The sequence below is a fragment of the Actinomadura sp. WMMA1423 genome, from assembly GCF_006547145.1.
GTDB lineage: Bacteria > Actinomycetota > Actinomycetes > Streptosporangiales > Streptosporangiaceae > Spirillospora.
In genome coordinates this window covers 6,479,970-6,537,251 of sequence record NZ_CP041244.1, presented here as the reverse complement: position 1 = coordinate 6,537,251, position 57,282 = coordinate 6,479,970, and the positions used below count along the sequence as shown (strand labels likewise).

The 57,282-nt window shown below is 72.4% G+C and carries 51 protein-coding genes and 1 pseudogene (2 of these 52 running past the window's edge); 16 read left to right on the top strand and 36 right to left on the bottom strand.

Annotation, left to right across the window (positions count from 1 at the left end):
- Positions 1-1,918, bottom strand: partial view of a preprotein translocase subunit SecA gene (gene secA / locus FKD65_RS30265; protein ID WP_141581191.1) — the 5' portion only. 953 nt of this gene lie to the left of the window's left edge; the window shows 1,918 of its 2,871 coding nt (coding positions 1-1,918); it begins with the start codon at positions 1,916-1,918; the stop codon falls past the left edge of the window.
- A 182-nt stretch (positions 1,919-2,100) separates the two neighbouring features.
- Here secA and FKD65_RS30260 point away from each other — a divergent pair, with 182 nt between their 5' ends.
- The gene (locus FKD65_RS30260) at positions 2,101-2,439 is read left to right on the top strand and encodes an HGxxPAAW family protein (RefSeq protein WP_141581189.1); all 339 of its coding nucleotides are present in this window, start codon (positions 2,101-2,103) and stop codon (positions 2,437-2,439) included.
- Between the two features lie 200 nt (positions 2,440-2,639).
- Here FKD65_RS30260 and FKD65_RS30255 read toward each other — a convergent pair whose 3' ends face one another.
- The 7 genes from FKD65_RS30255 to mtrA form a co-directional block, all read right to left on the bottom strand.
- Positions 2,640-3,914, bottom strand: coding sequence for a winged helix-turn-helix domain-containing protein (locus tag FKD65_RS30255; protein WP_240810379.1), 1,275 nt, complete (start codon positions 3,912-3,914; stop codon positions 2,640-2,642).
- A 57-nt stretch (positions 3,915-3,971) separates the two neighbouring features.
- Positions 3,972-4,628 (bottom strand): response regulator transcription factor, encoded by a 657-nt coding sequence (locus FKD65_RS30250; protein WP_235036812.1) that lies wholly within the window; start codon positions 4,626-4,628, stop codon positions 3,972-3,974.
- Positions 4,629-4,999: 371 nt separating this feature from the next.
- Entirely contained in the window at positions 5,000-5,662 is a 663-nt protein-coding gene (gene raiA / locus FKD65_RS30245; protein ID WP_141581180.1) for a ribosome-associated translation inhibitor RaiA, read from the bottom strand.
- A 653-nt stretch (positions 5,663-6,315) separates the two neighbouring features.
- On the bottom strand, positions 6,316-6,981 hold the full coding sequence (locus tag FKD65_RS30240) for a ComF family protein (protein ID WP_141581178.1): 666 nt from the start codon (positions 6,979-6,981) through the stop codon (positions 6,316-6,318).
- Positions 6,982-7,069: 88 nt separating this feature from the next.
- Positions 7,070-8,866 (bottom strand): LpqB family beta-propeller domain-containing protein, encoded by a 1,797-nt coding sequence (locus tag FKD65_RS30235; RefSeq protein ID WP_141581176.1) that lies wholly within the window; start codon positions 8,864-8,866, stop codon positions 7,070-7,072.
- Positions 8,863-10,488, bottom strand: a complete 1,626-nt coding sequence (gene mtrB, locus FKD65_RS30230) for an MtrAB system histidine kinase MtrB (protein WP_141581175.1) — start codon at positions 10,486-10,488, stop codon at positions 8,863-8,865. The genes FKD65_RS30235 and mtrB overlap by 4 nt, the downstream gene beginning before the upstream one ends.
- A 99-nt stretch (positions 10,489-10,587) precedes the next feature.
- On the bottom strand, positions 10,588-11,265 hold the full coding sequence (mtrA, locus tag FKD65_RS30225; RefSeq protein WP_021598338.1) for an MtrAB system response regulator MtrA: 678 nt from the start codon (positions 11,263-11,265) through the stop codon (positions 10,588-10,590).
- A gap of 286 nt (positions 11,266-11,551) precedes the next feature.
- Between mtrA and FKD65_RS30220 the strand changes: the two genes are divergently transcribed.
- The 5 genes from FKD65_RS30220 (at position 11,552) to FKD65_RS30200 (ending at position 16,914) form a co-directional block, all read left to right on the top strand.
- Positions 11,552-12,721, top strand: a complete 1,170-nt coding sequence (locus tag FKD65_RS30220) for a hypothetical protein (RefSeq protein WP_141581173.1) — start codon at positions 11,552-11,554, stop codon at positions 12,719-12,721.
- Entirely contained in the window at positions 12,718-13,398 is a 681-nt protein-coding gene (locus FKD65_RS30215; protein WP_141581170.1) for a DUF4129 domain-containing protein, read from the top strand. Before FKD65_RS30220 ends, FKD65_RS30215 begins: the two co-directional genes overlap by 4 nt.
- Positions 13,392-14,588, top strand: coding sequence for a DUF4350 domain-containing protein (locus FKD65_RS30210; protein WP_240809671.1), 1,197 nt, complete (start codon positions 13,392-13,394; stop codon positions 14,586-14,588). Before FKD65_RS30215 ends, FKD65_RS30210 begins: the two co-directional genes overlap by 7 nt.
- Positions 14,589-14,653: 65 nt before the next feature.
- Positions 14,654-15,622 carry a MoxR family ATPase gene (locus tag FKD65_RS30205; protein ID WP_240810378.1) on the top strand — a complete coding sequence of 323 codons (969 nt, stop codon included), beginning with the start codon at positions 14,654-14,656 and terminating at the stop codon, positions 15,620-15,622.
- Entirely contained in the window at positions 15,622-16,914 is a 1,293-nt protein-coding gene (locus tag FKD65_RS30200; protein ID WP_141581165.1) for a DUF58 domain-containing protein, read from the top strand. The genes FKD65_RS30205 and FKD65_RS30200 overlap by 1 nt, the downstream gene beginning before the upstream one ends.
- Before the next feature lie 181 nt (positions 16,915-17,095).
- On the opposite strand, the gene FKD65_RS30195 is transcribed toward FKD65_RS30200, so the two are convergent.
- The gene (locus FKD65_RS30195; protein WP_141581163.1) at positions 17,096-18,091 is read right to left on the bottom strand and encodes a stage II sporulation protein M; all 996 of its coding nucleotides are present in this window, start codon (positions 18,089-18,091) and stop codon (positions 17,096-17,098) included.
- 71 nt (positions 18,092-18,162) lie between these two features.
- On the opposite strand from FKD65_RS30195, the gene FKD65_RS30190 reads away from it, so the two are divergent.
- Positions 18,163-19,200: an RDD family protein gene (locus FKD65_RS30190; protein ID WP_141581160.1), complete on the top strand. Its 1,038-nt coding sequence runs from the start codon at positions 18,163-18,165 to the stop codon at positions 19,198-19,200.
- 15 nt (positions 19,201-19,215) lie between these two features.
- Here FKD65_RS30190 and FKD65_RS30185 read toward each other — a convergent pair whose 3' ends face one another.
- The 4 genes from FKD65_RS30185 to ahcY (FKD65_RS30170) form a co-directional block, all read right to left on the bottom strand.
- Positions 19,216-20,040, bottom strand: coding sequence for a hypothetical protein (locus tag FKD65_RS30185; RefSeq protein ID WP_141581158.1), 825 nt, complete (start codon positions 20,038-20,040; stop codon positions 19,216-19,218).
- Positions 20,041-20,317: 277 nt separating this feature from the next.
- Positions 20,318-20,902 (bottom strand): hypothetical protein, encoded by a 585-nt coding sequence (locus FKD65_RS30180; RefSeq protein WP_141581155.1) that lies wholly within the window; start codon positions 20,900-20,902, stop codon positions 20,318-20,320.
- 3 nt (positions 20,903-20,905) lie between these two features.
- Positions 20,906-22,162 carry an adenosylhomocysteinase gene (ahcY, locus tag FKD65_RS30175; RefSeq protein ID WP_141581153.1) on the bottom strand — a complete coding sequence of 419 codons (1,257 nt, stop codon included), beginning with the start codon at positions 22,160-22,162 and terminating at the stop codon, positions 20,906-20,908.
- A 77-nt stretch (positions 22,163-22,239) separates the two neighbouring features.
- A complete protein-coding gene (ahcY, locus tag FKD65_RS30170; RefSeq protein WP_141581151.1) occupies positions 22,240-23,670 on the bottom strand; it encodes an adenosylhomocysteinase in 1,431 nt (476 codons plus the stop codon).
- Positions 23,671-23,827: 157 nt separating this feature from the next.
- Between ahcY (FKD65_RS30170) and FKD65_RS30165 the strand changes: the two genes are divergently transcribed.
- Complete coding sequence (locus FKD65_RS30165; protein WP_141581149.1) at positions 23,828-24,184, top strand: MerR family transcriptional regulator; 357 nt, start codon at positions 23,828-23,830, stop codon at positions 24,182-24,184.
- A gap of 204 nt (positions 24,185-24,388) precedes the next feature.
- Here the strand turns inward: FKD65_RS30165 and FKD65_RS30160 are convergent, their stop codons facing one another.
- The 8 genes and pseudogenes from FKD65_RS30160 to FKD65_RS30125 all read right to left on the bottom strand — a co-directional run.
- On the bottom strand, positions 24,389-25,060 hold the full coding sequence (locus tag FKD65_RS30160) for a response regulator transcription factor (protein WP_141581147.1): 672 nt from the start codon (positions 25,058-25,060) through the stop codon (positions 24,389-24,391).
- 33 nt (positions 25,061-25,093) lie between these two features.
- Positions 25,094-26,644 (bottom strand): sensor histidine kinase, encoded by a 1,551-nt coding sequence (locus FKD65_RS30155; RefSeq protein ID WP_141581145.1) that lies wholly within the window; start codon positions 26,642-26,644, stop codon positions 25,094-25,096.
- Positions 26,645-27,034: 390 nt separating this feature from the next.
- Positions 27,035-28,021 (bottom strand): cation diffusion facilitator family transporter, encoded by a 987-nt coding sequence (locus FKD65_RS30150; protein ID WP_141581143.1) that lies wholly within the window; start codon positions 28,019-28,021, stop codon positions 27,035-27,037.
- Entirely contained in the window at positions 28,022-29,170 is a 1,149-nt protein-coding gene (locus FKD65_RS30145; protein ID WP_141581141.1) for an SIS domain-containing protein, read from the bottom strand.
- Positions 29,167-29,349, bottom strand: coding sequence for a Trm112 family protein (locus FKD65_RS30140; RefSeq protein WP_141581139.1), 183 nt, complete (start codon positions 29,347-29,349; stop codon positions 29,167-29,169). Before FKD65_RS30140 ends, FKD65_RS30145 begins: the two co-directional genes overlap by 4 nt.
- Positions 29,350-29,391: 42 nt before the next feature.
- On the bottom strand, positions 29,392-30,747 hold the full coding sequence (locus FKD65_RS30135) for a phosphomannomutase/phosphoglucomutase (RefSeq protein ID WP_141581137.1): 1,356 nt from the start codon (positions 30,745-30,747) through the stop codon (positions 29,392-29,394).
- A 146-nt stretch (positions 30,748-30,893) separates the two neighbouring features.
- Positions 30,894-31,274: a DUF3499 domain-containing protein gene (locus FKD65_RS30130; protein WP_089315916.1), complete on the bottom strand. Its 381-nt coding sequence runs from the start codon at positions 31,272-31,274 to the stop codon at positions 30,894-30,896.
- A gap of 133 nt (positions 31,275-31,407) precedes the next feature.
- A pseudogene (locus FKD65_RS30125) lies at positions 31,408-31,518 on the bottom strand (LuxR C-terminal-related transcriptional regulator); the annotation flags it as partial.
- A 147-nt stretch (positions 31,519-31,665) separates the two neighbouring features.
- On the opposite strand from FKD65_RS30125, the gene FKD65_RS30120 reads away from it, so the two are divergent.
- Positions 31,666-32,094, top strand: coding sequence for a metallopeptidase family protein (locus FKD65_RS30120; protein ID WP_240809670.1), 429 nt, complete (start codon positions 31,666-31,668; stop codon positions 32,092-32,094).
- A 27-nt stretch (positions 32,095-32,121) separates the two neighbouring features.
- Here FKD65_RS30120 and FKD65_RS30115 read toward each other — a convergent pair whose 3' ends face one another.
- The 4 genes from FKD65_RS30115 to FKD65_RS30100 form a co-directional block, all read right to left on the bottom strand.
- On the bottom strand, positions 32,122-33,570 hold the full coding sequence (locus FKD65_RS30115) for a DUF5719 family protein (protein WP_141581135.1): 1,449 nt from the start codon (positions 33,568-33,570) through the stop codon (positions 32,122-32,124).
- Positions 33,570-36,920 (bottom strand): glycosyltransferase family 2 protein, encoded by a 3,351-nt coding sequence (locus tag FKD65_RS30110; RefSeq protein WP_141581132.1) that lies wholly within the window; start codon positions 36,918-36,920, stop codon positions 33,570-33,572. Before FKD65_RS30110 ends, FKD65_RS30115 begins: the two co-directional genes overlap by 1 nt.
- 169 nt (positions 36,921-37,089) lie before the next feature.
- Positions 37,090-37,353: a WhiB family transcriptional regulator gene (locus tag FKD65_RS30105; RefSeq protein WP_141581130.1), complete on the bottom strand. Its 264-nt coding sequence runs from the start codon at positions 37,351-37,353 to the stop codon at positions 37,090-37,092.
- A gap of 297 nt (positions 37,354-37,650) precedes the next feature.
- Entirely contained in the window at positions 37,651-38,580 is a 930-nt protein-coding gene (locus FKD65_RS30100; RefSeq protein WP_141581128.1) for a hypothetical protein, read from the bottom strand.
- Between the two features lie 119 nt (positions 38,581-38,699).
- Between FKD65_RS30100 and cofD the strand changes: the two genes are divergently transcribed.
- The 3 genes from cofD (at position 38,700) to FKD65_RS30085 (ending at position 43,706) form a co-directional block, all read left to right on the top strand.
- Complete coding sequence (gene cofD, locus FKD65_RS30095) at positions 38,700-39,653, top strand: 2-phospho-L-lactate transferase (RefSeq protein WP_141581126.1); 954 nt, start codon at positions 38,700-38,702, stop codon at positions 39,651-39,653.
- Complete coding sequence (locus tag FKD65_RS30090; RefSeq protein WP_141581124.1) at positions 39,650-40,984, top strand: coenzyme F420-0:L-glutamate ligase; 1,335 nt, start codon at positions 39,650-39,652, stop codon at positions 40,982-40,984. The genes cofD and FKD65_RS30090 overlap by 4 nt, the downstream gene beginning before the upstream one ends.
- Before the next feature lie 157 nt (positions 40,985-41,141).
- On the top strand, positions 41,142-43,706 hold the full coding sequence (locus FKD65_RS30085) for a bifunctional FO biosynthesis protein CofGH (protein WP_141581122.1): 2,565 nt from the start codon (positions 41,142-41,144) through the stop codon (positions 43,704-43,706).
- A gap of 10 nt (positions 43,707-43,716) precedes the next feature.
- Here FKD65_RS30085 and FKD65_RS30080 read toward each other — a convergent pair whose 3' ends face one another.
- Positions 43,717-44,661 (bottom strand): LysR family transcriptional regulator, encoded by a 945-nt coding sequence (locus tag FKD65_RS30080; RefSeq protein WP_141581119.1) that lies wholly within the window; start codon positions 44,659-44,661, stop codon positions 43,717-43,719.
- A gap of 289 nt (positions 44,662-44,950) precedes the next feature.
- Complete coding sequence (locus tag FKD65_RS30075; RefSeq protein ID WP_240809668.1) at positions 44,951-45,889, bottom strand: DNA-3-methyladenine glycosylase 2 family protein; 939 nt, start codon at positions 45,887-45,889, stop codon at positions 44,951-44,953.
- A gap of 277 nt (positions 45,890-46,166) precedes the next feature.
- On the opposite strand from FKD65_RS30075, the gene FKD65_RS30070 reads away from it, so the two are divergent.
- Complete coding sequence (locus FKD65_RS30070) at positions 46,167-47,030, top strand: GON domain-containing protein (protein WP_141581117.1); 864 nt, start codon at positions 46,167-46,169, stop codon at positions 47,028-47,030.
- A 94-nt stretch (positions 47,031-47,124) separates the two neighbouring features.
- Here FKD65_RS30070 and FKD65_RS30065 read toward each other — a convergent pair whose 3' ends face one another.
- Positions 47,125-47,322, bottom strand: a complete 198-nt coding sequence (locus FKD65_RS30065; protein ID WP_141581115.1) for a DUF397 domain-containing protein — start codon at positions 47,320-47,322, stop codon at positions 47,125-47,127.
- A gap of 25 nt (positions 47,323-47,347) precedes the next feature.
- Positions 47,348-48,100: a helix-turn-helix transcriptional regulator gene (locus tag FKD65_RS30060; protein ID WP_141581113.1), complete on the bottom strand. Its 753-nt coding sequence runs from the start codon at positions 48,098-48,100 to the stop codon at positions 47,348-47,350.
- 128 nt (positions 48,101-48,228) lie between these two features.
- Between FKD65_RS30060 and FKD65_RS30055 the strand changes: the two genes are divergently transcribed.
- Entirely contained in the window at positions 48,229-48,633 is a 405-nt protein-coding gene (locus tag FKD65_RS30055) for an ATP-binding protein (protein ID WP_141581111.1), read from the top strand.
- A 269-nt stretch (positions 48,634-48,902) separates the two neighbouring features.
- Here the strand turns inward: FKD65_RS30055 and FKD65_RS30050 are convergent, their stop codons facing one another.
- From FKD65_RS30050 to FKD65_RS30030, 5 genes are all read right to left on the bottom strand, one after another.
- Positions 48,903-49,655 (bottom strand): bifunctional 2-polyprenyl-6-hydroxyphenol methylase/3-demethylubiquinol 3-O-methyltransferase UbiG, encoded by a 753-nt coding sequence (locus FKD65_RS30050; RefSeq protein ID WP_168221243.1) that lies wholly within the window; start codon positions 49,653-49,655, stop codon positions 48,903-48,905.
- A gap of 62 nt (positions 49,656-49,717) precedes the next feature.
- On the bottom strand, positions 49,718-50,902 hold the full coding sequence (locus tag FKD65_RS30045; protein ID WP_141581107.1) for a hypothetical protein: 1,185 nt from the start codon (positions 50,900-50,902) through the stop codon (positions 49,718-49,720).
- 84 nt (positions 50,903-50,986) lie between these two features.
- Complete coding sequence (locus tag FKD65_RS30040; RefSeq protein WP_141581105.1) at positions 50,987-52,054, bottom strand: sugar phosphate nucleotidyltransferase; 1,068 nt, start codon at positions 52,052-52,054, stop codon at positions 50,987-50,989.
- A 34-nt stretch (positions 52,055-52,088) separates the two neighbouring features.
- Entirely contained in the window at positions 52,089-53,237 is a 1,149-nt protein-coding gene (locus FKD65_RS30035; RefSeq protein ID WP_141581102.1) for a glycosyltransferase family 1 protein, read from the bottom strand.
- 158 nt (positions 53,238-53,395) lie between these two features.
- Positions 53,396-54,100, bottom strand: coding sequence for a class I SAM-dependent methyltransferase (locus tag FKD65_RS30030; RefSeq protein WP_141581099.1), 705 nt, complete (start codon positions 54,098-54,100; stop codon positions 53,396-53,398).
- Between the two features lie 66 nt (positions 54,101-54,166).
- On the opposite strand from FKD65_RS30030, the gene FKD65_RS30025 reads away from it, so the two are divergent.
- Both FKD65_RS30025 and trxA read left to right on the top strand, forming a co-directional pair.
- The gene (locus FKD65_RS30025; RefSeq protein WP_141587169.1) at positions 54,167-55,153 is read left to right on the top strand and encodes a lysylphosphatidylglycerol synthase domain-containing protein; all 987 of its coding nucleotides are present in this window, start codon (positions 54,167-54,169) and stop codon (positions 55,151-55,153) included.
- Positions 55,150-55,473, top strand: a complete 324-nt coding sequence (gene trxA / locus FKD65_RS30020; RefSeq protein ID WP_141581097.1) for a thioredoxin — start codon at positions 55,150-55,152, stop codon at positions 55,471-55,473. The genes FKD65_RS30025 and trxA overlap by 4 nt, the downstream gene beginning before the upstream one ends.
- Here trxA and FKD65_RS30015 read toward each other — a convergent pair.
- Both FKD65_RS30015 and FKD65_RS30010 read right to left on the bottom strand, forming a co-directional pair.
- On the bottom strand, positions 55,454-56,548 hold the full coding sequence (locus tag FKD65_RS30015) for a glycosyltransferase family 4 protein (RefSeq protein ID WP_141581095.1): 1,095 nt from the start codon (positions 56,546-56,548) through the stop codon (positions 55,454-55,456). The genes trxA and FKD65_RS30015 overlap by 20 nt on opposite strands.
- A 4-nt stretch (positions 56,549-56,552) precedes the next feature.
- A protein-coding gene (locus FKD65_RS30010; protein ID WP_240810377.1) for a glycosyltransferase family 2 protein crosses the window boundary here: on the bottom strand, positions 56,553-57,282 show its 3' portion. It continues 155 nt past the right edge of the window; only the last 730 of its 885 coding nucleotides appear in the window; its start codon lies beyond the right edge, outside the window; its stop codon occupies positions 56,553-56,555.

Genomic DNA, 57,282 nt, shown 5'->3' with positions numbered 1-57,282 from the left:
CCGACTTGATCGCGTTGGTGACGATCTTGGATTCGATCGGCACGTCGTCCGGGATGTTCAGCCGCGTCATGATCGCCTCGACGCGGGCCGAGTTGAACAGCCGCATCAGGTCGTCCTCGAGCGAGAGGTAGAACCGCGACTCGCCCGGGTCGCCCTGGCGGCCGGAGCGGCCGCGCAGCTGGTTGTCGATGCGCCGCGACTCGTGCCGCTCGGTCGCGAGGACGTACAGGCCGCCGACGTCGACGACCTCCTCGTGCTCGCCCTTGACGTCCTCCTTGGCCTTCTCCAGCGCCTCGGGCCAGGCCGCCTCGTACTCGTCGGGCGTCTCCAGCGGGGACAGGCCGCGCTGGTGCAGCTCCAGGTCGGCGCGGAAGTCGGGGTTGCCGCCGAGCATGATGTCGGTGCCGCGTCCCGCCATGTTCGTCGCGACGGTGACGCCGCCCTTGCGGCCCGCCTCCGCGACGATCGCCGACTCCTGCTCGTGGTGCTTGGCGTTCAGCACCGCGTGCGGGATGCCGCGCCGCTTGAGCATCTTGCTCAGCCGCTCGGACTTCTCCACCGACGTGGTGCCGACCAGGACCGGCTGGCCCTTCTCGTGCCGCTCGGCGATGTCGTCGACCACGGCCTCGAACTTGGCCTGCTCGGTCTTGTAGACGACGTCGGCGACGTCCTTGCGGATCATCGGCTTGTTCGTCGGGATCGGCACCACGCCGATCTTGTAGGTCTTGTTGAACTCCGCCGCCTCGGTCTCGGCGGTGCCGGTCATGCCGGACAGCTTGCCGTAGAGGCGGAAGTAGTTCTGGAGGGTGATCGTGGCGAGCGTCTGGTTCTCGTCCTTGATCGCCACGCCCTCCTTGGCCTCGATGGCCTGGTGCATGCCCTCGTTGTAGCGGCGGCCGTGGAGGATGCGGCCGGTGAACTCGTCCACGATCAGGACCTCGCCGTTCATGACGACGTAGTCCTTGTCGCGCTTGTAGAGCTCCTTGGCCTTCAGCGCGTTGTTGAGGAAGCTCACCAGCGGCGTGTTCACCGAGTCGTAGAGGTTGTCGATGCCGAGCCAGTCCTCGACCTTCTCGACGCCCGACTCGGTGACGCCCACCGTGCGCTTCTTCTCGTTGACCTCGTAGTCGCCGGGGCCGTACTCGTCGACCTGGCCGGCCGTGCTGACCAGCTCGGCGCGCTTCAGCCGCGGGACGATCTTGGCGAACTCCGAGTACCACTTGGAGTTCTGCTCGGCCGGGCCGGAGATGATCAGCGGGGTGCGGGCCTCGTCGATGAGGATCGAGTCGACCTCGTCGACGATCGCGAAGTTGTGGCCGCGCTGGACGCACTCCTCCAGGCTCCACGCCATGTTGTCGCGCAGGTAGTCGAACCCGAACTCGTTGTTCGTCCCGTAGGTGATGTCGGCGTTGTAGGCCGCCCGGCGCTCGTCGGGGGTCATCTGCGGGAGGATGACGCCGACCTCGAGGCCGAGGAACTGGTGGATGCGGCCCATCCACTCGGCGTCGCGCTTGGCCAGGTAGTCGTTCACCGTGACCACGTGGACGCCGTCGCCCGTGAGGGCGTTGAGGTAGGCGGGGAGCACGCAGGTCAGGGTCTTGCCCTCACCCGTCTTCATCTCGGCGATGTTGCCGAGGTGCAACGCCGCGCCGCCCATGACCTGGACGTCGTAGTGCCGCTGGCCGAGGACGCGCTTGGCGGCTTCGCGTGCGGTCGCGAACGCCTCGGGCAGCAGCTCGTCCAGGGTCTCGCCGTCGGCGAGGCGCTCCCGGTACTTGTCGGTCAGCTCGCGCAACTCGGCGTCGCTCATCTCGAGGAAGTCCTCCTCGATCGAGTTGACCTGATCCGCGAGCTTCTTGAGCTTGCGCAGAGTTTTTCCCTCGCCCGCACGAAGGATCTTGTCGATGACTGGCGGCACTCTCGAAGGCTCCTTGCAGATCGTGGGTCACCGCTCCAGGCGGCGCGCACACCACACGTACGATGCCCATCGTAGGCGAGACCCAGAATGGTCTAGGTCACTCCGGAGCGCAATCCACACAGCGCCCCGTTTGACCAACGGGGGCCCGGAGAAGAAGTCTCACACCTCAGGAGGGAGCCGCTATGTCTGAAGAGTCGCACGGTTCGCACGCCGGACGGCCGAGTTCGTGGATCGCCGTCACCATCATCTTCATCGGTTTCGTGGTCGGCGGCGTCGGGCTCTGCCTGGGCCCGCAGTGGGTCATGTTCTGGGTCGGCGCGGGCATCGTGGTGCTCGGCATGCTCGTCAGCTGGGCCGTCCACCTGTTCTCCGACGTCGTCGTGGACGCGCCCCGCGTCATCCCCGAGATCGTCGACTACTCGCTGTTCGGAGCCCAGTCGTCCAAGCGGCGCGGCGGCGAGTCGGGCGAGGTCCTGGACGTCCCGGTGGCCACGGACACCGAGCAGACCCCCCACGGCTGACCCGTCCCGGCCTCTCCTTCACGGCCGCCCCCGGTCCCCGGCCGCCCCTCCCGTCACGCGGGAGCCGACCGGCCCCGGCGGGCGGCTTCTCCTTTTCCGGCCCCACCGCAACCTGCGTCCCAAACCCCCACCCTGAGCCGCACGGCGCACGTAGGTGTCTCCGGGGCGGGGGTTGTGGCGGTTGGACCCGGGAGGCAGGGCTAGGAGGGGGTTGCGGTTTTCAGGGCGGTTTCCAGGAGGGCGGGGGGCAGGGTGGTGCGCTCCACTCGGACGTCGTCGCAGCCGACCCATGACGCGGCGCGCCACAGGGCGGTGGCGAGGGACGCCGTCGAGGACTCCGTGCGGGCGGCGGTGCGGGTCGCCCAGGGCTCCAGGGACACCTGGCGGGCGATCAGTGTGCGGCCCTCCCTGGCGGGGTCGACTCGCCCGATGAGGCGGCCGCCGGCGAGGAGCGGCATCGCGAAGTAGCCGTGGACGCGCTTGCCCTTCGGGACGTAGGCCTCCAGGCGGTGGTCGAAGCCGAACACGCGGGAGGCGCGGGCGCGGTCCCACACGAGGGAGTCGAAGGGCGAGAGCAGCGCGGTGGCGTGCCTGCCCTTGGGCGCCGAGGCGAGCGCCCCAGGATCGGCCCAGGCGCGCCGGGGCCATCCGGCGACCTCGACCGGGACGAGCCCGGCCGCCTCCACCACGCGGTCGACCTGGTCCTGCTTGATCCGGTAGTAGTCGGCGAGGTCGGCGCGGGTGGCCACGCCGAGGGCGCGTCCCGCGCGGGCCACGAGGGCGGTCAGGCAGGCGTCGTCGTCCAGGTCCTGAGCGAGCAGGCCGGCGGGGACCGCGCGTTCGGCGAGGTCGTACACGCGGCGCCAGCCGGCCCGCTCGACGCAGACCACCTCGCCGATGTCCAGCAGCCACTCGATCCCGATCTTGTGGTCGCTCCAGTCCCACCAGTCGGCGCCGGCCCTGGCGCCGCCGAGCTCCTTGGTGGTGAGGGGGCCGTCCGCTGCCAGCCGGGCGCGGATCTCGTCGCAGACGCCCTCGGGCACCTTGTGCCAGCGCCAGCCCCGGCGCAGGTAGGCGCGGCGCCGGAACGCGAACAGCGGCCAGTCGGCCATGGGCAGGATGGACGCGGCGTGCGCCCAGTACTCGAACGTCCCGAGCCCGCCCGACGTCGGCGCGCTCACCGGGCGGGCGGGGGCGGGAGGTTCCGCGGCGGGCGGGCGGGGCTCGGAGCGCGCTGCTCCGCGCTTCGCGGTGCGGCCGCCGCCCCAGTACGCGGCCTCGATCTTGTCGCGCCCGACCGGGCCGAGGCGGGCGTAGGGGACCAGTTCGTGGGACCGGGCCAGGACCGAGATCGTGTCGAGCTGGACGGCGCCGAGCCGCTCCAGCATCGCCGGCACGCCCCCTCTCGGGCGCGCCCCCAGGAAGCCCTGGGCGCGCAGCTGGAGCCGCCGTGCCTCGTCCGCGCTTAGTTCCACCACGCGGGCGATGCTACGACACAACACCGACAAAGCCGGATTGCCGGTCTCCCGCGCTCAGGTGATCTCCAGCAGCTTCTCGCGGACGGCGTACACGACCGCCTCCATCCGGGAGTGGAGCTGGAGCTTCTCCAGGATGTTGCGGACGTGGTTCTTCACCGTGTTCTCGGAGATGAACAGCTCGCGGGCGATCTCCCGGTTGCCGAGGCCGCGCGCGACCAGGCGCAGGACCTCCATCTCGCGCTCGGTGAGGCGGGGCGCGGGGACCTGCTGGGTGCGCTCGTCGCTGCGCTTGGCCAGCGCGGCGAACTCGGTGATGAGCTTGGAGGCCATCGACGGGCTTATCAGCGACTGGCCGCCGTGGACGGCGCGGACGGCCTGCGGGACCTCGTCGATCGAGATCTCCTTGAGCAGGTAGCCGCTGGCCCCGGCCTTGATCGCCTCGAAGAGGTCCTCCTCCTCGTCGCTGATGGTCAGCATGACGATCTTCGCGCTGGGCGCGGCGTCCTTGATCGCGGTGCACGCCTCGATGCCGCTGCGGCGGGGCATGCGGATGTCCATGAGGACGACGTCCGGCAACAGGTCGCCGGCCATCTCGACGGCCTGCTGGCCGTCGCCGCCCTCACCGATGACCTCGATGTCGTCCTCGCCCTGGAGGACCATCTCCAGGCCGCGGCGGAACAGCGCGTGGTCGTCGACGATGAGCACGCGGATGGGGTCTGCCGCTCCGGTCGGCGATGCCGCCTCCCGGCCGGCGGGGGCGGTGCCGGCGCCGGCCTGGCGGGGAACCGCCGCGGCGTCGCGAGGCTCGGGATTCTCGCTCACCAGAGTCGCGGCGTGGAGGAGACGCCGCTTCCCCCTCTCACTATTCAGCGATATGGAACTGCCGGAGGGTCGTTCTCCTACGGGTGGTCCTCGGGAACTTACGGGGTCCGGGGACGAACCCGGGGGATTTCGGACCGGGGTGTCTCCCGTTCAACCGCCGCGCGCCCCGGGAGGTTCCCGGGACGCGCCGCGTCGCGGATCGGCGTGCGCCTTTTCAGATCATGACATGGTTCGGGCGGTCACGTGACGCGAGTACCGCATCACTCTTCGACGAGCCTGATGACTCCGTAGTCCCAGCCTCTTCTCCGGTACACGACCGAGGGGTGGCCCGTCGACTTGTCGCGGTACAGGAAGAAGTCGTGGCCGACGAGCTCCATCTCGAAGAGGGCCTGCTCGATGCCCATGGGCTCGGCCGGGTGGAACTTCTCCCGGACGACGAGGGGGCCGTCGCCTTCCATGGGGATGGGGACGAGGTTCTCCTCCTGGGAGACCGCCACGGGCTCGGTCTCCTCCTCGACCTCGACCGGCGGGGCGGCCGGCTTCACGGGCTCGGGCGCGGCGGCGGGGAATGCCTCGGGGAGCGTCTCCATCGTCGCGAGCTTGGCGCGGCCCTTGCCGCCGTGGCCCTTGCGCCGCTCCGAGTCCCGGCGGAGCCGCGACTCCAGCTTGTCAAGGGCGAGGTCGAGCGCCCCGTACCGGTCGTCCGCGGCGGCCTCGGCCCGGATCACCGGACCGCGGGAGCGGATCGTGAGCTCCACGCGCTCGCGCTGGTCGGCGAGCCGCGGGTTGCGTTCCTCGGACACCTCCACATCCACGCGGATGACCTTCTGGTCGAGCCGCTCGATCTTGGCCAACTTGGTGTCGACGTGCCGACGGAACCTGTCGTTGACCTCGGTGTGCCGGCCCCTGACGGTGATGTTCACGCGGGGACCCCCCTTCTCCCGGTTGCGATTCTGGTCCGCTCCGGGGCCCTGGCGGCCCCGGACGGGTACCACAGGACAATGGGTCGCACCCGCCCGGCCGACCTGGTCTTCGTCCCCACATCCGCCTGCTGAGGGGCTCGCGGCGCTCTCGCCACTACTGCCCTTCTCCCGGTTCGGGGGATGTCGGATCCCCCGACGGGGCAGGACTTACCTCTAAGGCGCACCGTGATCGGTCGACGAGAAGTCGCCTTACGTGGGCCGTTTCGCCTGCGCCTGGCATCGGCTAGCCGGATCGTCTGCCATGCCCCTGACGGGCACTGCGATCCAGCGCAACCACGGACCCGGGCGGGTGCCATGTGAGGAACGCTAACCCCTTACGCCACGAATGTCAGGGGGGTGAGGCGAGGAAAAACTCACTGACCGTCATCGTTGACTGCCTCAGCGAGGTCTCCCGTGCCCTGCCCGCGGCCCCCTCACGGGGGCGGAACGCCCGTGTGCGCGCCGTTCACGGGCCCAACGCCCGCCCAGGTCAACCGGGGCCGACGTCACGGCGAGTTTGCGAAATCTCTACTCCCTCAGGTCCCGATGTGACTTGATTAACTCCACACTGTCCCCTCACACCCCACCAGCCCGGCAAGTTTCACTACATGGAGTCACCAGAGTCGGTGGCGGGGCGTCGCCGCGATGGTGGCCGCTCCGGTCACCTCCCCTCCGGCCGCGCGCAGGGCCCGGGCGGCCTCGGCGAGTGAGGCGCCCGTCGTGACCACGTCGTCGACCAGCACGAGGCTGCGCCCGGCGATCTCGGCCCGCGCCTCGATGGCCCCGTCGAGGTTGGCGGCCCGTTCCTTGGCGGAGAGCCCCGCCTGGTCGGCGACGCGTCCCCGCTGGCGCAGGGCGTCCAGCGCGGTCACGGGAAGCCCGCTCGCACGGAGCCGGCGCACCGCGACGTCGACCGCGCCCCGCAACGGATCGTGGCCGCGCCGCCGCACGGCTCTGCGCCCTGACGGCACCCAAACCACCACCGGCGGACCGGGACCCGAAGGCAGGGCGGCGTGCACGGCCGTCGCCAGGGCCTCCCCCAGCGGGACGGCGAGCGCCGCGCGGCCGCGCTCCTTGTAGGCGGCCAGGATCGTCCGGAGCGGGCCCTCATAGGCGGCCACGGTCCACGGAGGGGGCAGGCCCGCGGGAGCCTGCCCCGCGGGCCGCGCCGCCGCCCTGAGGGGCCGCGCGCACGCGTCGCACAGCAGCACCGGATGCCGCCCGCACCCGGCGCAGTGCTGGGGAAGGAGCAGGTCGATCAGATCGGCGAGAACGCTCATGCCCCCGACGATGCCGGGCCCGCCCCGCCACCGCCCCGCCATCCACAAACTGTGGATAACTCTCGGCGCTCCGGTGCCGTCGGCCCGGTCAGCCGGGGTAGGAGGGGTCCTTGGCGGGGGTCGGGCACATCCAGGGGCTGTAGGAGTTGCTCGGGGAGCGCTGGCGGCAGACCTGGTCCTTGCCGGACGAGCGCGTGCCGATGAGGATCGGGGCGCCGGGGGCGGCGGCGATCGTGCGGGGCTCGCCGAGGGAGCCGACGCCCAGGGACGTGATGGCGCTTCCGCTGATCGGCATCAGGAACGGCAGCGTCTGCGAGTCGCGCTTGGCGCTTCCCAGGACGGCCAGGGTGCCGTAGTCGCGCCAGGCGAGGTCGATGGCGTCCTGGAGTTCGGAGCTGACGGGCAGGAACGAGCCGACGTCCAAGGCGCCGTCAGGGGCCCGGACGATGCGCCCCAGCTGGACCTGGGGACGGCCGTCGACGCGGGCGATCACGGCCGCGCGGACACCGTCGCGGGCGACGCGGAAGGCGAGGACCTCGCGGCCGCCGAGGCCCCAGTGGGCGGCGCGCACGGGCGGCTGCCCGCGCCTGCGCACCCACAGCGAGGACTCGTTCTTCTTCGTCTCCACGATCCACAGGGTGCCGTCGTGGCTCCAGGTCGGAGGCGTGAAGTGGGCCCCGGGCCGCGCGGTCAGCAGGACCCGGGCCGCGGGCTGGCCGGTGACGGGGCCGGCGACCAGGACCTGGCTCTGGTCGGCGCTCAGGCCCGCGAACTCCTGGTGGTCGGGAGCCACGGCGGGACGGGAGAGGCGGCCCGCGGCGCCGGTCACGACGGGCTGGGCGCGGTCGCTCTCCAGCGTCCCGAGGAAGCCGGAGGGGCCGACGACGTAGGCGTTCTGGTGGACGCCCTCGCCGGGGACCTGGCCGTCGGGCGAGTTGCCCTCCCAGGCGTTCACGGGCTGCGTGACGTCCATGTCGTCCGGCGCGACCGCCTTGCCCTCGATCGTCAGCCGCCACGACTTGATCTCCGACAGCTGCCGCATCGTCCACGCGAGCTGCGCCGACATCCGCTCGACGTCGCCGCCGCGGGCCTGCCCGGTGAGGTCGACGGTCGCGACCTCCTTGTCGATCTGCACGCCGCGCCGGAGCCGGGTGCCCTCCGGGAAGGCGGTCTCGACCGCGCCGTTCAGCCAGGAGGTCGGGCCGGCGAGCAGCGCCTGGACGAGCTGGGTGGGCAGCGTCTGCCGGTTCACGACGGGCAGGAAGATCCCGTTCGGGACGAGGGTGCGCCGGTCGGGCGCGAAGAAGAACAGGTTGACGGTGCGCATGGCGCGCTCGACGTCGTCCTTGGTGAGCAGGAGGCCGGCCTTGTCGTCGCCGGGCAGGCCGGTGATGCGCCAGACGCCCTGCGGTGTCTTGGCGAGCTGGAACGTCGCGTCGAGGGGCTTCGGGGAGGCGGTGTACTGCCCGTCGGCGGTGATCGTGCCGAGTTCCTCGCCGGTGATGCGGACCGTGGCCTGGTCCGCGGACGACTTGATCACGTGCGGGTCGGTGATGCGGCTCGCCAGCACGGTCACGAACGGCCGGAGCCCCGGGTTCCAGGACGTCTGGCCCGACAGGTACTGCTTGGCGACCCGGTGGCCGTCGTCGAAGCTCGCGGACGCCGCGAGGAACCCCGAGACGACCTGGTCGGGCCCCCACTCGGGGCGCGGCTTCACCGGGATCAGCCGTACGTAGGGGTCGTCGACCCGCTCGGCGCGCTCGGGGGGCCTGCCGGAGACGACCTGCCCGCCGCTCGGGACGTTCGCGCACCCGGCGCCGCCGACGACGAGCACGACGGCGGCGATCAGCCGCGTGATCCGCCGGGTTCCCGCGCAGGGGCTCATTCGCCGGCCTCCAGTTCCGCGAACAGCGGGCGGGCGTCGCCGGCCCCCGGCGGGACGAGCGGCAGCGGCGAGCCGCGGAGCTCGGCCCCGGCCGCGCGCGGCAGCGAGAGGCGGAACTGGGAGCCCGCGCCGGGCTCTCCCCACGCCTGGAGCCAGCCGCCGTGGAGCTGGGCGTCCTCCCGGGAGATCGACAGGCCGAGGCCGGTGCCGCCGGTGGTGCGGGCGCGGGCCGGGTCGGCGCGCCAGAAGCGGTCGAAGACCATCTGCCCCTCCCCCGGCTTCAGCCCGACGCCGTGGTCGCGGACGGCGACGGCGACGGCGTCGCGGTCGGCGCCGACGGAGACGACGATGTCCTCGCCGTCGCCGTGCTCGACGGCGTTGACGAGGAGGTTGCGCAGGATGCGCTCGACGCGGCGCCGGTCGACCTCGGCCATGCAGGGCTCGCCGGGCAGCTGGAGGATGACCTTGCTGCCCTTGCGCTCGGCGAGGCCCTGGATGTCGCCGACGACGCGCAGCACGAGGTCGCGCATGTCGAGGGACTCGGCGTCGAGCGTGGCGGCGCCCGCGTCGTGCCGGCTGATCTCCAGCAGGTCGGCCAGGAGGGACTCGAAGCGCTCCAGCTGGCTCTGCAGGAGCTCGGCGGACCGTCCGACGGACGGGTCGGAGAAGCCGTCGCGGTTCTCGTAGAGCATGTCCGCGGCGATCCTGATGGTGGTCAGGGGCGTGCGGAGCTCGTGGGAGACGTCCGAGACGAACTGGCGCTGCACCTGGGAGAGGTCCTCCAGCTCGCCGATCTTCTCCTGGAGGTTGGCGGCCATGTCGTTGAAGGAGCGGGCGAGCCGGGCGAGGTCGTCCTCTCCCCGGACCCGCATGCGTTCCTCCAGGCGTCCGGCGGCGAGCCTCTGCGCGCCCTGGGCGGCGAGCCGCACCGGGATCACGACCTGCCGCGTGACCAGGGAGGCGATCGCCGCCAGGAGCAGCACCAGCACGATGCCCACTCCGGCCAGGGACCGGCTGACGTTGGTGAGGGTCTGCTGCTCCTGCGTCAGGGGGAACAGGTAGTACAGCTCGAACTGTCCGGTCCTGCCGCCGACGATGAGGCCGCGCTCGTCCGGCCGGTGGCCGAAGTAGGACAGCTTGCCGTAGGTGTAGGCGCGGGAGCCGGCGGGCGCGTTCCTCAGCTCCTCGCGGAGCCTCTTGGGGACGCTCTCCTCGCGCAGCTCGTTCGTGCTGTACCCGTCGAAGTACTGCTCGGTGGTGTCGCGGATGTAGACCTCGTAGAGGCCGGACGGCCCGCTGCGCGCCTTCAGCCGGTCGATCGTCGAGTTCAGCCTGCTGCCGTCGCCGGTGGTGTTCCCGAGGTCGCGCTGGACCTGCGCCAGGCCGTCGTCCAGCTGGAGACGGGCCGCCTTGACCTTGCCGTCCATGAGCGCGGACGACACCTGCTGCATGAGGAAGGCGCCCAGGATCGCCACCACGATCGCGGAGATGAACAGGGTGGAGGTGACGACGCGGACCTGGATGGACCGCCGCCAGCGCAGGTAGCCGGCCCGCGCGCCCGCCTGCACGAAGCGGCGGACGGCGCCCAGCCCGCGCCGGACGAACCGCTTCGCCCTCCTCATGTCGGCTTTCATGGGAGGTCCGCGAGGCGGTACGGCGGTCCGGAGGGGCGCTGGTCGGTCATCGGCGTGTCACGGGGACGGCGGACGGAGGGAGGGGGGTCAGGCCGGGCCGGCCTTGTAGCCGACGCCGCGCACGGTGACGACGATCTCGGGCCGTTCCGGGTCCTTCTCGATCTTGGCGCGGAGCCGCTGGACGTGCACGTTCACCAGCCGGGTGTCGGCGGCGTGCCGGTAGCCCCAGACCTGCTCCAGGAGCACCTCGCGGGTGAACACCTGGCGCGGCTTGCGGGCGAGGGCGACGAGCAGGTCGAACTCCAGCGGCGTGAGCGGGATGTGCCGGTCGCCGCGCTTGACCGAGTGCCCGGCGACGTCGATGGTGATGTCGCCGATCTGCAGGGTCTCGGGCGCCGGCTCGTCGGTGCGGCGCAGGCGGGCGCGCACGCGCGCGACCAGCTCCTTGGGCTTGAACGGCTTGACGATGTAGTCGTCGGCGCCCGACTCCAGGCCGAGGACGACGTCCACGGTGTCGCTCTTGGCGGTCAGCATGACGATCGGCACGCCGGACTCGGCGCGGATCTGCCGGCACACGTCGATGCCGTCGGCCCCCGGCAGCATCAGGTCGAGCAGCACGAGGTCGGGCCGGGTCTCCCGGAACGCCTCGAGCGCCTTGTCGCCGTCGTGGACGAAGGAGGGCTCGAAGCCCTCGCCCCTCAGCACGATGCCGAGCATCTCGGCGAGTGCGAGATCGTCGTCGACGACCAGTACACGTCCTCTCATGGCCCTCATCGTCACAAAGTCGGGGTTCGGTGGAGTGGGGCGCTATGCTCCGGCGCCACCTCGCCAGGGAGAGATATGCCTCGGCGTGCAAGGTTACCCGCGTTTGCGTCGTACGGTGCTCCCCCTGATCGTCCGGGCGACTCGCGATCAAGGGGGCGGCCACCGAAACCACCGCAAGATTCACACCGCGCCCGTGACAGGATGACCTGACCGGCGGTCGCGGACCGGCCCGGAACGGGCCGGTCGGACGCGCCGCTGACCCCGCCGGAGATCGCAGGGAGACGGGATGCCGGGACCGGACGGCTGGGACGAGGCCGACGACGCCGACGCGGCGCGGGGCGTCCCGTTCCGCCCCATGTCCATCTCGGAGATGCTGGACGGGGCGATCGCCGGGATCCGGCGCAGGCCGCGCGCCACGCTGGGCCTGTCGGTGGCGGCCGCCACGGTGATCCAGGTGACGAGCTCGGTCGCCGCCTACTTCTTCATCGGCGAGCAGGCCCGCGACGAGATCACCCCCGACGTGCTGATGGAGTCGCTGGGCGCCCAGCTGACCCTGTCGCTGCTGGGGCTGGTGCTGTCGGCGTTCGGGATCCTGCTGCTGGCGGGCCTGGTGGCGCCGATCCTGGGGCGCGAGCTCGTGGGCATGCCGATCGGGCCGAGGCAGGCATGGCGGGACGCCCGGCCCCGGATCGGGCGGCTGGTCGCCACCGCGGCGGCCGTCATGGGCATGTCGCTGGGCGCCCTGGTCGTGCCGCTCGTCCCGTTCGTCCTGCTGATCGCCGCTGGGGCGCGCCCGGCCTTCGCGGTGCTCGCCGGGCTCTTCGGCTTCCCCGTCGGCATCGCGCTGATGGTGTGGCTGTACATACTGTTCGTCCAGGCGGTCCCGGCGGTGGTCATGGAGCGCCAGACCGTGGGCGGCGCGCTGCGCCGCGCCATGACGCTCTCCAAGGGGCGGTGGTTCCGGACGTGCGGGACGCTGCTGCTGGCCCTCCTCGTGACCGTGTTCATGGGGTTCTTCGCGCTGCGGATCCCGTTCCTGTTCGTGCAGCTGATCTTCTTCGGCGACTCCTCGGGCAGCGGCGCCACGATGGGCGCGCTCGCGGTGGACACCGCCGGCCGGATCGTGAGCTGGTCCGTGGTGATGCCGTTCGACGCGGGCGTGATCGCGGTGCTCTACATGGACCGGCGGATGCGCCGCGAGGGCTTCGACCTCGACCTGCGCACCCGGGGACGGTCCGCCGCGGCCGTCGCCGCCAAGGCGCGGGAGGCCGCCGGGGCCCAGGCGGCTCCAGGGGCGCCGGAGACCCTCGGTGGCCGGGGGGCGGCCGGTGAGCGGGACGGTGGCGGCGGCCGGAACGGCCCCGGCGACCGCGCCGGCGAGCAGGACGAGGGGTTCATCGACCTGTGGCGGACCGGTCCGGCCCAGGCACGTCCGTGGACGGGGGCGGGCACGTGATTCTCGATCCGGTCGGCCGCGACGAGGCCCGCGAGGCGGCCCGCCGCGAGCTGGAGAAGCAGATCTACCAGCGCGACAAGCCGTCCTGGCTGGAGCGCGCCTGGGACGACTTCTCCGAGTGGCTGCGCCACCTGTTCCAGCGGGCGCCCGCCCCGGAGTCGCAGAGCACCGGCGGCGGCTGGGTGTCGATCGCCATCATCGTCGTGATCGTGCTGGTCGCGGTCGCCCTGGTGGTGTGGCTGATGTGGGGGCGCGGGAACCCCCGCTCCCGCAAGGGCGCGCTGCTGGAGGACACGCCGTCCACGGCGTTCGACCACCGCGAGGCGGCCGAGCGCCACGCGGAGGCCGCGCGGTGGGCCGAGGCGATCCGCGAGCGGCTGCGCGCCATCGCCCGCGACCTCGAGGAGCGGGCGGTGCTGGCGGCCCGCCCGGGGCGGACGGCCGACGAGCTGGCCGCCGAGGCGGGCGCGGCGGTGCCGGAGCTGGCCGGCGAGCTGGCCGCGGGCGTGCGGATCTTCGACGACGTCTGGTACGGGGACCGCCCGGGCACCCCGGAGGGGTACGCGCGCATGAAGGAGCTCGACGAGCGGCTCCAGGCCGCGCGGCCGAAGCCGCTGGAGTCCGACGACCTCGCCCTGGCCGGGGCCGGCGACGACGAAGGGGGGCCGCGGTGGTGACCGCGTCCCCGCCGCGCGAGGGGCGGGCCGCGGCCGAGCCGTCCGCCCGGCAGGTCGCGGGGCGCCGCTGGCGTTCGGCGCGCGGGGTCGTCGCGGTGGTCCTCGCGCTGGTCGCCGTCGCGGTGGCACTGGCCGCGCTGCGCCCCTCCACGGCAGCCGAGGCGCTCGACCCGGAGTCGCCGAAGCAGGACGGCAGCCGGGCGCTCGCCGAGATCCTCCGCCAGAACGGCACGCCGGTCACGGTGGCCCGCAGCACCGGCGACGCGCTCGGCGCCGCCGTGCCGGGCTCGGTCCTGGTGGTGACCCGCACCGAACGGCTCACCGAGGACGACCTCGACCGGCTGAGCGGTACGCAGGCCGACGTCCTGCTCGTCCGGCCGACGTCGTTCGCGCTGGACGCGCTCGCTCCTCAGGTGCGCAGGCGGGGCCCGTCTCTCGAGGAGACCGCCGAGCCGGGCTGCGACCTGCCCGCCGCGACGCTCGCGGGGGCGGTCGCCTTCCACGAGTCGGACACCTACGATGCCTCGGGCGCCACCGCCTGCTACCGCAGCGACTATGGCGACGCGCGGCTCGTCCAGGTGCGCAACGGCGCGCACACCGTGACGGTGTTCGGCGCTACGGCGCCGCTGACGAACCGGAGGCTCACCGAAGAGGGCAACGCCGCACTCGCCATGAACCTGGCTGGTGCGGGCTCCTCGGTGGTGTGGCTCGTCCCCGAGGTCCCCAAGGCGGGTGACGGCGCGGGGCAGCGGTCGCTCGGCGACCTGCTGCCGTTCGGGGTGAAGCTGCTCATCCTCCAGCTGCTCGTCGCGGTGCTTCTGGTGGCCCTGTGGCGGGGCCGCCGCCTCGGCCCGGTCGTGGCGGAGTCTCTGCCCGTCGTCGTCCGGTCCGCCGAGACGGTCGAGGGCCTCGCCCGCCTGTACCGCGCCGGGCGCGCCCGCGACCGGGCCTCCGACGCCCTGCGCTCCGGCGCCCGCGAACGGCTCGTGCCGCTCCTCGGACTCCCCCGCAGCAGCGCGCAGGACCACTCCGCCGCGCAGGAGATCGTGTCCGCGGTCTCGCGCCGCACGGCGTACGACGAGACGTACGTCGGAGCGGCCCTGTACGGTCCTCAACCCTTGGACGACGCCGGGCTGATCGCCCTCACCGACGTCCTCGACGACCTGGAAAGGCAGGTACGCCAGTCTTGAACCCCCCTGTAGAGCTCGGGAAGGACGACGTGCCCGGCGGCGCCCCCGGCGCGAGGCCGGGCGCGATCCCGGAGGACGCCCGGCGCCAGGCCGAGACGGCCCGCGCGGCGCTCGCGGCCCTGCGCGGTGAGGTCGCCAAGACGGTCGTCGGCCAGGACTCCGTCGTCACCGGCCTGGTGATCGCACTGCTCTGCCGCGGCCACGTGCTGCTCGAGGGCGTCCCCGGCACGGCCAAGACGCTGCTCATCAAGACGCTGTCGCGGGCCCTCGACCTGGACTTCAAACGCGTCCAGTTCACCCCCGACCTGATGCCGGGCGACGTGACCGGCTCGCTGGTCTACGACAACAGGACGGCGGAGTTCGAGTTCCGCGAGGGACCGGTCTTCACCAACCTCCTGCTCGCCGACGAGATCAACCGGACGCCGCCGAAAACCCAGGCGTCCCTCCTGGAGGCCATGGAGGAGCGCCAGGTCTCGGTGGAGGGCTCCGCGCGCGCTCTGCCCGACCCGTTCGTGGTGTGCGCGACCCAGAACCCGATCGAGTACGAGGGGACCTATCCCCTGCCCGAGGCCCAGCTCGACCGGTTCCTGGTCAAGCTGACGGTGCCCGTCCCCACGCGGGACGAGGAGATCTCCATGCTCCAGCGGCACGCCTCCGGGTTCGACCCGCGCGACCTGTCCGAGGTGAAGGCGGTCGCCGGAGCGGCGGAGCTGGCCGCCGGGCAGGCCGCCGTCAGGACCGTGCACCTCGACCCCAAGGTCGCCGCCTACGTCGTGGACCTGTGCAGGGCCACCCGGCAGTCCCCGTCCCTCCAGCTCGGCGTGTCGCCGCGCGGTGCGACGGCGCTGCTGGCGACCGCCCGCGCCTGGGCCTGGCTGTCGGGCCGCGACTACGTCACCCCGGACGACGTGAAGGCGCTGGCCAGGCCCACGCTGCGGCACCGCGTCCAGCTCCGTCCGGAGGCGGAGCTGGAGGGCGCGACCGCCGACGGCGTGCTGGAGGGCATCCTCGCCCACGTCCCCGCCCCGCGCTGATGGCGCTGACCGGGCGCCTCGGGCTGCTGGCCCTGCTCGGCGCGATCGTCCCGCTGTTCGCGCCGAGCTGGTGGACGCTGTTCGCGGTGTGGGGCGTCCTGCTGCTCGGCGTCGTCGCCGACCTCGCCCTGGCCGGGAACGTGCGGGCCCTGCGCTTCCACCGCGCCGGCGACACGAGCGTGCGCCTCGGCGGGACGGCCGAGGTCTCGCTGGTCGTGGAGAACCTCGGCCGGCGGCGCCTCAAGGCCCGGCTCCGGGACGTGTGGCCGCCCAGCGCGGGCGCCGCGCCCCGCATGGTGAAGGTGGACGTCCCCGCCGGGGAGCGTCGCCGCGTCGAGATGGCGCTGACGCCGACCCGGCGCGGCGACCGCGAGGCCGTCACCGTCGTCGTCCGCTCCGTGGGGCCGCTCGGGCTGGCCGCGCGGCAGCTCTCGCGCTCCGCGCCCTGGACCGTCCGGGCGCTGCCCGCGTTCCCGTCCCGCCGCCACCTGCCGGCCAAGCTCGCCCGGCTGCGGGAGCTGACGGGCGCGCACGTCGCGCTGATCCGCGGGCAGGGCACCGAGTTCGACTCCCTGCGCGAGTACGTGGACGGCGACGACGTCCGGTCCATCGACTGGCGGGCGACGGCGCGGCGCGGCGACGTGGTCGTGCGGACCTGGCGCCCCGAGCGCGACCGGCGCATCTACCTCGTCCTCGACACCGGGCGCACGTCCGCGGGCCGCGTCGGCGACATCCCCCGGCTCGACTGCTCGATGGACGCGGCGCTGCTGCTCGGCGCCCTGGCGTCCCGCGCCGGCGACCGGGTCGACCTGCTCGCCTACGACCGCCGCGTCCGCGCCCGCGTCGAGGGCGCCTCCCGGACCGACCTGCTGCCCGCGATGGTGCACGCCATGGCGCCGCTGGAGCCGGAGCTGCTCGAATGCGACGCCGCCGGGATGGTGTCGACGCTGATGGCGCGCGTCCGGCAGCGCTGCCTGGTCGTGCTGCTCACCGAGCTGAACACGGCCGCGATCGAGGAGGGGCTGCTGCCGCTGCTGCCGCAGCTCACCGCCCGCCACCTCGTCATGATCGCCGCGGTGTCGGACCCGCGCCTCACGGAGATGGCGGAGGCCCGCGGCGACCTGGCGTCCGTCTACGACGCCGCCGCCGCCGAGCGCGCGAGAGCCGAACGCCGCCGCCTGACAGCCGAACTGAGAGGCCACGGCGTAGAAGTGGTGGACGCCCCACCAGCAGAAATAGCCCCCGCCCTAGCCGACGCCTACCTGGCCCTAAAGGCCGCAGGACGCTTGTAGGCCCCGAGCCCCGGCTGCAACCACGCAACAACCTGAATGGTTGCGATCGCGTCCGAAGGCAGGTTCGAGCTTGCGAGAACCTGATCGCGCAGCGAGCCGCCAGGCGAGACGGAGCGATGCCAGCGATCGCCCGCTTTTCTCGACGATGGAGGGCCGCCAGGCCCGAAGGAGGAGAGAAAAGCTAAGCAGACACCGGGGCCAGGTCTGGGTGGAGGTCGCTGTCGCCGGTCTCGCCTTGGCGGACGGCGCGGCGGCCGAGGACGATCACGTAGGCGAGGAACGCGGCCTCGGCCACGACGCCGATCGCGATGCGCAGCCATGTGATGTGGACCCAGCCGGTCACGAACCCCTCGATGAGGCCGGACACGAACAGCACCCCGACGAGGCCGATGGCGATGCTGACGGCCGCGCGGCCCTCCTCGGCGAGGGCCTGGCCGCGGCTCCGCGGACCCGGGTCGATGATCGTCCAGCCGAGCTTGAGGCCCCCGGCGCAGGCGAGGTAGACGGCGGTCAGCTCCAGCAGGCCGTGCGGGAGGATCAGCCCGAAGAACACGGCGCCCTTGCCGTAGGCGAACATCAGCCCGCCGCTGATCCCGAGGTTGACCTGGTTCAGCAGCAGGACGTACACGGTCGGGATGCCGAGCAGGATCCCGAAGATCAGCGCGGTCGCCGACACCCAGGCGTTGTTGACCCACACCTGGAACGCGAACGACGACGCCGAGTGCTCGGTGTAGTAGTTCGCGAAGTCGTGCTCGACGAGTTCGCGGATCTCGTCCGGCGTCCCGATGGTGGACTGCACCTCGGGGCTGTGCACGACCCAGATCGCCAGGGCGAGCGCCACCAGGTTGCCGAGGACGGCGTTGCCCAGCCACCACCACCGCATCCGGTACGCGGCGGCAGGGAACGACACGGTCGCGAAGCGGGTGACATCGCGCCAGAGCGGCGCCTGCGCGCCGGCCACCGAGGCCCTGCCGCGCGCCACGAGCGACGACAGCCGCCCGACGAGCTGCGGGTCGGGCGAGCTGGACCGCACGACCGACAGGTGCGTCGCCGTGCGCTGGTAGAGGTCGACGAGCTCGTCGGCTTCCGCGCCGGTCAGCTTCCGGCCGCGGTTGATGAGCCGTTCGAGGCGCACCCATTCGGCGTTGTGCTCGGCCACGTAGGCGTCGACGTCCACCCGGCGAGACTAACGCCTCGACCCGCGAAACCGGCACAATGGGGCGTCCGCCGCCATTGGAGGAAGAGGACATGGCCGATCTCGTCACCGGCGAGGCCGTCGCGCTCGACATCCGGGTCGCGCGGCTGGCCAGCCGCGGCTGCGCCCTCTTCATCGACCTGCTCCTCCAGTCCGTGCTGCTGAACACGGTCGTCTACGTCACGGCGATGACCTCGCTGGTGGCCGACGAGGCGTGGACGGTCGGGCTGACGCTGCTCGCCGTCGTGGCCGTCCTCGTCGGCTACCCGTGCCTGTTCGAGACGCTCACCCGGGGCCGGACGCTGGGCAAGATGGCCCTCGGGCTCCGCGTCGTCGGCGACGACGGCGGGCCGGTCCGGTTCCGGCAGGCGCTGGTGCGGGCGCTCGCCGGGTTCGTCGAGTTCTGGATGCTCTACGGCTCGCCCGCGCTGATCACCTCGTTCTGCAACCGGCGCGGCAAGCGGCTCGGCGACCTGTTCGCCGGGACGATCGTCATCCAGGAGCGGGTGCCCGCGTCGGCGCTGTTCGGCCCCGTCGCGGTGATGCCGCCGCAGCTCGCCTGGTGGGCGCGGACGCTGGAGCTCTCGATGGTGTCGGACGAGCTGGCGATGACGGCCCGGCAGTACCTGTCGCGGTTCTGGGAGCTGCTGCCGGAGGTCCGCGACTCGCTGGGGCAGCGGATCGCCTCGCAGGTCGTCGCGGCGGTGAGCCCGCCGCCGCCGGCGGGCGTGCGGCCCGAGATCCTGCTGTCGGCCGTCCTCGCCGAGCGCCGCCACCGCGAGGAGCGGCGGCTCGCGGAGCGCCGCGCACGCCGGATGCGCCGTTTCGGGCTTCCCGCGTGGGGCGCCGCGCCCGCCGCCGTCCCGGCGATGGCGATGGCGGGGCCCGCGCCGTCCGGCCCGCCGCGCCAGGGGCCTCCGGCTCCCCCGCCGTTCAGCGTGCCGGGGCCGGGCCAGCCGGGGTTCCTTCCGCCGGCCGACTACGGCGCGGGGCCGTACCAGAACGTCCTGAACGCGCCCCGGCCGCCCGCGCCGCACCCGGCGGGCCCCGCCGGGCCTCCGCCGCCGCAGGGCCCGTACCCGGGCTACTGACGGGCCGGCCTGACGTCAGCCGGGGAGCGAGCGCAGCTTCTCGGTCAGCGTCGGGCGCAGCTTCTTCAGGCACAGGACCGGCCGGAAGGCGCCCTCGCTCGTCATGTAGTTCGTGGCCTCGGCCGGGCACTCCTTCGTGGTGGACACCCTGCCGACGACCTTCGCGACGGCGTCGCCGGACCCGCACTCCGCCTTGCCCAGGTCGCCGATGTTGAACGAGGGGTCCTTGATGCAGTCGCCCGGGGACAGCACGCCGCCGCCCGCGCCCAGGCACAGCACCGGGTTCGCCGTGCTCCCGCCGCCGAGGGACCGCAGCTTCATGGTCTCCAGCGTGCCGGCCGGACACGACTTCTCCGCCGCGACGCGTGCGACCACCTTGCCGTACCAGTCCGGCTTGGAGCACGGCTGCTCCTTGCCGAAGCCGATGGAGCCGCTGCTCACGCAGTCGCCCGCCGTGAGGAAGGCTCCGCCCGCACCGGGGTCGCCGGGGTGGGCGCCCTTGAGGTTGCGCACGCACGCCTCGTAGTAGGTCTTCTCGTCCTTCTTCTCGCGGACGTTGGTGAAGCCGTCCGTGCCGCTCGGGCAGTCGGGCAGGGGACGCGAGCCGAACTGGAAGGCCGACGCCTCCTTCTTGCCGACGACCTTCAGCACCTTGGCCTTCGCCTTGGCGTCGTCGCAGCTCACCCGGAGGCTCGGCGGGATGCGGTCGCCGTCGTCCATCCCGAAGGCGGTGTCGACGCACTGCTCGGCCTTCACCGGGCCTGTCGGCGCGCCCGTCCCGTTGAGCGCGAGGAAGGCGACGCCGGCGAGCACGACCACGCCCGCGACCGCCACGGCCACCCACACGAGCGGCGAGGGCCTCTTCGCCGGCGGCGGACCCGGCGGACCCGCAGGCGGAAACGGACCGGTCGGCGGAAACGGACCGGGAGCCTGCGGGCCGGAGGCATGCGGGCCGGGCATCGGGGGTCCGCCCGCCGGCGGCCCGCCCCAGCCCCGCCCCTGTGCTTGCCCTTGCCCCTCCGGAACTTGCCCTTGCCCCTCTGGAACCTGCCCGTACACGCCGTAACCCCCCGTATCTGATCTTGTCGGACGAGTACGGAAAGATACCGCAGCCAGGTCAGGAGGGGTTCGCCAGGTTCGGCGGTGACTCCAGGGCGGTGAGCTCGATCCCGGGCGCGGCCAGCACGACGTCCCCGGCGATGTGCACCGTCTCGACCTCGCCTGTGGACAGGTCGGTGACCTCGTACTCCGAGACGGGCAGCGGCCCGGTCTCGGTCTCGTAGGCGGACGTCCCGACCAGCCGCCAGCGCCACAGGGCCGTCAGGGCCGACAGCGACGTCCCGCTCAACCGGACGAGACGGACGTCGGTCTGCGCGCCCTCGTCCAGCCCCAAGGACCGGGCGACGGCGACGAGGAACCCCGGGGAGTCGGCCAGGAAGCCCGACGCCTGCTCGGCGTGCTCGGTTCCCGTCTCACCGGCCGCGCGCACCCAGGCCAGTTCGCGGCCGGTCACGCCGCCGCGCACCCACCAGGCGGGGGCGACGACCTCGACGCGGATCTGGCGCCAGCGCGCGTCCACGACCAGGTCCACGCGGACCCCGTCGGAGCGCGCGGAGGTGTACCGCCACCCGGCGGGCCCGGGCGCGCACTGGAAACGCTCCTCGGCTCCCCCGTCGAGGTGCAGGTACGTCCCGGCGGGCACGGGTCAGGACCCGATGCGCCAGGAGTGCAGGTAGTCCTCCTGGTCCGGGGTGAGCAGGTCGATGGAGACCGACATCGAGGCGAGCTTGAGCCGCGCCACCTCAGTGTCGATCTCCTTCGGCACGTCGTGGACGGCCGGGGACAGCGACTCGTGCGCCGTGGCCAGCCACGCGCACGTGAGGGCCTGGTCGGCGAACGACATGTCCATCACGGCCGCGGGATGCCCCTCCGCGGCCGCCAGATTGACCAGGCGGCCCTCCGCGAGCAGCACCAGGCGCCGCCCGTCGGCCAGCACGTACTCGTCCGTCTGCGGCCGGATCGCGCGGTGCACCTCCACGGCCATGTCGCCGAGGGCCCGCACGTCGATCTCGACGTCGAAGTGCCCGGAGTTCGCGAGGATGGCCCCGTCCTTCATCACCGCGAGGTGGTCGGCGTTCACGACGTCGCGGTTCCCGGTGACGGTGATGAAGACGTCGCCCTCCGCGGCCGCCTCGGCCATGGGCCGCACGGCGAAGCCCTGCATGGTCGCGTCCAGCGCCTTCACCGGGTCGATCTCGGTGACGACGACCCGCGCCCCGAGGCCGCGCGCCCGCTCGGCCAGGCCGCGCCCGCAGTAGCCGAAGCCCGCGACGACCACGGTCTTGCCCGCCAGCAACGTGTTGGTGGCGCGGACGATCCCGTCGAGCGTCGACTGGCCCGTCCCGTACCGGTTGTCGAACATGTGTTTGGTGTCGGTGTCGTTCACCGCGACCACGGGGAACTTCAGCGCGCCCTCGCGGGCCATCTGGTGCAGGCGGATGACGCCCGTCGTCGTCTGCTCGCACCCCGCCTTCACGGTGCCGAGCAGATCCGTCCGGTCGGTGTGCAGGGTGTTGACCAGGTCGCAGCCGTCGTCCAGGACGAAGTCGGGCCCGGTCTCAAGCGCCTGGTGGATGTGCGCGTAGTACCCCTCGCGGTCGATGCCCGCGCGCGCGAACACCTCGGCCCCGTACTCCTCCACAAGCGCGGCGGCGGTGTCGTCCTGCGTGGACAGCGGGTTGGACGACGCCAGCGCCACGCTCGCACCGCCTGCCTGAAGGGTGCGGATGAGCCCGGCGGTCTCGGTCGTGATGTGCATGCACGCCGCGACCTTGAACCCCTCCAGCGGCCGGTCGGCGGCGAACCGCTCCCGGATCTGCCGCAGCACCGGCATGCTCCGGTCCGCCCACTCGATCCGCTTGACGCCCTCATAGGCCAGCGACCGATCCGCGATATCGCTCATCAACACCCCCACAAAGTAGCTGCCGGACGGGGCCTCACCCCGTCCGGCAGCCTCAAGCAGTGAACTCGGTACCAGTATCAGTACCGGTAGTGGTCGGCCTTGTAGGGGCCCTCCACGTGGACGCCGATGTAGGCGGCCTGCTCCTTGGTGAGCTCGGTGAGCTTGACGCCGAGGGCGTCGAGGTGGAGGCGGGCGACCTTCTCGTCCAGGTGCTTGGGCAGGACGTAGACGCCGATCGGGTACTCGTCGGTCTTGGTGAAGAGCTCGATCTGCGCGATGACCTGGTTCGTGAAGGAGTTCGACATCACGAAGGACGGGTGGCCGGTGGCGCAGCCGAGGTTCATCAGGCGGCCCTCGGCGAGGACGATGATGGAGTGGCCGTCGGCGAAGCGCCACTCGTGCACCTGCGGCTTGATCTCGATCTTCTCGACGCCGGGGGTCTTGGCGAGCCCCGCCATGTCGATCTCGTTGTCGAAGTGCCCGATGTTGGACACGATCGCCTGGTGCTTCATCCGGCCCATGTGCTCGGCCGTGATGATGTTGAAGTTGCCGGTGGTGGTGACGAAGATGTCTGCGCTCTCGACGACGTCGTCCAGGGTGGTGACCTGGAAGCCGTCCATCGCGGCCTGCAGCGCGCAGATCGGGTCGATCTCGGTGACGATGACGCGGGCGCCCTGGCCGCGCAGCGCGTCGGCGCAGCCCTTGCCCACGTCGCCGTAGCCGCAGACGACGGCGACCTTGCCGCCGATCAGCACGTCGGTGGCGCGGTTGAGGCCGTCGATGACCGAGTGGCGGCAGCCGTACTTGTTGTCGAACTTCGACTTGGTGACCGAGTCGTTGACGTTGATCGCCGGGAACGCGAGGGTACCGGCCTTCGCCATCTCGTAGAGGCGGTGGACGCCGGTGGTGGTCTCCTCGGTGACGCCCTTGATCGCCGCGGCGGTCTCGGTCCAGCGGCCGGGCTTGTCGGCGATGGTGCGGCGCAGGGTCTCGAGGATGATGCCCCACTCCTCGGGGTCGTCCTCGGTGGCGGCCGGCACGGCGCCCGCCTTCTCGTACTCGGCGCCCTTGTGGACGAGCAGGGTGGCGTCGCCGCCGTCGTCCAGGATCATGTTGGGGCCGGTGCCGTCCGGCCACTGGAGGGCCTGGTCCGTGCACCACCAGTACTCTTCGAGCGTCTCGCCCTTCCACGCGAACACCGGGACGCCCTTCGGGTCGTCGACGGTGCCCTCCTTGCCCACGACGATCGCGGCGGCCGCGTGGTCCTGGGTGGAGAAGATGTTGCACGAGACCCAGCGGACGTCGGCGCCGAGTTCGACCAGCGTCTCGATCAGCACGGCCGTCTGGATCGTCATGTGCAGCGAGCCCATGATCTTGGCGCCGCGCAGCGGCTTGGCGGCGGCGTACTCCTCGCGCACCGCCATCAGGCCCGGCATCTCGTGCTCGGCGAGCCGGATCTCCCGGCGCCCGAAGTCGGCCAGCGAAAGGTCGGCGACCTTGTAGTCCATGCTTTCGTTGCTCCCTTGGTGTGTGCGCGCCGTCGGGTACGCGAGGTCGTGGCGGGCGAGTGCGCGGCCGCGCCAACGGTGGCGAGTCTACGGGCGCCGGGCGCGCCAGGGCACGGCCGGGGGCGACTTCCTGACACTAATTTGTCAGAATCACCCCATGCGTATCACGGAGGCCGCCCGGCGGCTCGGCACCTCCCCCCGGATGCTCCGCTACCGGGAGGCCCTCGGCCTGCTGCCCGTCACCCGCGAGGCGGCCGTGGCCCGGCGCGGCGGCGGCCACCGCCGCTTCGGCGACGCCGAACTGCGCGCCGTCGCGCTCGCCCTCGCCCTGGAGAAGCGCTACGACATCGGCCCCGCCGAGCTGGCCTTCGGCCTGCGGGTCCTGGCCGAACCCCAGGTCCAGGCCCACGTGCGCGAACTCGGCGAACGCATAGGCCGCCTCTCCGCACCCCCCACCCGAGCCCTGGACTTCGAAAAGGAAAAGGCAATGCGCCTCCTCCGCCGCCGTCCATGATCGTTCAGACCGTCCCACCGGCCTCAGCCAACACAGCAACCACGCAACAACCTGAATGGCTGCGATCGCGTCCGAAGGCAGGGGCGAGCGAAGCGAGAACCTGATCGCGCAGCGAGCCGCAAGGCGAGCCGGAGCGATGCCAGCGATCGCCCGCGTTTCTCGACGATGGAGGGCCGCCAGGCCCGAAGGAGGAGAGAAAAGCCATTAACTCGCGTTTTCTCCGGGGACTACTACGCCTGATTCGTAGGCGAGCATGACCGCTTGGGCGCGGTCGCGGAGGCCGAGTTTGGTGAAGACGCGGGCCACGTGCGTCTTGACGGTGTGCTCGCTGACGAACAGGCGCTGGGCGATCTCGCCGTTGGACAGGCCGCCCGCGATCAGGACGAGCACCTCGGTCTCGCGGGCGGTCAGCGTCGACAGCTCCGACGGCGCCTGCGGGCGGTTGCGGCGCTGCTTGGTGAACTCGCGGATGAGGCGTCCCGTGACCTGCGGGGCCAGCAGGGAGTCGCCGCGCGCCACCACCCGGACCGCCGAGACCAGCTCGTCGGCGGTCGCGTCCTTCAGCAGGAAGCCGCTCGCGCCGACGGCGAGGGCCTCGTAGACGTACTCGTCCACGTCGAACGTGGTGAGCACCAGCACCCGGACGCTCTCCGAGCCGGGCAGCGCGAGGATGCGGCGGGTGGCCTCGATGCCGTCCATGCCGGGCATCCGGATGTCCATCACGACGACGTCCGGGCGGCGGCGCTCGGCGAGCGCGACGGCCTCGCGGCCGTCGCCTGCCTCGCCGATCACGGTGATGTCGTCCTGGGCGGCGAGCAGGGCGGCGAACCCGGCCCGCACGATCGTCTGGTCGTCGACGATCAGCACGTTGATCACAGCGGCCGCCCCGGAGGCGGGAGGACGGCCGGGTCAGGGGCGGCCGGGCGGCGCCTGCGAACCGTTTCCACGGAAGGAATTCCCCTCATTCGTCACCGGAAGCTCGGCCTCCACCAGGAACCCGCCCTGGGTGGCGGGGCCGGCGGAGAACCGCCCGCCCAGCATGGTCGCACGTTCCCGCATGCCCACGAGGCCGTGTCCGCCACCCGGCCCGGACGTCTCGAGACGGGTCCGGCCGGCGTCCGCGGAGGTCGGGCCCGCAGGGTCCGCTCCTGCTGTACGAGGACCGGGATTCGGCCGGTTCAGGACCTGGGTGGCCGCCGAGGCGCCGTTGTCCTGGACGCGGACCGCCAACCGGTCCGGCAGGAAGGTGAGGTCGACGCGGACGCCCGCGCCGGGCGCGTGCCGCCGCGCGTTGGTCAGCGCCTCCTGGACGATCCGGTACGCCGACAGCTCCACCGTCGTGGACAGGGCGCGCGGGTCGCCGTGCACGGCGAGGTCGACGTGGCCGCCGGCGCCGCGGTGCTGCTCGATCAGGTCGGGCAGCCGGTCCAGGCGCGGCTGCGGGGAGTTCGCCGCCTCCGGCTCGGGCGCGGCGTCGGCGCGCAGCACGCTGAGCAGCCGCCGCATCTCCACCAGCGCCTCCCGGGCCGTCTTGGCGATCTCGGTGTAGCCGGCGCGGGCCTCGGGCGACAGGCTCTCCATCGTGTACGGCGCGGTCTCGGCCTGCACGGCGATCATGGAGACGGAGTGCGCGACGACGTCGTGCAGCTCCCGGGCGATGCGGGCGCGCTCGCGCATGACGGCCTGCTCCCGCTGGACGGCGGTGAGCCGGGTGAGGGTCTCGTTGGTGCGCTCGGCGGCCTCCGCCTCCGTGCGTCCCGCGGACTCCACGACGCGCCGCGCGTCCCCGAGGCCGATGGCGGCGAGCACCGCGACGATCGCCGCGGGCCAGGGGACGTCGTCGAGCGTCCCGGTCGCGAGGTAGACGACTCCGAGGGCGGCGACACTGCCGACCGCCAGGACGCCGGTGGACTGGCGGGGCAGCCCCCGGCCCAGCGCGTACAGCGTGTAGAGGGCCGCGAAGCTGGTCGTGACCAGCAGGAGCTGCCCGGTGAGCAGGCTCGCCGCGACCGCGCTGAGCACGACCGCCGCGACGGCGCGCAGGTTCTCCCGGCGCCACACGAGCGGGAGCGTCGCCGCGACCGCGAACCCGCCCGCCAGGCTGATCGGCGAGTCGACGCGCGGCGCCAGCTCGGCCAGCGCCGCGATCGTCAGGGCCAGCCCGGTCAGGGGCGCGAAGTACCAGGACCCGACGACGTCCCGCCACGTTTTGATCCAGCGGGGCAGCGGCGCCGTCTGCCCGGCCGGGACCCCGGGACCGGGTCCCGCCCGGCCGTTCAGGCGCGCGCCGAGCCTGACCGCCAGCGGGCGCAGGAGCGTGCCGATGCCCGTCAGGATCCACAGCAGCAGCTGCCCGACCCCCGCTACGATCCGGCCGGACAGCCGCCACGCGTGGTGCGCGACGGCTGGGCCGAACCCCGCGGGGTCGGGTCCGGTCCGGGCCTTGTCGTCGGTCGTCACCCCTCAATACTGACCGCTGAGGCCCGCCATGGCCTCACCACGCGGGTGTATGCAGATCGCGGAGGTCCGCCTGGAGTACCACGCGCGTTCCCTCCTTGAGGGGGACGTGCGGAGGAGTGCCGCGAACGTAGTGTCTTAACCGTGACCGCGACGGTGGCCGTCGCCGACGTAGGGGGTTCGGCGGGGCCGCCGCGGTCACACCAGAACCGCCCGGTTTCAGGGGTCCGGGCGGGGAGCATGGGATAGCACCTCGCCGGACGGCCGCGGCTCGCCTCCTCGGAGGCACTCGCCGGTCTCGCCTGGGCTGGGGTTCGGCCGGCACCTGCGGCGGCCGCCCGGTGAGGGGTTCCGTGTCCGGCGCGGCCCGTGGGGCGGGCCGCGCGGAACGCGTCAGGACGACGCGGGGGTCTCCGGCTTCCGCGCCTCGGCGGCGCCCGTACTGGACGCGTCGGCGGCCCGCGTGCGGGACGCCTCGTCCAGCGCCGGCTCCAGGTAGATGAGCTTCGCCTCCGGGATCTGCGCCCGGACCCTCGCCTCCGCCGCGTCGATGCCGCGCGCCACCTCGGCGGCCGTGTCGTCGTGGTAGACGGCGATCTTCGCGGCGATGAGGAGCTCGTCCGGGCCCATGTACTCGGTCCTGATGTGGATGAGGTGGTCGACCTCGTCCACCGACTCCAGCGCCTCGATGATCCGCCGCTCGGTCTGCGGGTCGACGCCCTCGCCGATCAGCAGGCTCTTGGTCTCGATCGCCAGGATCGTCGCGACGACGCCGAGCAGCAGGCCGATCGCGACGGTGCCGACGCCGTCCCAGACGCCGTCGCCGGTGGCGACCGCCATGGAGACGCCGAACAGGGCGAGGAACAGGCCGACGAGGGCGGCGAGGTCCTCCAGCAGCACCACCGGCAGCTCGGGGGCCTTGGCGCGGCGGATGAACCTCCACCAGGACTGCTCGCCGCGGACCTCGTTCGACTCCTTGATCGCGGTGCGGAACGAGAACGCCTCCAGGCCGATCGCGACGATCAGCACCCCGAACGCCCACACCGGGGACTTGACCTCCTCCGGGTGGGAGATCTTGTGGTAGCCCTCGTAGAGCGAGAACGCCGCGCCGACGGTGAACAGGACCACCGCGACGACGAACGCGTAGAAGTAGCGTTCGCGCCCGTATCCGAACGGGTGCTGTGGGGTCCGGTCGCGTTCGGACCGCTTGCGGCCGAGCAGCAGCAGCCCCTGGTTCCCGGAGTCGGCGACCGAGTGGATGGACTCGGCCAGCATCGACGACGACCCGGTGAACGCGAACGCGACGGCCTTCGACGCCGCGATCCCGAGGTTGGCGGCCAACGCGGCGACGATGGCCTTCGTTCCACCCTCAGCACTCATCTAAGCAATCCTCGCTTCGAGCTCTTGAACGGCAGGCTCGGACGCAGGGTCCACGCCGAGCGCGATAGCCAAGTAAACCGTGACATAGTCGGCCAACGCGATCAGCGACGCGATCCGCTCCAGCGGATGGGCGCCCTCCGCCCGGATCTCGGTGACCGCCACGCCCCGGTCGCGGGCCAGCGCGGCGGACGCCTCGCACCGCCTCCGCACGCGCGGATGCTCCTCCACGTCGCGCATGAGGACGAGGTGAAGGCCGTGCTCCGGTTCGTCGACCCGGTCGCGGAAGAAGTCGTCCGGGTCGGCCGGACCGGCCTGTGAGCCGGCCCGCGCGAAGAAGCCGTCGAACACCGCCACCTGGTTGCGGCCGGTCTCGGGGACCTCGCCGAAGACGGCCGGGTACTTGGCGTTCTCGCCGAGCTGGCAGCACATCCGGTACGCCGCCGCGGCGGACGGCGCGGACGAGCCCCACACGAGCGGCACGTCACCGGCCAGATCGAGGGCGAGGCGCTTGGCCGGGTTGACGAACGGCTCGCTGGACGGGCGGCACCGGTGCGCGACGTCCTCCAGCAGCTCGGCCGTGGACTCCAGCACGGTGTCGGGGACGTCCGCGAGCCGGAGCGTCCGCGCGGCGAGGAGCAGGGGGATCGTCAGGGCCCACAGGGAGGAGCGCGCCGGGCCCGCGGGCCGGACGGGGACGACGACCCCGCGGCTCCGGGCCGCCAGCTCCGCCAGCGGCGAGGCGGCGTCACCGACGACCAGGAGGCGGCAGCCGCGGCGCGCGGCCTCCGCGGCGACCTCGAGCGTGTCCTCGGCGGCTCCCGAGGGCGAGACCGCGACGACCAGGTCGGCGGCGCCCACCCAGCCGGGGAGCCGGTAGCCGCGCACCGTGGAGATCGGGACGGCGCTGCCCGGCCCGCACACGGCGGCGAGCACGTCGCCCGGGACGGCGGAGGAGCCGGTGCCGGCGACGACGATCCCGCGGGGGCGGCCGTCCTCGGCCAGCTCGGCCAGGCCGGCCTCGGCCGCCGCGCGCCGCGCCTCCCGGACCTGCGCCGCCGACGAGGCGACCTGCCGGAGCATGCCGCCCGGATCCGCCGCCTCGGCCGCCTCCGCGTCCTCCAGCCGGGAGGGGTCGAGGGAGGCGCTCACGAGGCGGGGGCCCTGGCCTCGTCCACGAGGAGGACGGGGATGTCGTCGCGCACGGGGTAGGCGTAGCGGCACGAGCCGGTGCACACCAGCTCGTCGGCCGCCTCGTCGGCGCGCAGGTCGCCGCCGCAGTTGGGGCAGGCGAGGATCTCCAGGAGCCAGGAGTCCAGCTTCATCGTCATCGTGGCGTCACATCTCCCTTGCAGTCGCTTTTCCGGACCCGGTCACTTCTCCCTGACCAGGGCCAGGACCTCGTCGCGGATCGCCGCCATGGTGCCGGCGTCGCCGGCCTCGGCGTTCAGGCGCAGCAGCGGCTCGGTGTTGGACGGGCGCAGGTTGAACCACCAGCCGGCGGCGTCGTCGCGCACGGTCAGCCCGTCCAGCTCGTCGATCTCGACGCCGGACCGGCCGGCGAAGGCGTCCCTGACCTTCGCGGCGGCCGCGTCCTGGTCGGCGACCTCGCTGTTGATCTCGCCGGACGCGGCGTAGCGCGTGTACTCGCCGAGCAGCTCCGAGAGGGGGCCGTCCTGCTGCCCGAGGGCGGCCAGGACGTGCAGCGCCGCCAGCATCCCGGAGTCGGCGAACCAGAAGTCGCGGAAGTAGAAGTGGGCCGAGTGCTCGCCGCCGAACACGGCGCCGGTCTCGGCCATCGTCTGCTTGATGAACGAGTGCCCGACCCGGGTCCGGACGGGCGTCCCGCCGTGCTCGGAGACGATCTCCGGGACGGCCTTGGAGGTGATCAGGTTGTGCACGATCGACGAGCCGGGGTGCTTGGCCAGCTCCCGGGTCGCGACCAGCGCGGTGATCGCCGACGGGGAGACGATCTCGCCGCGCTCGTCCACCACGAAGCAGCGGTCGGCGTCGCCGTCGAAGGCCAGGCCGATGTCGGCGCCGGTCTCGCGGACCTTGGCCTGCAGGTCGCGCAGGTTCTCCGGCTCGATCGGGTTGGCCTCGTGGTTGGGGAAGGTGCCGTCCAGCTCGAAGTACAGCGGGACCAGGTCGATCGGCAGGCCCTCGAACACCGAGGGGACGGTGTGGCCGCCCATGCCGTTGCCGGCGTCGACGACGACCTTGAGCGGGCGGATGGACGACAGGTCGACCAGCGTCTTGAGGTGGTCGGCGTAGCCCTTGAGGATGTCGCGGCGCGTCACCGTGCCCGGCTCGCCGTCGTAGTCGGGGACGCCCTTCTCGATCGACTCGCGGATCTCGGCGAGCCCGGTGTCGCGGCCGACGGGGCGCGCGCCCGCGCGGCACAGCTTCAGCCCGTTGTACTTCGCCGGGTTGTGGCTGGCGGTGAACATGGCGCCGGGCAGGTCGAGGCTGCCGCTGGCGTAGTAGAGCATGTCGGTGGAGCCGAGCCCGGCCTCGATGACGTCCGCGCCCTGGGACGTGGCGCCGCGCGCGAACGCCTCGGCCAGCGGGACCGACGACTCCCGCATGTCGTGGGCGGTGACGACGGCGCTCGCCCCGGTGACGCGGACGAACGCCGCGCCGGCCGCCTCGGCGGTGGCGGGGTCGAGCTCGTCCGGCACCACGCCGCGGATGTCGTAGGCCTTGAAGATCTTGGCGAGGTCGCCCACTCCTGCTCCCTGTCCGAAGAACCGTGCGCGGAAAACGGCAGGCTCACGAGCCTACCGGGAGGACGGGACGCGACCCGCCGCGACGTCAGACCGGTGATCGGGCCGAGGTTCGGGACCGGGTTCGGGACGAGGGCGGGGCCCCGCGTTCACTCCTGGCCGGGCTGCGTTCCGGCGGGTTCGGAGCGGAGCACGCGCAGGTGCCCCCGGCGGCCGACCTCCGTGCCCTGGCCGACCGGCTCGTGGCCGGACCCGGGGGCGGGCCGGGCGGCCTCGCGGACCGCGTCGGCGAGGGCCTCCAGGTCGTCGGCGCTCGGCTCGGACTCCTCCTCGACGGGGAGCCGCACCAGCTCCCACCCCATGGGGGCGGTGAGCCGTTCGGAATGCTCCGCGCACAGGTCGTAGCAGTGCGGCTCCGCGTACGTTGCGAGCGGCCCCAGGACCGCGGTGGAGTCGCGGTAGACGTACGTGAGCGTGAACACTGCGGGCGCCTTGCAGGCGGTGCGGGAGCAAGTGCGGACGGGGCTCACGATGGCTGACCGTACCTCCCCCCACCCGGCTCCGCCACCACCCCGGCGCACGTGTCGCCGTTACCGGACGATTTCCGTGGTAACAACTACAATCCGTAATGGCACCGATCTTCACCGTGTCCTCATCGCGCTCTCACCGGGCGGTGCCGAGCCAGCGCGCGATGGCCGCGCCCCGGGTGCGGACGCGCAGCTTGGCGAAGATCCGGTTGACGTGGTTCTTGACCGTGTACTCGGAGACGACGAGGAGCCGGACGCGCACTCGGGCACTCTTTTCACGGCAGATCCATACGAATGGGCCGTTGCTTCGGCTGTTCCGGACAGAGCGATATAGAAGGCCCTATCGAGGGACCGGACGGGTGAGCCGCCGTACCAGCGGAGGTACTCTTGAGGCGTGCGATCCCGTGTGGCAGGCGTACGGCGCCGCGATCGGCACGGTCGCGGCCTCCGTGGTCCTCTGACGCCCCCGCAGGCGCCGGTCTCACGTACCCGCGCGGAACGGTTCGCCGACCTCGTCGAGGACGAGGTCCGGCGGCTCGGCGCGCGCTGGGGCCGCGAACTGGCCCGGGTGGAGTTCACGGTCGAGGAGGTGCCGCCGGTCGAGCCGTCGTTCGAGGGGCCGGTCCCGCTCGGCCAGACCCTTCCCGGTGACGGCGCCCGGCCGGTGCGCATCACCGTCTACCGGCGCCCCGTCGAGGCCCGCGCCGCCGGGGAGACCGAACTGGCCCGCCTGGTCCGCGACCTGCTCATCGAAGAGGTCGCCGACCTGCTCGGGATCTCCCCCGAGTCGGTCGACCCGAGCTACGACTCCCCCGACGACTGACCGGCCCTGCCCAGCCCAAGGTCCTGTTCAGTTCGGGGTCAGGGCGGTCTGGGAGTCGGCGGTGGCCGGCAGGCGCAAGATCGTGGGGGCGGGGACGACCGGCAGGACCGTGAACAGGTAGCCGTCGCCCTTGCCGGTGGCCAGGGCCCGGGACGCGTAGACGGGCGCGGAACCGGGCTTCGGTGTGATGACCGCGCCGAAGGCCGCGTCCGTGCCCGTGCTCGTGCCGGGGGCGGTGAGCCTGGTCTCGACCGTGCGCCCGGCTCCGACCCGGACCTCCCTGGGGGCGCCGGCGCCCTGCGCGTTCATGGTGGTGACCTGGACGGTCGCCGCGCCGGACGGGGCCGTCAGGGCGAGGAACGAGTCGAACCGGTTGTCGGCCACGACGCCGGGGGCGGACGCGCTCAGCGGCGGCGTGGCGGTCCCGTAGGCGACGTCGGCGCCCCGCTCGGCGGAGAATCCCGCGAGGATCGGACGGTCGGCGACGAGCCGCACGGCGGCGACCTTGCCAGAGAGGGCGCCGTCGAGGGGGACGGAGGTCACGGTCTTGCCGGGGGCGTCCAGGACGTCCTGGCCCTGGGGGGCGAACGCGCCGTCCGCGGTGATCACCTGGACCCTGATCCCGGCGTCGGCCTCGCCGGGGACCGCGACCAGCAGGCGGCGCTTGCCCGAGCCGCCCGGCACGCCGGGGACCAGGACGGAGGCCGCGGGCGCGGGCGACTGCGGCAGCCACTCGACGCCCTTCTTCTTCCCGATCCGCACGCGCAGGGACGCGGCGACGCGGCCGCTGGTGGTGTGCACGCGCAGCGCGAGGTCGGCGGCGGTCTTCACGATGTCGCCGAGGCCCTCGGGCGACCGGCCGATCCGCACGATCCTGGTGGTGTAGGGCTCGACGGGGGTGCCGCGCCCCTCGGTGGTGTCGAGCGGCCCCTCGCCGGAGAGGGCGGAGACGTCGACGGACGCGGGCTGCGCGTCGACGTTGGTCAGGTACAGGTCGAGCTCGTCGGCGGCGACCGGCCCGGGACCCGTGAACCACAGGTCGGTGCCGGGGACGGCGCAGCGGGCGCCGGCGAGACCGCGGTCGTCGCCGCCGTCATGGTAGGCGGTCTGCTCCGCCTCCAGGCCGCCCGCGATCGGGCCGGTGGCGCGCAGGGTGTAGGAGTCCTGCCCTGACTTGGTGTCCTCGTCCCAGCCCTGGCCGGGCGACGTCATGGACCCCAGCGGCGTCCCGCCCTTCGTCGGCGCCATGTCCACGCGCCCTCCGCCCTTCTTCCCGGGGAGGGACTGGACGGCGAGACGGCCGCCCTCGTGCCCTGGGCAGACCATCACGGCGTGCGTGACGGCCGCCTCCCGTCCCTTCTCGGACGCCTCGCCCGGACGGGAGAACGTAGCGGCCCCGTAGAGGGCGGCGACGGCGACGAGCATCAGGGCGGCGGTGGCATAGCGCATGCCGAGGAGGCGCAGGATCTTGTCCATCAGGACACCCCCTCTGGCCTGGGCTCATCCGCGGACTCCGGCGGCCCGGCGGACTCCCGAGACGCGGGCTCCGAAGGTTCGGCGGGCTCCGGAGGTTCGGCGGACTCCGATGGCTCGGCGGACTCCGGCGGCGCGGCCGGCGGCGGCTCACGCTGGAGGCGCGGGCGGGGCGCGCGGCGCCGCCCCCTCCGGCCGCGCCGCCGGCGCTCCCGCTCGCCGCGCGGCATGAGCGTGTCCGCCTGCGCGCCCGGCAGCGCCAGGACGGCGACGAGCAGCACGGCGATCCCCTGGACCACGACCCAGGCGTGCCTGGTGATCATCGACCGGGTCAGCTCGAAGTCTCCACCGCGGGCGGGGATGTCGTAGCCCTGCGCCCAGCCGTCCACCGTCCGGGCCTTGACGTCGTCGCCGTTCAGGGTGGCCCGCCAGCCGCCGTCGGACGGTTCGGCCAGGAGCAGGGTGCGCGGGCCCGTCGCCGGCGGGATCCGCACCCGGGCGTCGACGCGCCCGGCGGGCAGCGGCGTGACCGTCGAGCCCTGCAGGAGCAGCATCCGCGCGGACGTCCCCTGGAGCCGCCACGTCGCGAACGTGCCCGTGCGGCTGAGGCGCGTGAGTTCGGGCGACGCGTCCAGGACCTTCGTGAGCGGGTCGTCCGCGGGGTGCGGCACCAGCAGGTACTGGACGCCCATCCTCGTCAGGGCGGGCCCGTCGTCGCCCTCCCGGCCCGCGGCCAGGCCGGCGACGAGGTCGTCCATCCGCTCGTGGGCCCGGCCCTTGACGGTGACTTCGGACTCCCCGAGATGGGGCCGCGCGCCCCTGAGGACCGTGTAGGAAACCCGGCCGGTCGGCTCCCTGTGCAGGACGAGCGTCCTGACCCCGGCGGAGCCCTGGACGAACTCGGGAACCGTGTCGGGGTCGAGCCTGCCGAGGGGGCCGCCCGCGCCGCCGATCACCCAGAACGCCGCCGCCAGGAGGGGGGCGGTGAGCGCGGCGGCCACCACGGCCGCCCCTCCCGCCTTGTAGATCAGATGGTGGCCCGCCATCGCCTCGGTGGCGCGCTGGACGGCGGCGGTCGCGGCGAGCAGGATCCCCGCGCCCGCGAACAGCAGCGCCGCGCCGGGCCACACCGGCGCGGCGTCGGCGCCCTTAGTGACGGTGGCGGCGCTGGTCAGCACCGCGATGAGCAGCCCGAAGACGGCCAGCAGCCAGCCGGCGAGCACGTGGCCCCGGCGGCTGCGCAGCGGCAGCGCGCAGACGGCGGCCGCGAGCAGCCCCGCGAGCGCCCACCGGGCGGGCGTGCCCGGCCCGCCCGGGTCGAGCGCCAGCAGGTCGGCCGGGGCGGCGGGGTCGAACGGCCGGTGCAGGCCCGCCTCCGTCAGGAACCCGGACGGGTGGAGCAGCAGGCCGGCGGTCCACGGAAGCGTCAGCAGCGGCGGGACGCCGAGCGCGATGGCGAGGCCGCGCCGGCCCTGCCGTCCGGGCCGGTCGAGCAGCGCCCACATCATTCCGGCGGCCAGGAGGGCGGCCGGCCAGATCAGGGGCACGAAGGACATCGCGACGGCGAGCAGCAGCGCGACCGTCCAGGCGGCCCGTCCCGCGCGCTTGCGGCGCGTCCGGGCGTCCAGCGCGGTCGCCTCCGAGCGGGGGTACCCGTAGACGCGGGCGGCGTGCACGGCGATCAGCGGGAGCAGGACGAGGACGACGCAGGTGCCGATGCGTCCGCCCGCGACGGCGCCCGTCGCGGCGGGCAGCAGGGCGTACACGGCGGCGAACCACGCGCGGACGGCCGCCACCGGGACGCGTCGGCCGGTCGCGCGGGCGCGGCGCCCGGTCCGGGCCGCCTCCACCACCAGCAGCCGCGACGCGCGGTAGGCGGTGAGCCCCGCCAGCGGGACGCTGCCCAGCAGCAGGATCGAAACCGCCAGCCACGGCTTGCCGAAGGCGGCGCTGGACAGCACCGCGAGGACCCCGACCCACGGGGGGCTGCCGGCGTCGGTGCCGAGCCCCACCGGATGCCAGCCGGACAGGTACTGCGCCCACAGGTCGCTCGCGCCGCCCCACGCGGGGACGAGCGCGCCGCCGCCGAGCCGCCCGGCGGCCGTCACCAGGGAGCGCTCGGCCGCGACCGCGACCGCGGCGAGGCCGAGCACGACCATGACACCGGGCCGCGCGAGGAACCGGCGGATCGGACCGGGCTCGTCGGCCGTGATGTCGTCGGTGCCCTCCTCGCGGTCGCGCTCGTGGGCGGCGAAGTACTCCGAGGCCGCCTCGCCGGCGCGGCGCAGCACGACCCAGCGGGCCTGGAAGCGCCGCATGCTGCGCCGCACGCGGGTGCGGCCCTCCGCGCGGACGGCCCTCGCCCGCTGGAGCCTGCCCGGCGAGCGCAGGACGTCGCCGAGCGCGCGCAGCTCCTCGCGGGCCATGCCCGGCCGCTTGGTCGCGACCAGGACGAGGGCGTGGGCGAGCGACGCCCACACGTTGCGGACGAGGGCCCGGAGCATCGCCCCGAGCGGCTGGTTGGCGAGCAGGGTGAGCAGCGCGTTGCGGCGGTCGCGGCGGGCCGGGTGCTCGGCGGTCATGCCGATCTCGCGGAGCCCGCGGCGGGACGCCTCCGCGTGGTAGACGACGGCGTCGCTCGCGGTGACGACCCGGTACCCGGCGGCGTGCACCCGCCAGCAGAAGTCCAGGTCGTCGCGGAAGATGCCGTACTCGACGTCGAAGCCGCCGAGCCTCTCCCACACGTCGCGGCGGACGAGCATTCCCGCGCTGCCGACCGACAGGACGTCCCGGACGCCGTCGTGCTGGCCCTGGTCGAACTCGCGCCGGTCCAGGCCGGTGTGGCGGCGTCCGGCGGCGTCGACCGTGACGCCGAGCTCGCGCAGGACGCGCCGGTCGTCCCAGTCGCGGACCTTGGGTCCGAGCACCGCCACGTTGGGGTCGGTGTCGGCCGTGCGGAGCAGCCGGTCGAGCGCGTCGCGGTCGGGCGCGCAGTCGTCGTGCAGCAGCCAGATCCACTCCGTGCGGGGCCTGGATGAGCCCTGGGTCTGGTGTTCGGCGGAGCGGGCCGGGTCGTCCTCCGGCACGGGCGCGGACGCGGCGTCCTGCCGCAGCGCCTCGGCGATGGCCTCGCCGTAGCCGGTGGTGCGGGGCAGCGTGAGGACCTCGTGCTCGCCGACGACCTCGGCGAGGACGGCCGGGCCGCGGTCGCGGCTGCCGGTGTCCACGGTCACGAGGCGCTGCACGGGGCGCGACTGTGTCAGCAGCGCCTTCAGCGCCTCCGGAAGCCACCGCGCGCCGTCGTGCGCGACGAGGACCGCGGTGACGACATGACGATCGAGTGTGGGGGCCAAGGATCGCTCGATCTGTGGGACGGACGATTTTCACCGCCGGCCGGCCGGACATCCGGCGCCGGCGAACATCAGCCGTGCCGACCCCTCGGGCCGGCACGGCTGATAACTGTACGCGTGGCCGCGGCGGGCACGCTCCGGATCCCCCGATCCGGGGACGCGGCCCGCCGGGTCAGACGGCCTGGCGCTTCAGCTTCCGGCGCTCGCGCTCGGAGAGCCCTCCCCAGATGCCGAACCGTTCGTCGTGCTGCAGCGCGTACTCAAGGCACTCCGTACGCACCTCGCATGCCCGGCACACCTTCTTGGCCTCGCGAGTGGAGCCGCCCTTCTCCGGAAAAAACGCCTCCGGATCCGTCTGCGCGCACAGGGCGCGCTCCTGCCAGCCCAACTCTTCGTCCTCTGTGCCGTGCGCCAGCGGGATGACCACCTCGCTCACAGCGCACCTCCCTGCCCGTGGAACCCCCTGGTCAATGCCCTCCCACGAGTTCCTTCCCCCGAGACGGCATTGAAACTACACGGACGAAATTACACGCGTGTATCCGCCGCCCCGTCAAGCCGGAAGACATTCCCCGGGTGACATAGCGGGTTTTGCCAGGATGGGCACGCTGACCCTCAGATGAAGATCAGTTAATCGGGCGGTCACCGCCGGGGCGCGTCCCGCCGAGGGGTTCCGGCGGGGGGGCTCGCAGCGGCCCTCGCCGCCGGGCGTCGCCCGGCGGCCGTCATCGTGCCCCTACTGCGGGGGCGGGGGCCGGTTGTCCCGGTACCAGTCGCCGGCCTCCTGGTCGCCGCCCTGCGGCGGAGCGGGCTGGGTGCCCTGCGGGTCCTGGCCGGAGCCGCCGCTGCCGCCGTAGGCGCGGGTCCACTCGCCCATCTCCTCCTGGTCGGCGGACGGCTGGCCCTGCTGCTGGCCCTGCTGGTCGTAGCCCTGCTGGCCGGCCTGGTAGCCGCCCTGGGCGCCGTACTGCTGGTAGTCCTGCTGGCCGTACTGCTGCTGCCCGTACCCCTGCTGGGCGGCCTGGCCGTACTGCTGCTGGCCGTACTGCTGCTCGTAGCCCTGCTGGGGGGCCTGCTGCCCCTCACCGGCCTGCTGCTGCCCGTACTGCTGGTACTGCTGGTAGTCCTGCTGGCCGTACTGCTGCTGCCCGTACTGCTGCTGGCCCTGCTGGTACCCGTAGTCGGGGTAGCCGCCCTGCTGCTGCATCTGCGGCTGCTGAGGGCGCGGGGGCTGCATCCCCTTGAAGACCGTGAAGACGAACCAGCCGCCCACGCCGACCACGGCGAGGTCGCCTGCGCCCACCAGGAAGGTCGTGAGCTTGCTCACCGCGCCCGCGTAGTCGGAGTCGGCGAGCATGCCGCTCAGCCACGCGATCACGCCGAACAGCGCGATGCCGCCGAGGATGCCGAGCGCGCCCATCGCGATCGTGCGCGCCTGCGGGGTCGGGGTGGCGCCCGAGGTCGTCAGCGCGACCGCCAGGGCGACGAGGCCGACCATGGCGACCTGGATGAACGTCCCGTCGTTGGTCTGGGACAGGGCGCGCAGCGTGAACGTGCCCCCGCCGGCGAGAAGCTGGATGATGCCCGCGAGCAGGTGCACGCCCGCCGCGGCGAGCAAAACCCAGGCGGCCGGTTCGCGCAGGCGCTGGACGGCTTCCTTGTTCACGGTGACATCTCCAAGACTGATGGACCGGGGCATTCCCCATTGCAGGCAAAGCTTTGCATAGTGTCGCCCGGAGCGGCGACCCCTCCGGCCGCGTCGCGGATCACCGTAGGGTTAAGCCCATGAAGATCGTGGCGTTGGCGGGCGGGATCGGCGGCGCCCGTTTCCTGCGCGGGCTCCTGGCGGCCGCCCCGGAGGCGGAGATCACCGTCATCGGCAACACCGGGGACGACATCTCCCTGTTCGGCCTGCGGGTCTGCCCCGACCTGGACACCGTGATGTACACGCTCGGCGGCGGCATCAACGAGGAGCAGGGCTGGGGCCGGGCGGAGGAGACGTTCACCGTCAAGGAGGAACTGGCCGCCTACGGGGTGGGGCCGGGATGGTTCGGGCTCGGCGACCGCGACTTCGCGACGCACATCGTGCGGACGCAGATGCTGGCGGCCGGCTACCCGCTGTCGGCGGTCACCGAGGCGCTGTGCGACCGGTGGCGGCCGGGGGTCCGGCTGCTGCCGATGACCGACGACCAGGTCGAGACGCACGTGGTGGTCGAGGACGAGCAGGGGCGGCGCGCGATCCACTTCCAGGAGTGGTGGGTGCGGCTGCGCGCCTCGGTCCCGGCCCTGTCGATCGCGGCGGTCGGCGCCGCGGAGTCCAAGCCGGCGCCGGGCGTCCTGGCGGCGGTCGAGGCCGCCGACGTGGTGCTGTTCCCGCCGTCCAACCCGGTGGTGAGCATCGGGACGATCCTGGCGGTGCCCGGCATCCGGGACGCGGTGGCGGCGAAGACCGTGGTGGGCGTGTCGCCCATCGTCGGCGGGGCGCCCGTGCGGGGGATGGCCGACGCGTGCCTAACCGCGGTCGGGGTGGAGACGTCGGCGCGCGCCGTCGCCGAGCACTACGGCCTCGGGCTGCTGGACGGCTGGCTCGTCGACGAGGCCGACGCGGACGTGCGGGTGGAGGGCATCGAGGTGCGCTCCCGGCCGCTGCTGATGCGCGACCCCGAGGCGACGGCCGCGATCGCGCGCGCGGCCCTGGACCTCGCGGTGGAGCTGAAGCGGACGGGGGTCGCCGAGTGAGCGCGGGGCCGGGCGGAGCGGACCGGGGCGCGGGCGTCCCCCCCGGGAGGTTCGAGGTCTTCGGCGTGCCGGGGCTGCCTGAGGTCGGCGAGGGCGACGACATCGCGGCGCTGATCCCGGACGGGACGGTCGAGGACGGCGACGTGCTCGTGGTCACGTCCAAGATCGTCAGCAAGGCGGAGGGACGGGTCCTGGTCGCCGGCGACCGGGAGAAGGCCATCGACGCCGAGACCGTGCGGGTCGTGGCGCGGCGGGCGCACGCGCGCGGCGAGACCCGGATCGTGGAGACGCGGCAGGGCCTGGTGCTGGCCGCCGCGGGGGTGGACGCGTCCAACACGCGGCCCGGCACGGTGCTGCTGCTGCCGGAGGACCCGGACGCCTCGGCCCGCCGCATCCGGGCCGGGGTGCGGCGGCGGACCGGCGCCGACGTGGCCGTGATCGTGTCGGACACGCTCGGGCGGCCCTGGCGCAACGGGCTGACGGACGCGGCGATCGGCGCCGCCGGGCTCGCCCCGCTCAGCGACCTGCGCGGGCGCGAGGACGCCCACGGCAACCGCCTGGACGCGACGATCACGGCGGTGGCCGACGAGATCGCGGCGGCCGGCGAACTGGTCAAGGGCAAGCTGGAGGGCGTGCCGATCGCGGTCGTGCGCGGGCTGTCCGGCCTGGTCACGCGGGAGGACGGGCCCGGCGGGCGGGCCCTTCAGCGCCCGCCCGAGGAGGACATGTTCCGCTTCGGGTCGGCGGACGTCCTGCGCGCGCGGCGCACGATCCGCGAGTTCACCGCCGAGCCGGTGGACCCGGCCGCGGTGCGGCGGGCGGTCGGCGCCGCGATCACCGCGCCGGCGCCGCACCACACCACGCCGTGGCGGTTCGTCCTGCTGGAGTCGGCGGAGTCGCGGACGCGGCTGCTGGACGCGATGCGCGACGCCTGGGAGGCCGACCTGCGCCGCGACGGCTTCTCCGAGGAGTCGGTCGCCAAGCGGCTGCGGCGCGGCGAGGTGCTGCGCCGGGCTCCCTACCTCGTCGTCCCGTGCCTGGTCATGGACGGGTCGCACGACTACCCCGACGAGCGGCGCTCGCGGGCCGAGCGGGAGATGTTCGTGGTGGCCGCCGGGGCGGGGGTGGAGAACCTGCTGGTCGCGCTGGCCGTGGAGGGGCTCGGCTCGTGCTGGGTGTCGAGCACGATGTTCTGCCGGGACGTGGTCCGCGACGTCCTCGACCTGCCGGACGACTGGGATCCGATGGGCGCCGTCGGGGTGGGCCGTGCGGCCGCGCCGCCGCGCGAGCGCCCGCCGCGCTCCCCGGACGCCTTCATCGAGGTCAGGTGACGCGGCCGGGAGAAGCCGGCCGGTGAAACGGATCGGGTGATCGGGCGGGAATAGATCGGGTGGGCCTCGGCTTGTACGGCCGAGGCCATTCCTTTTTGTCCGGTCTTTGCCGACCCCGGCGCGGCGCGAATTATGACGCTTGGCATAGAGTGCCCGCATGGACGCCCCGAGCTCCGCTCTTCGCCGGGCCCTGGCCCGCGCGCGCGACGGCAAGACACTGGACCGATCCGAGGCCACCACGCTGCTGCGCGCCCGCGGGGCGCAGCTCGACGACCTGCTCGCCCACGCGGCCCGCACCCGGGACGCCGGTCTGGAGGCCGCGGGCCGTCCGGGCGTCATCACCTACAGCCGCAAGGTCTTCATCCCGCTGACCCGGCTGTGCCGGGACCGCTGCGGGTACTGCACGTTCGCGACCGTCCCGCACCGGCTGGACTCCCCCTACCTCAGCCCTGACGAGGTGCTGGAGATCGCGCGGCGGGGCGCGGAGCTGGGCTGCAAGGAGGCGCTGTTCACCCTCGGGGACCGTCCCGAGGACCGGTGGCGCCCGGCGCGCGAGTGGCTGGACGCGCACGGCTACGACGACACGCTCTCGTACGTGCGCGCGATGGCGGTCCGCGTCCTGGAGGAGACCGGGCTGCTGCCGCACCTGAACCCCGGGGTGCTGACCTGGCGCGACTTCCAGCGGCTCAAGCCGGTCGCGCCGTCCATGGGGATGATGCTGGAGACGACCGCGACGCGGCTGTTCAGCGAGCGCGGCGGCCCCCACTTCGGATCGCCCGACAAGGACCCGGCCATCCGGCTGCGGGTCCTGGAGGACGCGGGCCGCACGAACGTGCCGTTCACGACCGGAATCCTCATCGGGATCGGCGAGACGGTCGAGGAGCGCGCGGACGCGATCTTCGAGATCCGGCGGACGATGCGCGAGTACGGGGCGATCCAGGAGGTGATCGTCCAGAACTTCCGCGCGAAGCCCGACACGAAGATGCGCGACACCCCGGACGCCGAGCTGGAGGAGCTGGCCGCGACGATCGCGGTGACGCGGCTCGTCCTCGGGCCGAAGGCGCGCGTCCAGGCGCCCCCGAACCTGGTCGCCGACCAGTACGCGCTGATGCTGCGCGCCGGGATCGACGACTGGGGCGGGGTGTCGCCGCTGACGCCCGACCACGTGAACCCGGAGCGGCCGTGGCCGCAGATCGAGGAGCTGGCCGAACGGACCGCCGGGGCGGGCTTCGAGCTGCGCGAGCGGCTCACGATCTACCCGGAGTACGTGCGGCGCGGGGAGCCGTGGCTGGACCCGCGGCTCGCGGGCCACGTCGCCGCCCTGGCCGACCCCGCGACGGGCCTGGCGCGCAAGGACGCCGTGCTGGAAGGGCGCCCCTGGCAGGAGCCCGACGGCGGCTTCACGGCCTCCGGCCGGACCGACCTGCACACCGAGATCGACACGACCGGCCGCACCGCGGACCGGCGCGACGACTTCGACGAGGTGTACGGCGACTGGGACGCGCTGCGCGACCGCATGACCGCGCCCCAGCGGTTCGACGCCGACGTCAAGGCCGCCCTCGCGCGCGCCGAGCGCGACCCGGCGGGGCTGTCCGACGACGAGGCGCTCGCCCTCCTGCACGCCGAGGGCCCGGAGCTGGACGCGCTCGCCGCGCTGGCCGACGGCCTGCGGCGCGACACCGTCGGCGACGACGTCACCTACGTCGTCACCCGCAACATCAACTTCACCAACGTCTGCTACACCGGCTGCCGGTTCTGCGCGTTCGCGCAGCGCCGCACGGACGCCGACGCCTACACGCTCTCCCTGGAGCAGGTCGGGGACCGCGTCGACGAGGCATGGGAGGCCGGCGCCACCGAGGTCTGCATGCAGGGCGGGATCCACCCGGACCTGCCCGGCACCGCGTACTTCGACCTCGCCCGCGAGGTGAAGCGCCGCGCGCCCGGCATCCACCTGCACTCCTACAGCCCCATGGAGGTCGTGAACGGCGCGTCGCGAACCGACCTGTCGATCCGGGAGTGGCTGGAGGCGGCGAAGGAGGCGGGAGTCGACTCCCTGCCGGGGACCGCCGCCGAGATCCTGGACGACGACGTGCGCTGGGTCCTGACCAAGGGCAAGCTGCCCACCGACCAGTGGGTCGAGGTCGTCACGACCGCGCACGGGATCGGGATCCCGACGACGTCCACGATGATGTACGGGCACGTGGACACGCCCGCGCACTGGGTCGCGCACATCAGGCTGCTGCGGTCGATCCAGGAGCGGACGGGCGGGTTCAGCGAGTTCGTGCTGCTGCCGTTCGTCCACCACAACTCGCCCATCTACCTGGCCGGGCTGGCCCGTCCTGGGCCGACCGCGCGGGAGAACATCGCCGTCCACGCGCTGGCGCGCATCCTGCTGCACGGCGCGATCTCCAACATCCAGACGTCCTGGGTGAAGCTCGGGGACGAGCTGTGCACGCGCGTCCTCCAGGGAGGGGTGAACGACCTCGGCGGGACGCTCATGGAGGAGACCATCAGCCGCATGGCCGGGTCCGAGAACGGGTCGTTCAAGCCCATCAGCGAACTGGAGGCGATAGCCGCTCGCGCGGGCCGTCCCGCCAGGCAGCGCACCACGCTCTACGGCGACGTTCCCGCCGAGCGGTTGGAGGCGTCAAGGCGCACGGACGGCATCGGGCACTTCGGGCGGCGGGCGCTCACCCTGACCCCGGTGACACCGCCCGGGTGACCTCCGCCGGTCAGGGCGCGCCGCGGTGGACGCTGGGGCGGCGCTCGACCAGCAGGTCCGCCGAGCGGCGCAGTTCCCGCAGCACGGCCTCGACCGACGGCCGCACCTCCGCTCCGAGGCGCGTCCACATGACCATGCGGCGCTCCACGGGGGCCTCCGCGACGTCCCGCACGACGATGCCCTCCTCCCGCTCGGCGAGCGCGAGGTCGGGCACCAGGCAGACCGCGCCGCCCTGGGCGACCATCGCGAAGATGACCATCAGGTCGTTGGACCGGTAGCGCACGTCGGGCCGGAAGCCGCCCAGCTCGACGCACGTCCGTTCGAGCAGGTCGGCGTGGTTGGTGCCGACGTGGCCGGTCGCCCACGGGCACCCGGCCAGGTCGGCCAGCCGGACCGGGCCGCCCTCGCGGGCGAGGGGGTGGTCCTCGGGCATCCCGACCCGCATCATCTCGGTCACGAGGACCTCGGAGGTCAGCTCGGGCCTGCGCGGGCGCGGCAGGTGCGAGTACTCGTCGGTCAGCACGACGTCGATCTCCTGGAGCACCAGCGCCTGGAGCACCCGGTGGAACTCCTCGTCCAGCACGTCCACCACGAGTTCGGGGTACGCCTCCGCCAGCCGCGGCAGGGCGGGCGCGAGGACGTGCAGCAGCGCCGTCTGGAAGCCGACGAGCCGCACCGCGCCCGCGACGCGCCCGCTCGCCGCGAGCGCCTCCTCCTCGGCGCGCTTCGCGCGTGCCAGGAGCACGTCGGCGTGCTCGACCAGCACCTCGCCCGCCTCGGTCAGCCGCAGCCGGCGGCCGGCGCGCTCGACGACCGGCACGCCGACGTCCCGCTGCAGCTGCGCGAGCTGCTGCGACACCGCGGACGGCGTGTAGCCGAGGGAGTCGGCGACCGCCGCGAGCGTGCCCCGCAGCTTGAGCTCGCGCAGTACCCGCAATCGCCCGAGATCCAGCATAGTGAAGCGATTCTTACACAATCCCTCCAGGAACCCTCGCTGGACCTCAATGTTGGACGGAGTCAAACTGTAGGTGCGAAGGAAGAAGAGGCGGCGACCCCGGCTCCTCTCCTCGTCCCGCGCGGGAACGCTGCAACTGCGATCCCAAGGAGAAGAGCGATGCTGTACGTACTCGGCCTGATCGTCGCCCTCGCCGTCCTCGGCCCCCTCTTCGGGTCCGACAGCAGGGACGGCCTCGACTGGGCCCCGAACAACTTCTGGCTGCGCCGCCGCACGGCGCAGCCCCCGGTCAGAACGACCGGTAGTCCCGGACAGGCAGCCGGGGGCCGCGCCTCGGCGGGTGCATCCCGGACGATTCCAGCAGCCGGGTGACCCGGTAGCGATGTCCTTCGTAGGGCTCCAGCAGCTCCAGCATCCCGGCGTCGTCGACCTTGCGGCCCGCCAGCGCCCAGCCGACCAGGCCGGGCAGGTGGTAGTCGCCGACGGAGACGGCGTCGGGATCGCCCACCGCGCGCTGCCTGACCTCGGCGGCCGTCCACACGCCGATGCCCGGCAGCGACCGCAGCCGCGCCTCGCCCGGATCCTCCTCCAGCCGGCGCGCGACCCGCGCCGCCCCGATGATGGTCCGGGCCCGGACGGCCTCCAGCCCGGACCGGTGCCACTCCCACGAGGGAATCCCGATCCAGACGTCCGGCGGCGGCGGGACCCGCATGTGCGGGGCGCCGGGCGCGGGCTGCCCGAACCTGCGCAGCAGGTAGGCCCAGCCGCGCCACGCCTCCTGCCCGAGCACCTTCTGCTCCATGACCGCCGGCACGAGCGCCTCGAAGACGCGGCGCGTCCGTCCGATCCTCAGCCCCGGCCGCTTGAGCACCTGGTCGCGGACGACGTCGTGCCGGGGGACGAACCCCTCCGGCGCGTCGGCGGCCCCCAGTAGCTCGGGCACCCCGTCCAGCAGCCACTCGGCCCCCGGCCCCCAGGCCGTGGCCTCGACGGCGTCCCCCGCCCACCGCAGGCGCAGCGTGCCGGGCCCCTCCGGGGTGTGGGACGCCCGCCAGACGGACCCGTCCTGCTCGATCCGGAACGCCGGGTCGCGCGCCCCGCGCCGGTGCGGCGCCAGCGCGTCCCGCAGATCCAGCGGCCACGGCGGCCGCCACTCCCGGACCCGGCCGGGGAGACGCCCAGCGGTCGCCTCCCCGGCCGTCCCGGACGACGGTTCTGCAACGCTCAACGAGCCGACTCCCCCTGCTCGACGCCCGACCGGACCACCGGGCCCTCCCGGCCTCCCGCACCCCCCGCGGTGCCGGTCACCAGTCTGCCACCCGCCCGGCCTCTCACTCCCTTCCGGGATCAGAACGCAGAAATCACCATTTAGCGAAATTCATCCTCACTATTTCCGCAAGGCTTTGCCCATACCCTGATAGCGGTATTGCCTTGCCGCTGTTCTCCGCGCCGGAAACGGCTGTTAATCTCCGGCACAGCACAGCCTCTTAACAAAGGATGAATTCATGGCGAAAATCCCATTCCGGACATCGGTGGTCCTCGCGGCGGCCTGCGCCGCGCTGCCGCTGGCAGGGACGATGCCCGCGCACGCCCAGCCTCCTGTGATCTACCGCTCCTGCCAGCAGATCCGCCAGAACATCCCGAACGCTCCGAACGGGACCTACCTGCTGCACAACGGAACGAAGCTCTTCACCGTCTACTGCGCTGACATGGCGACGGCCCCCAAGGAGTACATCACCCTCGGGAAAACCGGACCCTCGGTCAATTACTCGCAGTACACCGCGGGCGGCGCGTCCCCCGGGACGAACGTCAGGACCAGGTTCACCCGGCTCCGCCTCGACCCCGCCACCTTCACCGTGGACATCGGCGACCTGAAGTACGCCTCGTCCACCGGTTCGCTCCAGCACAGCGGCACCACGACCGTGACGAGCATGCCCTACGCCGTCGCGATGTCGTGCAACAACAGTCCCTCCGGCCGGGCGAACATCGACCTGCGGAAGACCGCCGTCAAGGTGAACAACACCTTCGCCACCAGCGGCTCGAACGCCTCCGGCACGGCGGCCGTCAGCCCGGGAGCGCAGGTCGTCAACCTGCAGGGCGGCGGCTTCTGCGGCTGGATCATGCCGACTCCGGTCGCCTTCAACCCGTTCAACCCGAGTCCGGGCATGCTCAACCTCACTCTGGACTGCGCGGACCAGCCTCAGGTCGCCGGCGGGCTCTGCTTCGTTCTCGCGCCGTCGAACGGCCCGCTGGTCACCCGGAAGGGCGACCGGCTCCTGGTGAGGCCGCGTCAAGGCGGCCGCCCGGTCGCCGAGCTGGGACTCGACGGACGGATCCGCTCCATCCGCTCCGTCAGCACCGCCAGCTGACCACCGCACCCGGAGACCGCCCCGCACGCACCCCGCGAGGCGGTCTCCGCCGTCCCCTCAGTCGTCGGCGGAGAACCGCACCCCTCAGAAAGACTCAGTGACCAAGCTCGTCCTGTTTGATACGAGCCACCAACCCACCGAACGACTCGACGGACAGCACCAGACTCCCCACACCAGGGTCCTTGGAATCTCTGACACCCACAGCACCCGTCAACCGGGCGATCTCCACACAACTCGAGTTGTCGGTCATGCCGCTGTAACTCGACTTTCGCCAGTTGACCTGGGGGGTCATCTCATGTGCTCCATCATGCGCTCGATCAGTCGGCGCGAGGGACCTCGGGGAGCGCCTGCGCGGCGATGAGTTCGAAGCCTTTCCCGAACGTCCGCACCTCGGCGGTATCGAGCACCAGTCTGCCACTGCCCAACGCCTCGACATACGCGACATCGCCGTGTTCGACGGTAAGCACCTCAAAGGCCCCCATGAGTCCGAAGTACGCCCCCACCGACCGGGTAACGACGCGGATGATGACGTTGGGCATCTCGGTGGGCTCTCGAAGCCTCGCCAACTGCTCGGCCATGACGCGGCGGCCACCGATCGGCCGGTCGAGGACCGCCTGGTCCAGCAGCACCCAGACTTCGGGCGGGTCGAGACGCGAGAGTGCCTCCTGACGGGCCAGTCTCAACGCCACCTGCTTCTCGACCTGCCTTGACCTCGCGGCGGTGAACAGCGCTCGCGTGTATGCCTCGGTCTGGAGCAGCCCGGGGACGATGGCGAGGCCGAAGATCCGAAGCTCTGACGCCTGCGCCTCGTACCTCTGGTGCTGGCGGTGACCGTTGAGATCGTAGGCGCGACGGGCGTACATCAGCAGGCGCTGGAAGTGGCCTCCGGTGTCCCAGCGGCGGTCAAGGATCTTGGTCTGGTCCTCGGTGAGGCGCCGCTCGTTCGCCTCGTAGTTGCATACGGTCTGCTTCGCGGCACCGATCACACGCCCTAGCCGGGCCTGCGAAATCCCTTCCTGCAACCTGTGTCTGCGCAGGTCATAGGCCATCCAGTGCCAGTGCGAGTCCATCGGTCGAGCGAGTCCGCGACACCCAACGGGAACCTCCAGGTATGCAATGTCCGCAGCCAACTACCGAACGTAGCAATCTCGCCCCACGCTGTGAGCGAAAGTCACAGGATCCGAATCCATAGAGCGAGATGTCGATCACGATGGGGCACTGCGGTGTTCACGAGGAGTTCCGACGGGACCTTTTCCCCGTCCCGTCATCGGTGCAACTGGGCCGCGACCTAGCCGAGGTCCACCTGAACAAATGGGGACTGGCCGTGTTGGCGGACGACGTGACGCTCATCGTCAGCGAACTCCTCACCAACGCCCTCACCGCCGGCCAGGGCATGATCACCCTCAGTCTCAGCCTCCGCCCTGGCGTCCTCACCATCGAGGTCGCGGACGTCGGTTCAGGCGTCCCGCGCCGGAGGAAGGCCCGAAAGGACGACGTCAACGGCCGCGGTCTGCAGATCGTCGAGCATCTCGCCGAGAGCTGGGGCCACCGCTCCGCCCCGGATGGAGGCAAGGTCGTGTGGGCGCGTTGTCTCCTTTCATGAAGCGGTGGGAACGTCAGCGGCTGGATCTCCTCACCGCGCTGGGCAGGAAACTTGAGCGCCGTGGATTCCCCTCTTGGGTTTCGCAGGCCTACGGCACGTCGCTACTGCGCTGCGTCAAGCCGCACCCTCACAGGAATCACAGGACGGTCCTGGTCGCCTGCATTCGTAACCCTGGAAAAGGCTGGTTGTTCGTCTGGCCCGGCGGCCATGCGCCCGCTGATGACCTAGCCCGGGCGGCGTCGCACGTGGCCGGTTACCTCGCGAACTGATCAGAGTCTTACGACGGCAAGCATACTTTCTCGCTCGACGGTGTACTTGCGGGCCATGGAGGCGGGGACGTCCACCTCCCGCTCGCGCGCCAGCACGAGAACGTCTTCAACGTCGATCGTGCACTGACCGGTGCCCTGTGCGATGACGGCCCGCAGCGTCTCCTCGGTGAAGTAGTACATGTGATCGCTGTTGAAATGGACGTAGGCGGCACCCTGTTCGGCGAGCAGGCGGTCGCCGTAGCGCGGGGTGAGCAGCACGATCACTCCTCCGGGGGCCGCCAAGCTCGCTGCCTGCCTCAAGGCCGCGACCGGATCGGGAAGGTGCTCGATCACGTCGATCATGGTGATCACGTCGAAGGATGCGCGGGCCGCGACGCAGGGGGCGCCAATGTCCGCATGCAGGAAGCTCCCACCGCCGACGCTCTCCCGTGCTCGCTCGATCACGTGGCGGGAACCGTCCACCCCCGTTGCGGCAATACCGCGCTTGGCCAGCTCATTGACAAGGAACCCGCCACCGCAGCCCAGGTCAAGCACCCGTTGCGCTACTGGTGCCAGCGCAAGCACCACATCCGCCAGCGTGGACGAGATCTGCCGGCGGGCCTCGGCCTCCGCACCGAAGTAGTCGCCGTAGCCGGGGCCAGGCGCGCCCGCCCGCCTGTAGTAGTCCTCGTCATAGGCACAGCGCACCAGATCTCCGTCACCTCCCACCATGGAGACCAGCGAGCAGCCGAGGCATCGCACCACAGTGCCCATGGCCAATCCGAATTGGGTCTCTCGCATCGTGCCGCGACATAGTGTGCACGGGTCGCAGGAGATCACGCGTTCTCCGCACCGGCAAGGTGACGCCGAGCCTCGGAGATCGTGTACACGCTTCCGGGCGAGAACTCGCCCGCGAACATTGCGTCGGTGAGGTCCTCCCCGAAGAGGTCCCAGCAGCTGATGTCCTGAATCTCCCAATTGGCTTTGAGTGTCGGGAGCTCCCGCCGCGCGAATCCGGGATCCTTGATATAAGCGAGACCACAGACATCGACTTCACCGTTCAGCCCATCGAATCCGAAGCCGAGTACCCGGAACTCCATCCGCCCGGCCTCCCTCGCGGCGATGAGGCCGGCTATCGGAAGCTCCTGGTAGAACCAGGTCGGATCGACCCGGTTTCCCCGCTTCTCGACCTCCTCACCTCCGTACAGTTCCTCATAAACCTCGCGCAGGAAGTTGTGGAAGATCGAGACCGGCGTCCGGTCGGACAGGTCCATCGACTGGCAGCCGAAGACGGGGACGACGGCGAGCGCGCCACCGTAGATCGACACCGAGTGGGAACGCCGTTGGATCAGGACCCGCAGCCGCCCTTCCTCGGAGAAGACGAACGCGCACTGCATTCCGAAGCCGTGTGCTCCCCGGCGGGCTTGCGCCGCGTCGTTCACGCTCCCGAGCACCGTGTCCCTGATGGGTGTGGAGCTACGCCGATTGCGAACCGCCTCATAGGTCTCGTCCTCCAAGGCCCCGCACGCCGTCAGGAACTGGAAGTACTCCGCCATGGCCAGCGTGATACGGGGGCCGTCCTCGGTCTCCTCGACCTTCTGCACCACGGCCAGAAGATCGTTCCAGGGCTCACCGTCCTCGTCGTCCACCGCCAGATAGGCGCGGCGCCGCCTCAGGATCTCCCCGTCCACCTCGACGTCCGACCGGCGATGAGGCGGCTCCTGTCGCAGGAGGATGCTCTCGTCGAAGTCGTGGTCGGTCCATGACGGTTTGGTGAGGAACGGCACTATCCGGCGGCGGTTGCCGTCCACCAGCAGGTAAAGGTCGTCCAGCCTGTCTCTGCGGAGGTAGTACTCCAGCAGCCAGCCATGCGTGAAACGCGGATGACGCTGTTCCTTGATCCGGCGAGACCCTGCCGACTCCTTCGCGTTCCTGATGCGCTGCCGCACCGATCGCACGCTCACCCCCAGCGTGAAGGCCAGCCCCGAGGCCACAAGGTTGATGAGCAAATCCTGTGTCACGGGCCACCCGCCAGGTCTCGCTATTCGAGGAGACTTTGCGAAAGCCGGTCCCATGGAACCGGAAAGACTCTTCGCGGCACGAGACTACTCGGCGGAGAAGCGGATCGCGGTCGGTGGGAGTTCCACGTTCGGCCATATGCGGGCGCCGTTGAGCAGCTGGTTTCCGGAGCCCACCGTCACGCCGTCGCCTATGACGCAGTCCTCCAGGACGGCTCCGGAGCAGATGCGGGCGCCGCGGCCGATCACGGATCGAACGACACGCGCGTCCTGCTCGACCACCGAGTCATCGAACAGGACGCTCGACTCGACGGTGGCCTCGGCGCCGACGCGCGCTCCCGCGCCCACCGAGGTGCCGCCGCCGAGCCGGGCCGTGGCGGCGACTGAGGAGTTCTCCAAAAGAAGGACGCCGTTGTCGCCCACCTCGACGACCGGGGACGGCAGGGTGCCGAGGACCAGGTCGTTGACACCCCGGACGAACGCGGCCGGGGTCCCGACGTCCAGCCAGTACGCGGCCTCGACGTAACCGCAGACCGGTTCGCCCGCCTCAAGCAGCTGGGGGAAGGTCTCGTACTCCGCCGACACGACTCGTCCGGCGGGGATGGCGTCGATCACGGAGCGGCGGAAGACGTAGCAGCCGGCATTGACCTGGTTCGTGGGCGGGTTCGGGGACTTCTCCACGAAGTCCAGCACGCGGCCGTCCGGCGAGGTCGGCACCGAGCCGTAGCGGCGAGCGTCGTCCACGAGCGTCAGATGGAGGGTGACCGCCGCCTCGCCCTTCTCGTGCGCGGCGACCTGAGCGGAGATGTCATGCCCGGACAGGATGTCGCCGTTCAGGACGAGTACGGGACTGTCGGCGTCGCACGTCAGAGCGGTGGAAGCGTTGCGGATGGCGCCCGCGGTGCCGAGCGGCTCGTCCTCCGTGACGTAGACGATGTCCAGACCGAGCCGCGCGCCGTCACCGAAGGCCTCGTTGAACATCTCCGCCCGGTACGACGTGGCGAACACGATGCGGGCCACGCCCGCGTCGCGGGCACGCACCAGCTGATGCTCCAGCAGAGGCACTCCCGCGGTGGGGAGCAGGGGTTTCGGGGTGGAGATCGTCAGGGGGCGCAGGCGGGTGCCTTGACCTCCCACGAGGAGGATCGCTTCCACTCGGTTCCTTTCTCCACGCGCGGTAGGAGAGAGCCTAGTGGGTGCGGGCCTTCGCGTACTGCTCCACGGCGCGCTGGTAGGAGGCCATGTGGGCCTCGGCGGACGCCGACCAGGAGAAGCGCTCGGAGCGGGTGTGGGCGGCCTCGGCCAGCTCGGCGCGGCGCGGCGGGTCGTCGATCAGGGCGGCCAGGGCGTCGCCGATGCCGTCCGGGTCGGGTTCGGTGTAGGCGACCGCGTCGCCGCCGACCTCGGGGAGGGGGCCGCGGTGGGTGGTGAGGACGGGCGCGCCGCAGGACATGGCCTCCAGGACGGGCAGCCCGAAGCCCTCGCCGCGGCTCGGGAGCGCGACGACCAGAGCGCCGCCGAAGAACCCGGGCAGGGCCGCCCAGGGCAGGTAGCCGGGGCGCAGGACGCGCAGTTCCAGGGGGACGGTGGCGAGGGCCGCGTCGACCTCGTCGTCCCAGCCGCCGCTTCCCGCCAGGACCAGGGCGGGGGCCTCCTCGCGGCCGGCGCAGGCCTTCACCCAGCCGCGGATCAGGTTCGGGACGTTCTTGCGCGGCTCCAGCGCGCCCAGGTAGGCGACGTAGGGGCGGCCGTGCAGGCCGAGGCGGTCGGAGACGTGCTTGACCTCCGCCTCGGAGGGGCGGTGGAAGACCTCGTGGTCGACGCCGTGGTAGGCGACGTCGATGTGGGACGGGTCGGCGCCGAGGAGGGCGACCAGCTCGTCGCGCGTCGCGCGGGACGGGGCGATCAGCCGGGTGGCGCGGCGGGCCGCGGTGCGGGTCGCCGACTTGATGTAGGACGTGCGCACCGGGTCGTGCAGCTCCGGTTCGGCGAACAGCGTCACGTCGTGGATCGTCACCACGGTCGGCAGGCCCGCGCTCACCGGCATCGTGTAGGTGGGCAGGTGGATGACCTCCGCGCCGACGCGCGCGGCCACGTGCGGCAGGCCCGACTGCTCCCACGCCAGCCGGGTGGCGCGGTGCGAGAGCGTAGCGGGGCCCGCGACGACCTGCGCGCCGGGCACGAGGCCCTCATAGCGCTTGGCGTCGGCGCGCTGGCAGGCTACGGCGAGGTCGGCGCCCTGCCGGTGCAGGGCGCACAGCAGCCCGTCCACGTACCGGCCGAGCCCGCCGCGGTCGGCAGGCACGGCGGTGGCGTCGAGCAGAATCCGAGGCGCCACGGTCCACTCCCCCATCCAGCGCGGTGGCGTAGATCACTCTTTACCCTTCGAGCGTACGCCCGGAGGGCGCGCACTCGCCGGATCTCGTTCCACGCGATTCATCGTGAGGGGCTCTCCCCACACGATCACCACTTACGCGCTCAGGTCTTTGCCCATCCCTATCTTTTTCGGGCCCGGACCAGAACGATGCTGCCGCGCTCGTTCGGGGCCGCACGGTCGGCGAGCGCGACGAGCGGCGTCAGCGGAGCGGCCGCGTTGAAGCCGACCTTGCCCCCGTAGGTGGAAAGGGACAGGTAGAGGCGCTCGGTCGCGGCCGTGCGGAACTGGTAGCTGTACCCGACGAGGTCGAGGCCGCGCTCGTCCATCAGCTTGCGGAGGCTGTCGTGGGTGTAGGTGTGCTGGACGTGGTACTTGGCCTTGTGCGCGTCGCGCAGTTTCGGCCAGGCGTCGGCGCGGCTCAGCACGTCGGCGGACATGAAGATCTCACCGCCGGGCTTGAGGACCCGCGCCATCTCGTCGAGCGACCTGCCGCCGTCGTCGAAGTGCTCGATCGCGCAGACCGACAGGACCGCGTCGAACGAGCCGCCGGCGAACGGGAGCCGCAGCGCGTCGCACTCGACCAGCGCGGGGGCGTGCGCGAGCGTCCGCCCGTAGACCATCTTGCCGCGGGCCAGGTCGATCGAGACGGCCTCGGCGCCGCGCCGGCGCGCGCGGCCGGCCCAGTAGCCGTCACCGCCCGCGACGTCGAGGACCCGCTTGCCGCGCAGGTCGCGCCCCATCCAATCGAGCAGCGTCCCCGCCTCGCGGTACCGGCACACGTGCACCTGGTGCCCCATGAAGGCGACCACATCCGAAATCTTCATCGCTCCCCAACTCTAGGCGGAGCGGACGGCCGCGAGGTCACGTTCGCCTACGCTGGGCGGGTGAAGATGAAGGTCGTCGCCGTCCGGGGCCTGCGCGTGCTCCTGGTCCTGCTCGCGCTCGCGTTCTGCGGCTACAGCGTGGCCTCCCAGTGGGACGCCACGGTGAACGCGTTCCGGCAGATGTCGTGGGTCACGCTCGCGGGAGCGTTCGCCGCGGGGCTGGCGGGCCTGTTCGCCTGGATGCTCGGCTGGCGGGAGTTCCTCGCCGGGCTCGGGTCGCCGCTGCCGGTGCGGGCCATCTTCCGGATCTCCGGGATCAGCCAGCTCGGCAAGTACGTCCCGGGCAAGGTGTGGGCGCTGGTCACCCAGATCGAGATGACGCGCGAGCACAGGGTGCCGCCCGAGCGCAGCTTCGGCTCGACGCTGCTGGCCGTCGCCACGTCCACCTCGTGCGGGCTCGCGGTCGCGGCGGTGACGCTGCCGCTGACGTCGGCGGCGGCGCGCCGGGAGTACTGGTGGCTGTTCCTGCTGGCGCCCGTCCTGCTGGTGATGCTGCACCCGAAGATCGTGAGCTGGGCGCTCGACCTGATGCTCAGGCTCGTGCGGCGGCCGCCGCTGGAGCATCCGGTCAGCCTGGGCGCGACGCTCAGGGCCGTCGGGTGGACGGTCCTCGGCTGGGCCCTGTTCGGCGTGCACACCTGGCTGCTGTGCGCGGCCGCGGGCGGCGGCGGCAAGGGCCTGCCCTTCCTGGCGACGGGGGCGTACGCGCTGGCGTTCGTGGCCGGCTTCCTCGTCTTCATCGCGCCGGGCGGCATCGGGGCGCGGGAGGCGGCGATGACGCTCGTGCTGTCGTCGGTGCTGCCGCCGGGCGCCCCGGTGGTGGTCGCGATCGCGTCCCGGGTGCTGCTGACCGCCGCCGACCTCGCCAACGCGGGAATCGCGCTCCTGCTCGGCAGGACGGTCCCGGCCGCCGGGAATGAACCGGGGCCCGGGGAACTTGTGACCGGTACGCAGCCCACGACGGGCGCGCAGCCTACGAAGGAGGGACCGTGACGGCCCCGATCACCGTGACCGACGCGACGTTCGCGGACGAGGTCCTGAGCAGCGACACACCCGTTCTGGTCGACTTCTGGGCCGACTGGTGCGGGCCGTGCCGCATGATCGCTCCCGTGCTGGAGCAGATCGCGCAGGAGCAGGACGGCAAGATCAAGATCGCGAAGATGGACTACGACGCGAACCCGCAGACGCCGGGCAAGTACGGCGTGATGGGCCTGCCGACCCTGCTGCTCCTCAAGAACGGCGAGGTCGTGGAGCAGATCGTCGGCGCCAAGCCGAAGCGCGCCCTGATGAAGGTCATCGAACCGCACCTGTGAGGGCGTCGAGGTAGGCGGCCCACACCGGGCCGTGGTCGACCGGGCGGACGCCGGAGCGCAGCCGCTCCGGCTCCCCCGGCGAGTAGAAGCGCCGGAGGGCGCCGGCGAGCGAGGGCACGTCGCCGGGCGCGCAGACGAGCCCGTCCGCTCCGTCGCGGATCTGCTCGGCGAACCCGCCCACGTCGGTGGCTATCACCGGGAGGCCGTACTCGTGGGCCATCCACACGTTCTGCGACGAGGTCGCCGAACGGTAGGGCATGACGAGCGCGTCGGCCGCGGCGAACAGCCCCGGGATGTCGGCGGCCGGAACGTAGCCGGGCCGCAGCTCCACCCTGGACTCCAGGTCCAGCGAGCGGATCAGCTCGCGGGTCTCGTCGAGGCCGCCCCAGAACTCCCCCGCGACGGTGAGCGCGACGTCGTCGGGGCCTTCGGCGAGGGCCCGGAGCAGGACGTCCAGCCCCTTGTACGGGCGGACGATCCCGAAGAACAGCAGCCGCCGGCGGACCTTCCCGTCACCGGGCGCGGCGGCGCCGGCGGGCAGGTCGGCGGCCGGCAGGTGCGCGGCCATCTCGGCGACCCGCACGGGGCGCTCCGTGAGCGTGCGCGCCAGGTCGGCCTGGGCCTCGGTGTGGACGAGCACGCCGTCCACCTTCCGCAGCAGGCGCCTCATCAGCGGCTCGTCGTAGGGCTTGCGCTCGTGCGGCAGGACGTTGTGGCACAGCGCCACCACCGGGGCCCCGCCCCGAAGGCCCGCCAGGATGCCGAGGTAGGACGGCACCTGGACGGTGCTCAGCACCACCAGGACGACCAGGTCGCTCGACCGCAGCGCGCGGCCGGTGCGCCACCAGCCGTCCGGGCGGCGCCAGTCGAGCCGGCGCCGGGTGCCGGGGAACGGCTCGCCCTCCGGCTCGGAGATCGTCTGCTGCCCCGGATACAGGAACGAGGGGTACTGGGCCCGCCACGACTCGATGACGACGTCGTGGCCCGCCGCCGCGAGCCGGTGCGCCAGCTCGGTGGTGTGCCGGGCGCCGCCGCCCTTGTAGGGGAACGCGGGCCCGACGATCGCGACGCGCATGCCGCTAGACGTCGCCGCGCGAGCGGACGATCAGGTCGGCCAGCAGGGCCAGCGACGCGATGATCAGCCCCGTCACGAAGATCATGATGGTGTTGTTGGCGAAGTAGCCGAAGTGCACCACCATGTCGAACACGCCCTTGAGCAGCCCGATCAGGATCAGCCACAGCGCCGGGGGCATGAGCACCTTGAGCGGGTTGAAGTACATGACCATCCGCAGGACCTGCAGGATGTAGCGGTAGGCGTCCTTGGTGAAGTGGAACTTCGACTTCCCCGCCCGCTTGGCGTAGTCGATCGGCATGTACCGGACGGGGTGCTGGTTCGACAGGAACGCGATCGTGATCGTCGTGACGCAGGAGAACCCGGGCGGCAGCAGCCGCAGGTACGGCAGCGACACCTCGCGGCGGAACGCACGCAGCCCCGAGTTCAGGTCGGGGATCTTCGTGTTGGTGAGCCGCTCGGCGACCTTGCGGATGAACCACTTGGCGGGCACCCGCAGCGCCTTGTGCGTCCCCTCCTCGGTGGTGCGCGCCCCGACGACCTGGTCGACCGCCGGTTCGGTGTCGAGGACCTCCACCAGCTCGGGGATCCGCTCGTTGGGGTAGGACATGTCGGCGTCGGTCCACACGACGATGTCGCCGCGGGCCTGCTGGGAGCCGATGCGCCGGACGGTGCCCGACCCGCTGTTGTGCTGGAACGCCATGATGCGCATGTGCGGGAAGCGGGGCGCCGCCTCC

Bases quoted from the DNA above. Each gene is read 5' to 3' on its own strand.
- FKD65_RS30260 (WP_141581189.1), top strand. From the start codon at position 2,101: ATGTCTGAAGAGTCGCACGGTTCGCACGCCGGACGGCCGAGTTCGTGG.
- FKD65_RS30240 (WP_141581178.1), bottom strand. From the start codon at position 6,981: ATGAGCGTTCTCGCCGATCTGATCGACCTGCTCCTTCCCCAGCACTGC.
- FKD65_RS30235 (WP_141581176.1), bottom strand. From the start codon at position 8,866: ATGAGCCCCTGCGCGGGAACCCGGCGGATCACGCGGCTGATCGCCGCC.
- mtrB (WP_141581175.1), bottom strand. From the start codon at position 10,488: ATGAGGAGGGCGAAGCGGTTCGTCCGGCGCGGGCTGGGCGCCGTCCGC.
- mtrA (WP_021598338.1), bottom strand. From the start codon at position 11,265: ATGAGAGGACGTGTACTGGTCGTCGACGACGATCTCGCACTCGCCGAG.
- FKD65_RS30220 (WP_141581173.1), top strand. From the start codon at position 11,552: ATGCCGGGACCGGACGGCTGGGACGAGGCCGACGACGCCGACGCGGCG.
- FKD65_RS30200 (WP_141581165.1), top strand. From the start codon at position 15,622: ATGGCGCTGACCGGGCGCCTCGGGCTGCTGGCCCTGCTCGGCGCGATC.
- FKD65_RS30190 (WP_141581160.1), top strand. From the start codon at position 18,163: ATGGCCGATCTCGTCACCGGCGAGGCCGTCGCGCTCGACATCCGGGTC.
- ahcY (WP_141581153.1), bottom strand. From the start codon at position 22,162: ATGAGCGATATCGCGGATCGGTCGCTGGCCTATGAGGGCGTCAAGCGG.
- ahcY (WP_141581151.1), bottom strand. From the start codon at position 23,670: ATGGACTACAAGGTCGCCGACCTTTCGCTGGCCGACTTCGGGCGCCGG.
- FKD65_RS30165 (WP_141581149.1), top strand. From the start codon at position 23,828: ATGCGTATCACGGAGGCCGCCCGGCGGCTCGGCACCTCCCCCCGGATG.
- FKD65_RS30150 (WP_141581143.1), bottom strand. From the start codon at position 28,021: ATGAGTGCTGAGGGTGGAACGAAGGCCATCGTCGCCGCGTTGGCCGCC.
- FKD65_RS30140 (WP_141581139.1), bottom strand. From the start codon at position 29,349: ATGACGATGAAGCTGGACTCCTGGCTCCTGGAGATCCTCGCCTGCCCC.
- FKD65_RS30115 (WP_141581135.1), bottom strand. From the start codon at position 33,570: ATGGACAAGATCCTGCGCCTCCTCGGCATGCGCTATGCCACCGCCGCC.
- cofD (WP_141581126.1), top strand. From the start codon at position 38,700: ATGAAGATCGTGGCGTTGGCGGGCGGGATCGGCGGCGCCCGTTTCCTG.
- FKD65_RS30085 (WP_141581122.1), top strand. From the start codon at position 41,142: ATGGACGCCCCGAGCTCCGCTCTTCGCCGGGCCCTGGCCCGCGCGCGC.
- FKD65_RS30080 (WP_141581119.1), bottom strand. From the start codon at position 44,661: ATGCTGGATCTCGGGCGATTGCGGGTACTGCGCGAGCTCAAGCTGCGG.
- FKD65_RS30070 (WP_141581117.1), top strand. From the start codon at position 46,167: ATGGCGAAAATCCCATTCCGGACATCGGTGGTCCTCGCGGCGGCCTGC.
- FKD65_RS30065 (WP_141581115.1), bottom strand. From the start codon at position 47,322: ATGACCCCCCAGGTCAACTGGCGAAAGTCGAGTTACAGCGGCATGACC.
- FKD65_RS30060 (WP_141581113.1), bottom strand. From the start codon at position 48,100: ATGGACTCGCACTGGCACTGGATGGCCTATGACCTGCGCAGACACAGG.
- FKD65_RS30055 (WP_141581111.1), top strand. From the start codon at position 48,229: ATGTCGATCACGATGGGGCACTGCGGTGTTCACGAGGAGTTCCGACGG.
- FKD65_RS30050 (WP_168221243.1), bottom strand. From the start codon at position 49,655: ATGGGCACTGTGGTGCGATGCCTCGGCTGCTCGCTGGTCTCCATGGTG.
- FKD65_RS30030 (WP_141581099.1), bottom strand. From the start codon at position 54,100: ATGAAGATTTCGGATGTGGTCGCCTTCATGGGGCACCAGGTGCACGTG.
- FKD65_RS30025 (WP_141587169.1), top strand. From the start codon at position 54,167: ATGAAGGTCGTCGCCGTCCGGGGCCTGCGCGTGCTCCTGGTCCTGCTC.
- FKD65_RS30015 (WP_141581095.1), bottom strand. From the start codon at position 56,548: ATGCGCGTCGCGATCGTCGGGCCCGCGTTCCCCTACAAGGGCGGCGGC.